The organism is Shewanella sp. UCD-FRSSP16_17, assembly GCF_001675935.1.
Lineage (GTDB): Bacteria > Pseudomonadota > Gammaproteobacteria > Enterobacterales > Shewanellaceae > Shewanella > Shewanella japonica.
The window spans coordinates 1,095,761-1,153,431 of record NZ_LZFV01000001.1; the positions used below are offsets into that span (position 1 = coordinate 1,095,761).

Here is a 57,671-nt window from a genome sequence, read left to right on the forward strand (position 1 = left end):
GATCGATATCTTGATTGAATCTGGCTAATTGCGCTTTAGTCGCAACAGTCAAATCAGTGATTTCTTCGCCAGCTTTAAGTTTAGCAAGATACTCATTGGCTTTTTCACTCGCCTGAAGGTTCGCTTTATCTTGAACCAAGCGCGCTTCGATACCAGCTTTAACATCAGCTAGTGGTAAAGTACCCGCATCTTGATGCTTTAATAAACGAATAACAACCACATGATTAGGAGCAAGTTCAATCACTTCACTGTTCATGCCACTGGTAATCACTTCGTCAGAAAATGCAGTGCGAACTAAATCAGGGCTACTTAGGTTAGCCGGAGCATTGTCACGAGAGAACAAGCCTGTAGACTGAACTGTCGTACCGAGTGCTTTAGCTGTTTCATCTAACGTATCTGGCACTTCGTAGCTAGTATCAGCAAGAATGCTTTGTAAGCTATAGAACTCATCAACTGCTTTTTTGTTTTGTAAATCAGTAACAATCTTATCTTGAACTTCTTCAAACGGTGCAGCTGCGCCAGATTGAATATCAAGTAATTTAACGATGTGGTAGCCGAATTCACTCTTAACAATTTGTGAGTATTCACCTTGGTTAAGTGCAAACAGCGCTTCATCGAATGCTGGATCCATCACACCTTGCTCGAACCAATCAAGTTGGCCGCCTTGCTCCGCACTAAACTGATCATCTGAATCAGTTTTAGCAACTTCTGCAAAGTCTTCACCAGCTTGTAATTTAGCTAAGCTTGCTTCAGCCTTTGCTTCATCAGCACTATCGTCGCCAGAAGCGAATAAGATATGGGCAGCTAAACGTTTTTCAGCTGTTTGATACTGTTGTTTGTTTTCTTCGTAGTATGTACGTGCTTCATCGACAGACGTATCCATCCCTTTAGCAAGTTCAGCAGCGTTTAACTCAACGTATTCTAAGCTGACTTTTTCTTGATCCATAAATTGCATCAAGTTGCTGTCATAGTAGCTCTTGATCTCTTCATCCGTCACACTAGCAGTTGCTAAATAAGGAGAAGAATCAACGACTAAGTAACGTATATCACGGGTTTGACCTTGGATTTCTGCAAGTTGCTTAGCTTCACCATCCAACACGAACTCACTGCCCACTAACGAAGTCAATAACTGACGACGAGTCATATCGGTACGCATCATGTCACGGAAGCTATTAGTTTGATAACCAAGCTGACGTAATACTGCTAAGTAGCGCTCGTTATCAAACACACCATCGGTTTGGAATGCTGGTTCGTTAACAATCGCTTGTTTAATTTGTTCATCAGAAACACGAAGACCTAAATCTTCAGCTGCTTGAGTCATTAACTTATCAGCGATCAGGCGGTCTAATACGTTCTGCTTGATACCGTTCATGTACGTATCATCAGCAGATAATGCATCAAACATTTCGCCAAGCTGTTGCTCTAAACGGCCACGTTCATTTTGATAAGCTTGTTCTAGTTCATTTGCGGTAATATCGTCGCCATTAACAACGGCAGCAGCTACATCAGTTGATGTGCCTAGGTAACTACTTACACCAGCAAATGCGAACGAAAGGATCACTAACACTAAAATACTTTTAGCGACAACGCCTTGTGAGCCTTCACGAATTTTTTCTAACATCTGAATTCTCGCTTGTTGCGATTAAAAAAATAAAAAGGCGCACCACTTGGGGATGCGCCTTCTTGTAATTTATATGGAGTTATCAGACGCTACCTCGGGTATGACCCAATTCCTCCGATTATTAAAATTAACATTGTTATTCTTAATAATCTTTTCGTAAAAAGCACTGCCAAAACAGTGCTTTTTAACTATGCCTTACAAAAGGCAACGATATTAACTATTCTTAGTTAACAGCGTCTTTTAGAGCTTTACCCGCTTTGAAAGCTGGGATGTTAGCCGCAGCAATCTTAATTTCTGCACCAGTTTGTGGGTTACGGCCAGTACGCTCAGCACGCTGACGTACTTCAAAAGTACCAAAACCAACTAGAGAAATTTTATCGCCTTCTTTAAGTGCTTCAGTAACAGCACCAATGAAAGAATCTAATGCACGGCCTGCGCCAGCTTTAGAAATGTCAGCACCAGAAGCGATTTTCTCGATTAGTTCAGATTTGTTCATGTCATCCCCTTGAATGTTTATTTTCGCGCCGCAACCAAATCCGTCTTTAGAGCGGTCTGCGGAGGCTTTTTTGTTATAAGTTTGATACCACACCAAACTTAGTTGGAAAACCAAAAAAAATGTACTTGGATACAGCTCAAAGTCAGTTGCGCCAAGGGTTTGGTGCTAACTGACTCTCCACTTATCTAGGCTACCACAGCTTTACAGATTGTTAAGCCCCTTTTTTCATTTTTTTTAGGTTCAAAGCAACTTTTTTTGCTAATTAGCTACTTTTTAACCACTTCAAAGCCTTTTACTGGCTTTTCTAAGGCCAATTCAAGTACTTCATCGACCCATCTGACTGGGTGAATCTTAAGATCGGCAATGACATTGGCTGGAATTTCTTCCAAATCACGCTCATTTTCTTTAGGAATAAGTACAACTTTTATGCCGCCACGATGTGCCGCAAGTAACTTTTCCTTCAAACCACCGATAGGTAGAACTTCCCCTCTTAGGGTAATTTCACCAGTCATGGCCACATCACTCTTAACCGGATTACCCGTTAAGCTTGATACCAACGCTGTACACATTGCAGCACCTGCAGATGGTCCATCTTTAGGCGTTGCCCCTTCAGGAACATGCACGTGAATATCACGTTTTTCGTAAAAGTCACTGTTAATGCCTAATTGTTCAGCGCGAGCACGAACAACTGTCATGGCAGCTTGAATAGACTCCTGCATGACATCACCAAGTGAGCCAGTATAAGCAAGTTTGCCTTTACCTGACACCGACGTCGCTTCAATAGTCAGTAAATCGCCACCAACTTGCGTCCAAGCTAAACCTGTCACTTGACCAATTTGATTATTAGACTCAGCTTTACCGTAATCAAAGCGCTGCACACCGAGGAATGATTTCAAGTTATCTTGATTCACTTCGACGGTTTTAACTGATTTATCTAAAAGAATCATCTTAACGACTTTACGGCACACTTTTGATAGCTCGCGCTCTAGTGAACGGACACCAGCTTCTCTAGTGTAGTAACGGATCATGCCAATAATGGCGCTATCATCGATATTAATTTCTTTTGGTTTTAACCCGTTTCGCTCGATTTGCTTAGTCAATAAATGCTTTTTAGCGATATTCAATTTTTCATCTTCGGTATAACCCGATAAACGAATCACTTCCATACGGTCTAATAACGGCCCTGGAATATCCATTGAATTCGATGTTGCCACAAACATCACGTCAGATAAGTCGTAATCAACTTCTAAGTAATGGTCATTAAACGCTGCGTTTTGCTCAGGGTCTAGTACTTCAAGTAGCGCTGATGATGGGTCACCGCGCATATCTGAGCTCATCTTATCGATTTCATCTAATAAGAATAATGGGTTTTTAACACCCACTTTGGCCATTTTTTGGATCACTTTACCTGGCATAGAACCAATATAAGTTCGACGATGACCACGAATTTCAGCTTCATCGCGTACGCCACCTAAGGCAACGCGAACATATTTACGTCCTGTTGCTTTAGCAATTGATTGGCCTAATGACGTTTTACCAACACCTGGAGGCCCTACTAAGCAAAGGATTGGTCCTTTTAATTGTTTAACTCGACTTTGCACAGCAAGGTATTCAAGAATTCGTTCTTTTACTTTCTCTAACCCGTGATGATCGGTATCTAAAATGGCTTCAGCTTTTGACAAGTCACGTTTGATTTTTGAACGCTGACTCCAAGGTACAGACGTCATCCAGTCTACGTAACTTCTTACCACTGTCGCTTCTGCTGACATTGGCGACATCATTTTTAACTTATTAAGCTCAGCTTCCGCTTTTTCTTTTGCTTCAGCCGGCATTTTGGCTTCTTCAATCTTGCGGCCTAAAACTTCAAACTCATCTTGACCTTCATCAAGATCGCCAAGTTCTTTTTGAATGGCTTTCATTTGCTCATTCAAGTAATACTCACGTTGGCTTTTTTCCATCTGCTTTTTAACACGACCACGAATGCGTTTCTCAACTTGAAGTAAGTCGATCTCGCCTTCCATCATTGCCATTAAATATTCAAGACGTTCGCCAACATTGATCATTTCAAGCACTGATTGTTTGTCTTCAAGCTTTAGCGGCATATGAGCTGCCATAGTATCAGCAAGACGGGCAGCTTCTTCAATACCAGTTAAAGATGTCAGTACTTCTGGTGGAATTTTTTTATTTAGCTTGATGTAGCCTTCAAATTGGCTAATAGCACTTCGAACCAGTACTTCTTCTTCTTTATCAGCTAACTCTTCAGACGCTAACATTGTCACGTTTGCGACAAAGAATTCATCTTCTTGTGTGTACTCAGTGACTTTGGCACGCTGACCACCTTCAACTAGCACTTTAACCGTGCCGTCAGGTAATTTTAATAACTGTAAAATAGATGCAACGGTACCAATTTCAAAAATATCGTCTTTTGCTGGCTCGTCTAAATCAGCTTCCCGCTGGGCGACCAGTAATATTTGCTTATCTTGTTCCATCGCTGATTCAAGGCATCGAATAGATTTCTCTCGTCCGACGAATAGCGGAATTACCATATGGGGATAAACCACTACATCTCGAAGTGGCAGCACGGGGAGTTCGATATGCGCTTCACGCTCTTGGGTCATAGTTCGATTCCGTTTGATGAATGGATTATATAATCAGTATATTGGGATGTTTCTAAGAGTTTCAATGGGCAATACGAAAAAAGGAGCCCAATGGACTCCTTATTTTTCAACTATTAGCAAAAGCGACGAATTATTGCTCGCCACCAGCAACTTGGTTGTCAGCATTTTCGTAAATCAAGATGGGGGCAGACTCGCCTTTGACGACAGATTCATCGACAACAGCTTTAATTACGCCCTCAACTGAAGGAATATCATACATAGTATCAAGTAAGATATCTTCAATGATTGAACGAAGGCCACGAGCACCGGTTTTACGCGTCATCGCTTTATGAGCAATGGCTTTTAAAGCATCTTCACGGAACTCAAGTTCAACCTCTTCCATCTCAAACAATGCACCATATTGTTTTGTTAGTGCATTTTTAGGTTGAGAAAGAATCTGTACTAGCGCTGCTTCATCTAATTCAGTTAGCGTAGCAACAACAGGTAAACGGCCAATAAACTCAGGGATTAAGCCAAACTTAATCAAGTCCTCAGGCTCAACTTTGCCTAACGTCTGAGAAATAGTGACTTTATCAGCTTCACCCTTAACTTCAGCGCCAAATCCAATACCTGTTCCAGTTAGCCCACGTTGTTCAATAACTTTTTCAAGCCCAGCAAATGCACCACCACAAATAAATAGGATTTTAGACGTATCTACTTGCAAAAACTCCTGCTGTGGATGTTTACGTCCACCTTGTGGAGGCACAGAAGCAACAGTACCTTCAATTAGCTTAAGCAAAGCTTGCTGAACACCTTCACCAGATACATCACGGGTGATTGATGGGTTGTCAGATTTGCGGCTGATTTTATCGATTTCATCGATATAGACGATACCGCGCTCCGCTTTCTCAACGTCATAATCACACTTTTGCAGTAGCTTCTGAATGATGTTTTCAACATCTTCACCTACGTAACCCGCTTCAGTTAGTGTCGTTGCATCAGCCATAGTAAATGGCACATCTAATGAACGAGCTAACGTCTCAGCTAGCAGTGTTTTACCACTACCCGTTGGTCCAATAAGCAAGATATTACTTTTACCTAGTTCAACACCTTCAATCGGCGTGCCATTGCGTAAACGTTTATAATGGTTATAAACAGCAACTGACAGCACCTTTTTAGCTTGGTTCTGACCAATAACGTAATCATCTAAGTGCTCACGCAATTCGTGTGGTGTTGGCAACTTGTCTTGATCACGCTTTGGCGAGATCTCTTTAATTTCTTCACGAATGATGTCATTACATAACTCAACACATTCATCACAAACATATACCGAAGGTCCAGCGATTAGCTTTCTTACTTCATGTTGGCTTTTTCCGCAAAAAGAGCAGTACAGTAGTTTGCCACTGTCACCGGTACTTTTGTTATCGCCCATTACCCTACCTCTGTTGCAGCCTGTTCACTGTCTTTAGATATACTCTCTGTGCATTATTTGTACTACACAGAAACAGTTAAATATTTTTTATACGCTATTCATCACAGAATAGCGTACTCAGGCTTAAAAATCAGCTACGCTTTTCAAAAACTGAATCAACTAAACCATAATCAGCAGCTTCTTGTGCACTCATGAAGTTATCACGGTCTGTATCACGCTCAATAACATCTAATGGTTGCCCAGTGTGTTCAGCTAACATTTCATTTAATTTATTCTTAATGCCTAAGATTTCTTGAGCATGAATTGCAATGTCAGACGCTTGGCCTTGGAAACCACCCAAAGGCTGGTGAATCATGACTCGAGAATTCGGCAAACAATGACGCTTACCTTTTGCGCCACCCGCTAATAAGAATGCGCCCATGCTGCAAGCTTGACCAATACATACAGTGCTTACGTTCGGTTTAATGAACTGCATTGTGTCGTAAATTGCCATACCAGCAGTGACAGAACCACCTGGCGAGTTAATGTAGATTGAAATATCTTTATCTGGGCTTTCTGATTCTAGGAACAGTAACTGCGCCACGATCAGGTTAGCCATGTGTTCTTCAACCTGACCAACCAAGAAAATTACTCGCTCTTTTAATAAACGAGAGTAAATATCATATGAACGCTCACCTTTAGCAGTTTGTTCAACAACCATAGGTACAAGAGCATTGAGTACAGATTCTGGCGCTTTATGCATTTTATATTTCCCTAAAATAAAAATGGCTCGTATGAGGAACCTCATACGAGCCATTATAAATGGCGAACCGCCAATCAAGTCAAGCGATGGTTACGCTTTACCTGTTGCCTTGTTCATAAATTCTTCAAATTCGACGTCTTTAGTCGTCACTTTTGCAGATTTTAGTAAAACTTCAACAGCTTGCTCTTCAAGCGCTACGTTGCGCATGTTTTGCATAAGCTCTTTGTTGCCATTGTAGTATTCAACCACTTCACTTGGATCTTCATAAGCTGAAGCCATTGAAGCAATAAGACCTTGAACACGTTCGTCTTCAGCTTGAAGCTCGTTAGTTTTGATAACTTCGCCAAGAAGTAAACCAATTTTAACGCGACGCTCAGCTTGCTCTGTGAATAAATCAGCAGGAAGCTCAGGCATGTTCTCAGTTTGGCCACCAAAGCGTTGCATAGCTTGTTGACGAAGAACGTTAACTTCACCGTCTACTAGTGCTTTAGGGATAGTGATTTCGTTAGCTGATAATAAGCCTTCGATAACTTGCTCTTTCACATTTGCTTTTAGCGCTTGCTCAAGTTCACGAGTCATGTTTTTACGGATTTCAGCTTTAAGTGCGTCTAAACCACCTTCAGCGATACCGAATAAAGAAGCGAATTCATCGTTAACTTCTGGTAATTCTGCAGACTGAACTTCAGTAAGTGTAATAACGAACTTAGCTGCTTTACCTTTTAAGTTTTCAGCATGGTAGTCTTCAGGGAAAGTCACTTCGATTTCGAATTCATCACCTGCTTTATGACCGATAACACCAGTTTCGAAACCAGGGATCATACGGTTGCTACCAAGTTCTAATTCGAAGTCGTCAGCTTTTCCGCCTTCAAACTCTTCACCATCAACAGAACCAACAAAGTTCATTTTAACTTTGTTGCCTTCTTCTGCAGCAGTTTCAACTACAGCAAATGTAGCGTGTTGCTTGCGAAGTGTTTCAATCATAGTGTCAACGTCAGCGTCATTAACTTCAGCTTGTGGTTGTTCAACTTCAATTGCGTCTAGACCCGTTAATGCTACTTCTGGGTAGATTTCAAACGTTGCAACGAACTCAAAGTTTTCGCCTTCAGTTTTACCTGGAGCAAAAACTGGCGCGCCTGCTGGGTTTAACTTTTCAGCCATGATAGCTTCGATAAAGTTGCGTTGCATAACTTCACCAGTGACATCTTGACGAATAGCAGCGCCGTAGCGTTGCTTGATGACAGAAACTGGTACTTTACCTGGACGGAAACCAGAAATCTTTGCACGCTTCGCTTCACGTATTAAATTGTCTTTAACTAATTTCTCAATTTGTTCAGCAGGAACAGAAATTGTTAGGCGACGTTCTAGGCCTTGAGTTGTTTCAACAGAAACTTGCATTGTTTTACCTCGAAATATGTCTGACGTCCTTTGTAATAGTCGAAAGCTCAACTATTAAATATTCGTTTCTTGATTATTAATGTTTACTAATAAAAGCATGATACAGCAGCTTTTCAGCGCTATTACCTGTAGTAATTCGTATTAGATATTTATCAAGACGCGACATTATAGCGACCGATTACAATAGAGTCGAGCCTGAAAATGCGGTTATATGGGGATTTTAGACATAAAAAAAGCGACCTAAGGTCGCTTTCTCTACAATCGTGCATTTTTAATGCAGAATTTGGGGTGACTGATGGGGCTCGAACCCACGACAACCGGAATCACAATCCGGGGCTCTACCAACTGAGCTACAATCACCATAATTTGGTACGCCACTCAGGATTCGAACCTGAGACCCACGCCTTAGAAGGGCGTTGCTCTATCCAGCTGAGCTAGTGGCGCTTGGCTTACATACTTATTCTGTATACCTGCTAGATAAATAGTAAACTGATTTGGTTTTCAGTTTAACTTTCCCAGCTTATTCATAAAGCGTTAACTTTACAAATAGAAATTTGGTCGGTGATAGAGGATTCGAACCTCTGACCCTCTGCTCCCAAAGCAGATGCGCTACCGGGCTGCGCTAATCACCGAGAAGTCTTGCCAATCAAGGTTTATGCATTAACTTAATGCCTTAACTGCGAGAACGGAGCGCATATTAACGAGTCACTTTACTATCGTCAACGATTTTTTTTACAAACTTGTTCAGCTGCTGTTTTTACACACAAAAAATTCTGTTTTCAATAAATGACTAAGTCAATAATCATGACAGAACTATGGCTGACTGATAGAATACGCGTCGTTAAAATTCATATATCATCGCGCCATATAAAGGAAACTATACCCCCATGACTGCCCAAAATATTGATGGCAAAGCGATCGCACAATCTATTCGTAGCACGTTAAAAGAAAAAGTGCTGGAACGCAAAACTGCTGGCAAGCGTATTCCTGGCCTCGCGGTTATCCTAGTCGGCGCTGATGCAGCGTCTCAAGTTTATGTAGGTAGTAAACGCCGCGCTTGTGAAGAAGTTGGCTTCGAATCTTACTCATATGACCTTGAAACCAGTACAACTGAAGCTGAACTATTAGCCTTAATCGATCAATGTAATGAAGATCCTAAAATTGATGGAATTTTGGTACAACTTCCCTTACCCGCTCATATTGAAGATTCAAAAGTGATTGAGCGTATCAGACCTGATAAAGACGTTGATGGATTTCACCCTTATAATGTTGGCCGCTTAGCACAACGTATTCCTGTATTACGTTCATGTACGCCAAAAGGCATCATTACCTTAATAAAATCTACGGGCGTAGATACCTATGGCTTGGATGCAACCATTGTTGGCGCTTCAAACATTGTTGGCCGCCCTATGACACTTGAATTACTCCTAGCGGGTTGCACTACAACAACTTGTCATCGTTTTACAAAAAATCTAGAACAAAAAGTACGTCAAGCTGATTTACTGGTTGTCGCGGTAGGAAAGCCAGGCTTTATTCCAGGAGAATGGATTAAGCCTGGTGCAATAGTTATTGATGTAGGGATTAACCGACTTGAAGATGGTCGTTTAGTTGGTGACGTTGAGTTTGATGTTGCAGCAGAAAAAGCTGCGTTCATTACACCGGTACCTGGCGGTGTTGGCCCAATGACAATCGCAAGTCTACTTGAAAATACGCTTTATGCTGCCGAGCAGTATCACGATTAACTGTAAATGCTTAATAATTAAGCTTGCTTTGTTTTGACCCAAAGCCTACTGATAATAAGCCTATAAACAAAAAAGCCTGCTAAAAATAGCAGGCTTTTTTATCACAAGGACTTAACTACGACTTCTTTCGCCAAGTTGTGCCTTCTTCACCATCTTCAAGTACGACGTTTAATGCATTTAGTCTATCGCGAGCAGCGTCAGCAGCTGGCCAGTCTTTCTCTGCACGGGCGCGATTACGCTCAACTATCAGCGCTTCTATCTCTGCCACTTCATCATCGCTACCGTCACCTTGGAAGAATGCATCAACATCACGGTTGATAATACCCAACACATCTGTCAGTGACTTAAGGCTCACACCCAATGCACTTGCCTGAGCCATATCCACCAATTTCAAGCGGTTAATTTCACGCACCATATCAAAAATTACAGAGTAAGCTTCTGGTGTATTAAAGTCATCGTCCATTGCGACAGTAAATTTATTAATAAATTCTGTAGCTGGTGCAGCCTCAACCGTAAGGTCAAGCCCTTTAAGTGAAGTATAAATACGTTCAAGAGCCGATTTAGCTTGTTTTAAATTGTCTTCTGAATAGTTCAATTGACTACGGTAATGGCCTGACAATAAGAAATAACGCACTGTTTCAGGATCATAATGGGCTAATACATCACGAATAGTGAAAAAATTACCTAATGACTTGGACATTTTTTCTTTATCAACCATGACCATTCCAGTATGCATCCAGTAATTCACGTATTGTGAACCGTGGGCACAGCAAGACTGAGCAATCTCATTTTCATGGTGTGGGAACTGCAAGTCACTGCCACCGCCATGGATGTCAAAATGCTCGCCTAAATGCTTACTGTTCATCGCAGAACATTCGATATGCCATCCAGGACGACCTGGTCCCCATGGCGACTCCCAAGTTGGCTCTCCTGGCTTGGACATTTTCCACAATACGAAATCCATAGGATCACGCTTTGTATCTTCAACTTCTACTCGTGCGCCAGCTTGTAATTGCTCAAGATTTTGGCCTGATAAACGTCCATACTCAGGAAATGAAGAAACGCTAAATAGTACATCGCCACTTTCAGATACGTAAGCATGATCTTTAGCAATCAGCTTTTGAACCATCTCGATGATTTCTTCGATATGTAACGTTGCTCTTGGCTCAAAATCAGGTCGCATCATGTTCAATGCATCAAAATCATTATGCATTTCACCAATTAATCGCTCAGTTAACGAATCACAACTTTCATTGTTTTCAGCGGCACGCTTAATAATCTTGTCATCAACATCGGTGATATTACGCAGGTAATTCACTTCGTAGCCGCGGTAACGTAAATAACGAACGATCATATCGAAAGAAACAAAAGTACGACCATGGCCAATATGACATAAATCGTAGATGGTGATACCACATACATACATGTCAATTTTTCCAGGGTTAATCGGCTTAAATTCTTGCTTATCACGACTCATACTATTGTAAATTTTCAACATCGATGGTTCTCTTTTACTCGTTTTGATACCAATATAATTGGGATAAAGTCTATCATGAGCAATACTGTTTTGAATACTGCACTTTAAGCCTCACGTTAGATAAGTTAGAATCCCGCAACAATTTTTATCAAGGTATTTTAATATGATCACTTTACACACCAATATGGGCGACATTAAAGTTGCACTAAATACAGAAAAAGCGCCTTTAACTTCTGAAAACTTCATGCAGTACGTTAAAGATGGTTTTTATGATGGGACGATTTTTCACCGTGTAATTGATGGTTTCATGGTTCAAGGTGGTGGATTTACCGAAGACATGGTTCAGAAAACGCCTAAAGCAGCGATTAAGAACGAAGCGAATAACGGTTTATCAAACAAGATTGGTACTCTTGCTATGGCTCGTACTTCAGATCCTCATTCTGCTACAGCGCAATTCTTTATCAACGTCAGTGACAACACTTTCTTAGATTTCAAAGCAGAAACAGGCCAAGGCTGGGGTTACTGTGTGTTTGCTGAAGTTGTTGAAGGTTTAGACATCGTTGAAAAAATTAAAGGTGTCAGCACTGGCAACCGTGGCATGCATCAAGACGTGCCATTAGAAGCCGTGGTAATCAACAGTGTAAGCGTAGCTGAATAAACGCGAGTGCATACTGTATTTATGGGCGATTTGCATTTAAGTGCAGATCGTCCTGATATTTCCAAAGCCTTCATTGAATATCTCAACTCAGACCTTTCTGAGGTTGAAGCTTTATATATTATCGGTGATTTATTTGAAGTATGGACCAGTGATGATATTGCTGAGCAGTATACCGATGAAATAGCAACACATATAAAATCAGTCTCAACCAAACTGCCTGTTTACTTCATCCATGGCAATCGTGATTTTATGATAGGTAATGAATTTGCCAGTCGCTCTGGGATGATTTTATTGCCAGAAATTAACATACTTAATTTATATGGTATTCAAACCGTGGTTCTTCACGGCGATAGTCTATGTACATTAGATAAAGCCTATCAACGTTTTCGACGCTTTCGTAATTCTACTATTGTAAAGTGGATTTATCGTCACCTTCCTAAATCGACTAGACAAAAAATTGCTGCAAACATAAGACAAAAAAGTCAAAACAGTAACCAACAAAAAACCTACGAGATTATGGATGTTGAACCATCAGCGGTTAGTGAATTATTGACTAAAACCAATACAACTCGCATGATCCACGGCCATACTCACAGACCTGCAATTCATGAACTCGACAATCATAAACAGCGTATCGTCGTCGGCGACTGGTACGAACAAGGCAGTATTCTTATCATAAAAAAAGACAGTGCGATGTTACAACAACTGCCTTTTACAACTCAGCGATAGTCAATACAGGCCTTAATTCGGCTCAATTCAAGATATTTAAGATTAATGCGTTAATTCGAGACTAGATTATGTGGTACACCACTATGAAACTTGAAGTCTTCATCATTCGATTGAATAAGCTCTGCTTCAACATTTGCAAAATATGCTACTCGTTCATTGATATCAGTTTTACTTATAGTTTGCGCTAAAGATAAATAGTCCTGATAATGACGGGCTTCTGAACGTAACAAAGAAATATAAAACCTTTCCAAATCTGCATCTAAATAGGGTGCGATTTTAGCGAAACGTTCGCAAGAACGCGCTTCAATAAATGCCCCTATGATTAATTTATCAACGAGCGCGTCAGGTTCAAAAGTTTTCACATGCTTCATCATTCCTTTCGCATATCGCCCAGCTTCTAATAATTCATAGGGAATGTTTTTCGCATCCATGAGTTCTAACACTTGATAGAAGTGATGTAATTCCTCCTTAATCAGCAGCACCATTTTATCCACTAAATCTTGGCCATAGTCACAATCAGCTCTGACCGTAACTTGCTTTGAAATATTACTTTTACCTTTAAGTGTCTCTAAGGACCCTTGCTTTTTATAAGCAAATTCTTCGTAAGGCTTGATCCACGAACTAAGCTGGGTTGCGCTGTCTTTATCTACGGCGTATTTTCGAATTAAAAACATAGCACTTTGAGCGGCTTTTAATTCACATAGTAAGTGGTCTCTTAAAAGCAAATACAAGTTTTCAGGCTTTTTGGCTTCATCTACCCATGACTGTGGTGTCTCACATTTTAAAAACGCCTTAATTGGCTCAAGTAATTGCTGCATGAATGATTTAAGTAGTCGACTGGATTTGCAGCTATTTTACCTCTAATAACAAGATTTCTACAGATAAAAGCGTATTAGAGCTTGACGAATGGATGCTTATGTTCAATAAATAGTCTATACATCTTCGTAACAATAGTTGCTAAAGTTGTATTTCGATTGCCTTTAATGGATAAACTTCTATAGGGATGAAGTTATTATTGGCTTAAATCACTCAAAAAGCAGAGTCATTTAAGCTGGTATGTGTGGGACTGATTAAGGCGATTGATATATGGGGCTATGATCAGTTCGTCTGAAGTTTGGCGAGCTATGTATGAATGCTAAACAAGGATAATAACAATGATATTAAATCACTTAATGGGGCTATACACTCATCCAAAGGAAGAGTGGAAGACAATTGAACGCAATCACGAAGCTGTAAAAAGCAGTCTAAGTCATATTTTACTTATCGCTTTAATTCCTTCTGTATGTAGCTATATTGCTACTGCCTACATTGGCTGGCATCCAGCTAATGGTGAACCTTTATTTTTAACACCGCAAAGCGCAATGTTCATGTCTGTCGGTATGTATTTTGGCTTAATCGGTGGCGTGCTTGCACTTGCCTACCTATCTTATTGGATGGCAAAAACATTCGATGCCACGCCAACCTTTACTCAAGCTTTAGAGCTGGCCGCCTACACTGCAACACCTTTATTTATGGTGGGCATTTCAGTACTTTATCCAGTGCTATGGTTTATTATGCTCGTTGGCCTAGCAGGCTTAGCTTACTCTGTTTATCTGCTATATGCCGGAGTCCCGATCATAATGAATATCCCTGAAGAAAAAGGCTTTATTTACGCAAGCTCAGTAGTGACTGCGGGCTTGGTATTATTAGTTGGTCTAATGGGTAGTAGTGTTATTCTTTGGAGCATGGGTTTCGGCCCAATGATGCAATAGTCACAAATCGACTATAATTAAAGGCGCATTGGCGCCTTTTTTATTGTGTGGATAAAACATTAGTTTATTCGCTTGAGAATGCGTCGCTCTTAATTGCCATGTAATAGACGATCAATTTGTATCTATAGCGGCACAATAAGCCGTATCGTTAAGGGAACACATGACTAAAAATACTTACCAAAAAATTCTGTTTGTCGCACTGTTGTTGTTTGGACTTTTCGCCATTAATTATTGGGTAAAATCCTCAACCGATGAAGGAAAGGTTCAATCTGAAATTAAGCCAACAACTTCAAATTCAAAACCTGTTGCTGAAACGACATCGGTTCAATCAAAATCGGTGCAATCAAAATCGAATCAAGCAGCCAAAGATATTAGCTTAAATTCATTAGATGAACTGATTAGCCTCTTTGACTCACTTAATTACAATACCGAAAGCTGGAAAGCGGGTGTACGAGAAGTCCCTCGCCTAACCTTTGAGCGAGTCAGTGAGAAGTGGCAGCAAACGTCCAATGAAATTCCAGTGCAGATGAAAAAGATGGTATTTTTTAGATTAATGGCGCCACTGATTTTAATCAGTAATGAGAATATTCTTAACGAACGACAAACTGTCGAACAAGCTTCACTTGATGATAAATCACTCATCGATATCGCAGTTAAATATAAGGTAATCAGTGACAAAGACAGTGCACTAACCGAAGAACAAAGACAGAAATTATTAAAGCGCGTCGATATCATGCCGCCATCGCTTGTATTAGCTCAAGCAGCAGAAGAAAGTGGTTGGGCAACATCCCGGTTTACCGTTGAAGGTAATGCCTTTTTCGGACAGTGGGATTTTAGTGGTAACGGAATGATCCCTAAGCAACAACGAAAAGAGTTAGGAAACTATGGTCTAGCAAGGTTTGATACACCGCAAGCTTCTGTAGAAGGATATATGCTAAATATTAACACTAACGCAGCCTATATTAAGCTTAGAGAGCTTAGACGAGATTTAAGAGCCGATGAACAACCTATTACAGGAATACAATTGGCTTCTACGCTAGATAAATATTCAGAACGCGGGCAAGCTTACATTGACGGCATACAGCAGATGATTCGTTATAATAAATTAGATCAAGTTGATGAAGCCTACTTGAGCAATGACAGACCATTACACTTGATTTCATCCAATCAATAATACCCTTTAGATTTAATTAACGAGTAAAAACAAAAAAGCCAAGGTCAACACCTTGGCTTTTAAATATGACAACATGTCATTTTATCATTTATGCAAAAGAGTCACGTAAAGGCACTGTTAAATTGAAAACTAAATGCTCAGCTGTTGAATCTTTGTTATCTGCACAGAAGTAACCTTCTCGCTCAAATTGATAAGCCTTCTCAACTTCAGCATTTACAAGACCTGCTTCAACAACACCATTTACGACAACTAAAGATTCAGGGTTAATCACCTCATCTACAGTATCAAATGCTGCAGGCGTTGCTTCAGTAAATAATCTATTGTAAAGACGGAACTCTGCTTGCTTAGCCGTTGAAGCTTCAACCCAATGAATCACGCCTTTTACTTTACGACCATCGCTAGGATTTTTACCTAATGTCTCATTGTCGTAAGTACAGTAAACAGTAGTCACATTACCGTCTTCATCTTGATCAAAACGTTCAGCTTTAATCACATAAGCGTTACGTAAACGAACTTCCTTACCTAACACTAAACGCTTGAAATGCTTATTTGCAGACTCACGGAAATCTTCAGCATCAATAAACAATTCTTTACCAAATGCCAATTCACGAGTACCCATCTCAGGCTTATTCGGGTGCATAGGGGCATTGATTGTTTCTGGTGAATCCGAAGGATAATTTTCAATTATCACTTTAATTGGCTTTAATACAGCCATTGCTCGTGGTGCATGCTCATTTAACTCTTCACGAATACAGGCATCAAGCACCCCACCTTCAATCAAGTTTTCTTGTTTTGTTACGCCAATACGCTGACAAAACTCACGAATAGATGCAGGAGTATAGCCACGACGACGAAGTCCAGCAATCGTTGGCATTCTAGGGTCATCCCAACCATTCACTAAGTTTCTTTCAACCAAGTCATTTAATTTACGCTTCGACATCAAGGTATATTCAAGGTTTAGTCTTGAAAATTCATATTGACGCGTGCGGTTTGGTTGATTGAAATCATCTAAATGATCCAATACCCAATCATATAGACGTCGGTTATCTTGAAACTCTAATGTACATAAAGAGTGAGTGATATTTTCGATAGCATCTGAGATACAATGCGTAAAATCGTACATTGGATAAATGCACCATTTGTCAGCAGTTTGATGATGATGTGCAAAACGGATCCGATAGATAACGGGATCACGCATACACATAAATGGTGAAGCCATATCGATTTTAGCACGTAAAGCGCACTCACCTTCTTTGAATTCACCTAAGCGCATTTTTTCAAACAGCGCTAAGTTTTCTTCAACACTGGTATCACGGTAAGGACTATTTTTACCAGGCTCTTTTAACGTACCACGGTACTCACGTGTTTCTTCTGCATTCAAAAAACACACATAGGCAAGCCCTTTATTAATTAACTCCAACGCATATTGATGAAGTTGATCAAAATAGTTAGATGAATAACGAATTTCACCCGCCCAATCGAACCCTAACCAGCGTACGTCATCCTGAATTGAGTGAACGTAGTCGATATCTTCTTTTTCTGGGTTCGTATCATCAAAGCGCAAATTACATTGACCCTGATAATCTTTTGCAATACCAAAATTTAAACAAATAGACTTTGCGTGCCCAATATGTAAAAAACCATTTGGCTCCGGCGGGAAACGTGTATGCACGCTATCGTGCTTTCCGCTTTTTAAGTCTTCATCAATGATATTACGAATGAAGTTACTTGGACGTACTTCGTTGTCCACTTGACTCATAGAGTTCCTCTTAGTGCACGGTGGTTAAATTTTCAGACCTTCGATGATCCTACAGTTTTACGTGAGTTACAATGCCTGTTTGATAAAAATAATCATCAGAAAACAAAAAACCAGCATTTACTAAAATGCTGGTTTTGATTTGCACATTATTTATGCTTATTCGGTAATGACTCGCACATCAGGAATAATCTGTTGATTTTTCTTACCCTGCTTTTTAAGCCAGAAATAAAACCCAACCAATGCAATACTGAAGAATGAAATCCAGCCAATTGATTGAACAGGGTGCTTGGCTATATTTGCACCTTGATATACAACAGTGGCACTGCCATATGCTAAACCAAAGGTCCATAGCGCTGCAAAACGCGCCCATTTAGAACCGAACTCATTGACTAATGCTCCCATTGCTGCAACACATGGTGTGTAAAGCAAAACAAATAACAAGTAAGCAAAAGCAGCTACCTTAGTGCTAAAACCCGCTTGTAGTGCACTGAAGGTTGAACGATCAACCCCCTGCTCTTCTGCAGCTTCATCGATATTTTCTACATTACCTACATCAATCGACAATGGATCTTCTGGTGCAATGCCGAATAAGTTTTCAGGAATGGTATCCCATGCTTCTGAGAAGCTTTCAGATAGACTTGCAAGCTCTTCATCACCTTCTGTTGGATCTGAATATAAACTATTAAGCGTTCCAACAACGGCTTCTTTAGCAAAGATACCTGTAATAATACCTACTGTTGCCGGCCAGTTATCTTGCTCTACTCCCATAGGAGAGAAAAACGGCGTGACTTTTTGGCTCAGAACACTCAATACCGATTCTTTACTGTCTTCATGACCGAAACTACCATCGGTACCAATGGCATTCACAAAGTTCAGTAGTGTTACAACAATAACAATCGTCTTACCTGCGCCTAGGATAAAGCTTTTTGTACGTTTGGTTGTACGTGAAAAAACCGCTTTCGCCTTTGGCATTTCATAACTTGGTAATTCCATCACCACAGCACTACTGGTACCTGGCAACACTGTACTACGCAGTAATAAGCCGGTACCAACTGCGGCTAAAATACCAATGATGTAAAGTAAAAATACAAGATTTTGACCCGAGTCTGGAAAAAATGCTGCAGCAAATAAGGCGTATACAGGCAAACGAGCACCACAAGACATAAATGGTGCCATCATGCCTGTGACAATTCTTTCTCGCTCACTGCCTAGTGTACGTGTCGCCATAATGGCAGGAACGGAACAACCAAACCCTACAATCATTGGAACAAACGCTTTTCCAGGCAGTCCAATACGACGCATTAAACCATCAACGACAAAAGCAGCTCTAGACATATAACCAGATGCTTCAAGTACTGACAATGCGAGGAACAATGCGGCAATAACAGGAATAAAGGTGGCCACAGTTTGTATACCTTGACCAATACCGCCAGCCAAGATAGTTACTAACCATAAAGGTGAGCCAAAAGATTCTAATAAGGCGCCAAATTGGTCGACAAATACTGCACCAGCAGTAATATCAAAGAAATCAATAAAGGCGCTACCCACGTTGATACTAAACATGAACATTAAGTACATCACCAGCAAAAAGACTGGCACACCAAGCACTGGGTGAAGAATGATTTTATCTAGTTTGTCGCTTGCACTTTCATGCTCACCGACACTCACTGATGCATCAAATACTTTTTGAACAAAATCAAACCTTGTCGTGGCAACAAGTACCTCAATGTCGGTACCTGACTGCTCAGCGATTTGAGTACAGTTGTTTACTACATCTTTAAGGCTAGTACTATCACATTGTCCACAGCCATTGCCATTACCCAGCATGGCTAGTGCACGACCACGGCTCAAGTTTTCAGCATGTTGTTGTAACGTTTTAACACCGGACTCAATGGACTCATCGTAATCTAGTACCAGCGGAGATTCAGTGACCTCACCTTTTAATAAACTCAGCACTTGATCTTGAACTTGCTTTATATCTGATTCGTCTCTAGAGCAAACGGCAACAACAGGGCAACCTAACTCTTGGCTCATTCGTTCGATATCCGCTTCAATACCAAGCTTTTTAGCTGCATCGATTTTGTTTAACACCACAACCATAGGAAGACCAAGTTCTCTTAATTGCACAGTTAAATACAAATGGCGTTCAATGTTAGTTGCATCAACAAGGTTAATAATCCCGTCAACTCTTTGATCTGCTAAATATTGTTGAGCAATTTGCTCATCAAGGGAGCAATCACAACTATTGCCAGCTGGCAGCAAATCATAAATACCTGGTAAGTCAGTAAGATGAACATTGGTATTATCTAACGTGAAATAGCCTGTTTTCTTTTCAACTGTAACACCTGACCAGTTACCAACTTGCTGATTCGCGCCTGTTAATGCATTAAATAAAGTTGATTTACCTGCATTTGGATTACCTACAGTGACGCAATGAAATTCTTTAGTCATGTGCTACTACCACCTCAATGATATCTGCTAAATCGCGACGCATGCATAAACGGCTACCGCGTAACTCTAACTCTACACCACTCCCCATTGGTGCTCGGCGTAACATTGTGAACGCTGTATGAGGTGTAATCCCCATAGATAACAACTTCCGCTTTACTGTTTGAGGTAAAGAAAGTTGACCGATTTCAGCGATCTTAGCCGTATCCCCAGGATTGAGTTCACTGAGCTTCATTAGACATCCACCTTGCGTGCAAAATTTTATAATTGATTAATTTTATATTAGACATTTACGCAATACCTTTACCTAGATCATGTTTTATAAGTGGAAACGAGAATAGTTTTCAATTGTATTGGTAATTATGTGATAAAAGCCCGAGTTTAAGAAGTGATTTTATGGCTTATTTATGTATGGCTTAAAACTCGCAATTTATTTCATTTAAACTTGATTGTTTAAATCCTAATATCAGATTGAAGCAATCCAAACAGGTATTCATCTATTTGCCTGTCACCAATCTTATGGTTCTGTCTTAATAACCCTTCTTGGATAAATCCACACTTGCGCATTACCTGAGCCGATCCAATGTTATCGACAGCACAATAACCGATAAACTTTTGAATATTGAATTCGTGTATTCCCCAATCGATAACCGCTTTTAAACTTTCAGTGCCGTAACCTAAACCTTGTTGGTTTGGACTTATTAAGTAGCCTACTTCAGCACGATTCATCGCGTCGGACTCTTTATAAAAACCGGTTAAGCCTACAAACGTCTTATCTTGTATTGTTTCAATGATTAAGGTTAACCAATCACCTGAATCGTATGACCATGGTTCCAACCGTTGCTTAAAAGTCGACTCAATATCCGCAGTAGAGGTAACAGGCCGAATATGTGTTAACACAGTTTGATCAGAATTAATTGCTAGCACATTTGACCAGTCGTTTTGCTGAATTGTTCTAATGACTAACCTATCTGTATATAATGCAATCATTTATCAATTCCATTGATTAAATTTATTGAGTAACAAATAATAAAAAAGGCAGCCAAAGCTGCCTTCGACGATTAAGAGTTAAATTAACCGCGGCTTGTTACTTCAAGAAGGTGATACCCAAATTGTGTTTTCACTGGTCCTTGAACTTCGTTTAATGGCGCACTAAAAACAACCTCGTCAAATTCACGAACCATCATTCCTGGCCCAAAAGAACCTAACTCTCCACCTTGTGCTCCAGATGGGCATGAAGAATTTGCTTTTGCAATTTCAGCGAAATCGGCACCCGCTAGAATTTCTTGTTTCAATTGCTCACATTGCTCTTCTGAGCTAACTAAAAGGTGTCGTGCAGTTGCCTGTACCATGATGTACTCCTACTAATTGTAGATAAAATTGCTAAAAATATAGGGAGCAAAACTCCCTATATATATTCAACTAACAAGCTAACAGTTATTCGTTATTTTGCCAATTCAGATTCGACCCAACGTGCAATCTTTTTCTCCATCACAGCCATAGGCAATGAACCAGTGGTTAAGATTTGATCATGAAAACCTTTAAGGTCAAACTTGTCACCTAATTCTGACTCTGCATCGGCTCGTAATTTTAATATCGTAAGCTGACCGATCTTATACGAAAGTGCTTGTCCGGGAATCGCCATATAGCGCTCAACTTCAGCAACAATATCTGATTCAGCCATTGGAGAGTTATCTTTCATATACTGAATAGCTTGCTCACGACTCCAGCCTTTTGAATGTAAGCCTGTATCAACTACAAGACGCATCGCTCTTAGCATTTCATCAGATAATTTACCAAAATATTGATATGGGTCTTTGAATAACCCCATTTCTATACCTAAGTACTCAGCGTATAACGCCCAACCTTCTTCAAATGCCGTATAGCCCTGAAAGCGTTGAAATTCAGGGATTCCCGTTAATTCTTGCTTAATCGCAATTTGGAAATGATGTCCAGGAGCTGCTTCATGCAGTGATAAAGTCGTCATACCCCATTTAGGTTGAGCCTTCAAATTATAAGTATTGATATAAAACACACCTGGACGAGAACCATCAACCGCAGGCGACTGATATGAAGCACCTGCTGCTGATTTTTCTCTAAAGCTTTCAACAGGTTTAACAATGTAGTCAGCTTTTGGCATGACATTAAAGTACTTAGGCAGCTCTTTATTAATACTGTCTTTTAATGCCATGTACCCATCAATTAAACCTTGTCTATCTTCAAAGAAATATTCAGGTTCGCTTGATAGCGATGCAAAAAATGCTGTTAAATCGCCTTCAAAACCAACTTGCTCTCGCACTTTATCCATTTCAGATAAAATTCGACTTACCTCAGAAAGACCAATTTGATGGATTTCGTCAACAGGCATGGTCGTTGTTGTGTGACGATTAGCTAATGTCTGATACCATTCCTTACCATTCGGTAATCCCCACCAACCGTCAGATGCGCGAGCATGCGGTAAATAGGTATCTTTAAAATAATCTCTTAATTGGGTCAGTGACGGTAGAAGCTCATCTTGGATAAGGGCAGTATATTCCTTGGTTAACGCAGCTTTATCTTGTTCACTGAAGTTTTCAGGTAAAGATGAAATTGGCGTGTAAAACAAACTATCGCTGGCAGTTTCAACTAATTGAGCATCAAGTTGTGGAATTATTCTTTCAACAAGCACTTTAGGCAGTACAACTTTGCTCTTAATACCTTCATCCATTCTTACTTGAGCTAACTTAACCCAATTGATGAAGCCAGATAAGCGGCCTAACCAGTTTTGATAATCTTCTACTGTTTTAAAAGGTTGCGCACTTTCACCACTACCCAATTGCACCATGCTAATCACAGTGCTATAGAACTGATTCATCGGCATGAAATGTTCGGGATAACTTTCAGCAACAAGATCCATATGCCTATCATAAATAAACATATCGAAGCTGAGTTGCAGATTTTTAGGTAACTTATCAGCATCTATTGCTTTGGCTTGTTTTAAATATTTTGAATTCAGCTCATGACGCTGTTTTAAATATTCTTCTGTTAACGCGCCACCAAATTGGTCATTGTAATCATTAACACCAACATAGGTTGCGTAGATAGGCTCTAAAGCAAGTACATCATTAAAATAATTGTCAGCCATTGCTTTGTAAATATATTCAGCTGATTGCTCTGTAACCGCTTTGGCAGCAGTTTCTGTTGTCACAGCATTAGCAGGAGTAGAGGTTACTTCGGGTTCACTGCAAGCTTGCAACAACATAAGTGATGAAACTGATACGGCGAGTAGCGTTTTTTGCATAATAATTTCCCTATGGATGGTAATAAACGTATTACCAAAAAATGATCCGATACTTTGTAGTTATTATGTGTAATTTATCTAAATTTAGTGAATTTCTCTAACGATAAATTGTAACTTAGAATAACAAGTTACCTAAGGTATAAACCATAAATTAAAAGTAAAAAAAAAGCCCCATAAGGGGCTTTTCGATATCAACAAACTTACAAAGTAATGTTATTGATACGTGCTTTTTCTTTGATATAAGAAATATAGCTATTTGCGCTACGTTTTGTCTTGCTGTGTTTAGCAGCTCGATTGGCACGTTTATAAGCAGATTTATATTGCTTTAGGCTTAAGTGAGCTAACGTTAGCTCAAGTTCAGCATCACCTGGCTCATCTAAACCAGCTGCAAGTGCTTTTTCAAACACTGGAATTGCAGCTTTAGGCTGTTCAGCGATAGCTAAGATTTTACCTTGTTTAAGGTACAACTCAGCATCTCCAGTTAACTCAGCAGCTTGACCATATAGTTTAGCTGCTTGCTTGAACTCTTTAGCGTTATGATAGAAACCAGCTAAGATTTTAATAGACTTTTCAGACTCTTTAATCAAACCAGACTTCATATGCTTTTCATAAATTTTAGCAGCATTATAAGGCGCACCATTTTGCGACATAAGTTGAGCTAAACGAGTGATGTTACCATCAGTCTCAAGAAAACCATTTTTATAAGCTAAATCATAAGTTGCTAAAGATTTAGTATAATCTTCAGTCATCAAATAGAACTGAGCAAGCTGAACCCATAGACGTTTATCGTCTTGGAATAAAGGCACCATAATCTCTAGTACTTTTACAGCCTCTTTATACTTCTTTTGGTTGAAGTATGAAGTCAATTTCATTTGATAAAGGCCTTTATCAGGTTTTTCCATCAAGGAAAGACCTTTGTCAGCCACTTCAAGTACTTTATCCCACTGCTTAAGTTCACTGTAAGCAATACCAACACGGCGGTATACTATTGGGTCAACTTTACAAGTGAAATCCATCCACTTGTAGTAGTAAGGAATCGCTTCCTTAAACTGTTTTTCTTGAAGTAATAAATCAGCATACAAACGTAATGTTGCAGCGTGATCTGTACCACCAAGAATATCAGCATCTACAGCAGTCTTTAAGTACTTAATAGCGGTACTCATTTGACCTTTTTCAGCATAGAAAGAGCCAATCATGCGACCAATATAAGCTTTGTCGAAATCATTTTTTGTATTGACTTCGAGTAAGATCTCAATGGCTTCGTCAAGTTGACCTTCTGTATATCTTTCAAATGCTCTTTGAACTTTTTTACCAGCACTTGCACCAACAGCTCTTGATTGACGCTCTTCGATTGGACATTTTTCAGCAGCTTGCGCGGTTGAAACAGCCAATAAAGAAGTACTACATAAAGTCAGCATTAATGCACTAGCTATTGTATTTACTTTACGCATTATCTACCTCCTTTATCTAGAGTGAAGTCAAGTTGAACTGTCATGCCAGGAACCTTCATCGCCTTACCATCAATGATTTTAGGCTTGTATTTCCATTTCTTCAGAGCTCTAACTGCTTCTCTGTCGAAAATACGCTTAGGTTCTGCTTTTATAACTTTAACGTCTTCGATTCCGCCTAGTTCGTTAATAGTAAACGAAAGTTGTACATAACCTTCTTTACCATCACGAGCAGCAGCAATTGGGTACTGAGGATCAATACGTACAATTGGTGTTGCGTCGCCGTCACGCGTCATCATATTACCGAGTTTAAAGCCTGTGCTCGCACCACCAGCCACTACACCACTCATGTTAAATGCCATATTCGTATCAATATCTGATGACGTATCTGGCGGAGTAGTTTCCGGCTTAGGCGGTTGCTCAGGTGGCGCTGGCGGCTTAGGTTTGACCCTTGGCTTATCCTGAACTTTCGTATCCTGCTTCTCCATACTGATCTCAATAATAGGAGAATCAGTTTTGGTGTCGGCGCGCTTAGCGCCGCCACCGACCAAGAAGGCCATGAAGATAAACAAGGCGAAAGTAACAGCAGCACCTAAAATGAGTGATACTATTGCTCTCAGCATATTAGTCTTTCCCCGCTGAAATCGAAATTTTATCGATACCCGCTTTCTTAACGTTGTCCATTACTTTAACAACAAGGCCATGTTCGGCTTCTTGGTCTGCTTCGATTAATACCGCCGCTTCAGGTGCTTCAGCTAACATACGCTCAACGTTTGCTGTTACACGCTCAATGTCAACCTGACGGTTTTCCATTTTGATAACGCCAGTCTTACTAACACCAATAAAGATGTTCGCAGATTTTTGTTGTGTCGCCGTAGAAGCTTCAGGTTTCTTGTAATCAAGGCCTGATGGCTTAATGAACGAAGTCGTCACAATAAAGAAGATAAGCATAATGAATACGATGTCGAGCATCGGAGTCATATCTACTTGTGCTTCTTCTTCTACATTTAAATGCTTTTTACGTGCCATTTTAAATACTCTCTCTAGTGGTGCGGCAAGCTATCTTTAAGCTTTTCAAGACTGATTTTCATTTTTGCATCTAATCGAGTGCTAAAAAATACACCAGATAATGCTGCAACCATTCCTGCCATCGTTGGCATGGTTGCCATTGAAATACCAGCCGCCATCATACGAGCGTTACTCGTACCATGAACTGCCATCACATCGAACACTGCTATCATACCGGTTACGGTTCCTAGTAGACCTATCATAGGACAGATTGCTACTAAGGTTTTGATCATCAGCATACGAGCATTCATATCTTGTTTTGCTTGGGACATCCAAGCTTCACGGATACGGTGCGCATACCAAGAGGTAGAATCCTCTCGATTATTCCATAAGTCGATAATGCCTTTATGCTCTTTTGGTGCTACCCAATTGACGTACCAAAAGCGCTCGAGCATCAATACCCACATTAAGAATAAAACACCTGCAACCAACCAGAGGATATCTCCTCCGGTGGCCATGAAGCCCCTGACAGAGTCCCAAACATCCATCAGGATTAGCATCATTAGTCAGCCCTCTTCTCAGCATGTACTGCGATAATACCAGCACTTTGCTCTTCAAGAACTTGAACAACTGTTTTACTACGAGCTACAACGATTGCATGCATAAGCATCAATGGAAGTGCAGCAACTAGACCTTGAACGGTTGTCATCAATGCCATAGAAATACCACCAGCCATTAAGCGTGGGTCACCTGTACCGAACAATTGAATTGTTTGGAAGGTTGCAATCATACCAGTTACTGTACCTAGTAGACCCATCATTGGAGCGATAGCTGCCAGTACTTTAATGATTGAAATACGAGCTTCTAAAGCTGGTGTTTCTTTCAGAATAGCTTCGTCAAGCTTAAGTTCAAGTGTTTCAACATCAACATCTTTGTTTTCTTGGTAAACTTTAAGTACACGACCTAACGCGTTGTTACCAGGATTATCGATGTTCTTACGTTGTGCTTTAACTTGTGAACCTACGATGTAAAGCGTTACTAGACGTTCGATAGAAATCAACGCACCAAGAACAAGAATACCGATAATGATGTAACCAATTGGTCCACCAGCTTCAATACGCTCTTCAATAGTCGCTTTTTGTGTGAACACGCTTAGTAGAACACCACGAGCCGGGTCAACGAATAATTTTTCGTAACCAGAAGTTGCGCTAGTGAATGATTTAACACTAGAAACTTGTGCACTACCAGGTTGTTGAGATAGTTCTTGAATCAAGCCTAAATCAGCGTTGTAAACAACATATTGGCCATCAGCAAGTAAGTTGTATGCACCAACACGAGTAACTGTTGTTGTATGAACGTTACCGTCCAAACCTGTTACTTCAGCGTCGAAATTAACAACTTTGCCAGATTCAACCATTTCAAAAAGTTGTGCTTCCCAGAATTGCTCTAACTCGTCAATTTTTGGAAGTTCTTTACGAGCACCTAGTTCAGCAATAAATGCGTCACGGCCTGGGAACTGAGCAGTAATGTTAGAAGCAACTAACTTACCTGCGAAATCACCAGCTTCACCTTTAACTACACCGAACATTTCACCTAAGTCACCAGAAGCAATTTTACGATCTTCTTCTAACTGAGCGATTTTACGTTCGTTGTCAGTGAAAGCTTGAGCTAAATCTTTACCACGTTGAACTTCAGCAGCTAAAGCCGCTTTTTCACGCTTTAAAAGAGCGGCTTTATCGCCACGCTCATTTAAAAATTCAGCTTCACGCTTTTTGTTAGTCTTATTCGCGTTAGCACGATCTGTTTGTACTTGTTTTAATAATTGGTCAATCGTCTTTGGTGCATCAGCAGCACTAACCATTCCTGAAGTTAGAGACAAAGTTGCAGCAACGATTGCTGTAGTAATAAACTTTTTCATTATTGCGCAGCCTCCGCAGCAGGGATTGGTAAGGCGAATAGATCAGGAGCACCTTGTCCACGAGCCTGTTTAATTGCTTTGCTTAAGTTACGAAGATAGCTATCTTCTAACTTATCCCAGCTTTTAGATTCTTCGTTATACATCCAAGCCGACTTTTGATCTTGGCTTTGCGCATATAAGCTAACACGGCCAAAGTTTAAGAAATCTACTAAGACTTCTTTGCCATCTAGCTCTAATTGACCTGTTTCAGCAATTAACTTTGAACCGTATTCACGTTCAATGTTATATGCGTCAAGAATTAGACGATATTTTTCAGCTAGTGTTACTTCAGCGCTGTTAAGAGTATCTTTTAAGCGTTGAACACGAGCTTCACGTGCGTCTTGATTGAATGGCAAGTCTAAAGCAATAAATTGCTCTAATGCTTCAACCATTTTAAACATTAAAGGAACAACACCTTGTCTAAGAGCATCAACACCGTCGATATCGTCTTGGATCAGTTTCATTGTTGCTTCTTGGTCTGCAACTAAGCCTGCAACGTAATCGTTGTAAGATTTTAGTGATTCACGTTCGTCAGCTACTGAGCCATACTCGAAAAGCATGTCTTGTGCTTGATCAAAATATTTATCTACTTTGTTTTGAGATGCAGCTGCATCAGCATGAATTTTGCTATCAGCTTTTTGTACATCGCTTAGAGGATCTGCAATCACGAAGTTGCTGCTAGCTAATGCAAGCGCGCCAACAAGTGCAGTAGCGATTTTTGTTCTATTGCTTACCTTGGACATAGTTCCCAACCAATTTATAGTGATTTAGAAAGCTTAACTAATGAGTAACAACTAGGATTATATTGTTAATCCTGACTGATACTGCTAAGTCTATCTTTCTCTTGTGATTGTTAGTTTTTTCTTCCCTATTCTATACCTGCTAAGGCATAGACCCGCTCGCATCATTTCACAAAATGTTGACCTGTGTCAACATTTGAGAACATCAAAAACTACTGGAAAGACGTGTTAAACGCTCTTGATTAGTCGAACGTTGTATTTTTAAGCAAAGTGAGACTGAAATAGAGTTGGAATCTTGGTGACTAGCTTGAATTTTATCAATTATTAAGTCATTTAATTTATAAGGTAAATAACTAAGTTCATCTAAAATAGAATAAAACTAATATAAATATAAAAACAAAAAATCCCAATACAAGTTCGTATTAGGATTTTTGTCAAAAAAATGATTGATCATATATTAGTATGAGCTTGTGTTTGCCCTTTTCTCCATGCTTCTCGTAAATCTTGTTCACTCTCTTTTCTAAGTTCGTCTGATAACTCGCGCGTCATACAAGTTTTTCTTTTCAAATTACTCCCTGTTTTCGCTACATATTCACATACTAAGTCTTCATCATTGTAACTGACGGTATCATCAGTATTCTGTGCTGCGCAGCCAGATAATAAAATCAACAAGATTAAAGCTGTAAATTTATCCATGTTTTACTCCATTAAATTGAAAAAAGACATGGTTTTTTCAAACCATGTCTATCAGATTTACTTACTAAATTTATTTAAAAACTAATTTTAGAACTTAACGCCAACACCTAAGTACAAGTGTCTACCTGTTGTAGCATATGTACGTGGGTCAGTATTGTCATTGAAACCAGTCGCCGCATATGGTGGGTCTTGGTCAAATACGTTGCTGACTCCAATAGTAGTACTTACGTTATCAAAGTAATAAGTAAAGCGTGCATCATGTACCGTTTGGCTATCAACTGTACGAGAATCACTTAAATCATCAAGATCTGTAGAACCATCATTGTTAGCATCAAATGGCTCTAATGCTTCACCAATGTAACGGATCTTCCAGTTAGCTGACCAGTTATCTTGTGCTAAGTTAATGTTGAAGTTAGTTTTCCACTCAGGGAAGTTACCATCACCACTTGTACGACGGAACCAACCAGCGTTTTCAATCGTTGAACCATCAGCTTGAGTGATTTCGTAAGTGTCATAGTATGTAGTATCTAGAACGAAGCTTAAATCACCGATACCAGTTTCAATACTGTATTGAGCATTGAAATCATAACCTGATGAATGTACTCCACCCACGTTAATGTTACGATTATCAATATCACTTGAGTTACCATATAAACCTGGGAATTCAGGTCCATAACGAGTAATTAAGTCACAGTAAGTACCTTCTTCAGCACATTTATCTAAAATTAACTGTTCACCAATTGTAGAAATTGCGTTATCTAAATCGATATCCCAGTAATCAAGCGTAAATGATAAATTATCAACAAAACTTGGGCTCCAAACAGCACCGATAGTTACAGTATCTGCCTCTTCAGGTGTTAAATCTTCATTACCACCTAGAGTTGAAGATAATTGGTCACCAATAGGCTCAAAACCGCCTGCTGGAACGCCATCAGCGATACAGAAAGGAGTCGGATTTGTAGCACACTTATCTGAAACTAAAGGACTGTTATCAGAGTTACCAGCGAACAACTCACTCGTAGATGGTGCACGGAATGCTGTAGAAACAGTACCACGGAACATTAATCCATCAATTGGAAGCCAACGAAGACCAAGTTTATAGTTAGTTGTGTCACCAAATGTACTGTAATCAGAATAACGGATTGCACCGTCAATTTCTAAGCTTTCAGCACCAACTACACCAGATAGTAATGGGAAGTTCATTTCTGCATAAAGCTCATCAACTTCGTAGCTACCTTGAGTTTTTTGGCGGCTTGAACCACTAGTAATACCAAGTGCAATTAATGCATCTGGTAAATCTGCGCCTTCCTCTTCACGGTGCTCAGCACCAAATACCATACCTACTGGACCAGCAGGAAGCTCAAATGCATCACCAAATACACTAGCACTTAACACTGTTTGTTCATTAGAACCTAAGTCATGTGCTTCGAACGTAATATAATCAAGCATTTCTTGAGATACTTGAGTATCTGTACCTGGAATACCAAATGTATTTAAAGAAACACAATCAGCGATAGGAGCATCAGCAGTACCACAAACAATATCGCCATTTGCATCCATAAACGATGGACCTACAGCTAAGCTAACTTTTTCAAAGTTAACACCACCTGCACCGGCTGTGCTAGATGAGTTTTGACCGTAAACGTAAGACACTTCATAACCCCAAGTGTCAGCAAACTCACCAGCGATACCAAATACACCACGTACAGTATCAACTTCGAATGTTGAATCACGTCCACCAGTTTCAACCATACGACGACGCCAATCAGCAATATCAACTGTCTCGCCATTGTCATTCTTAGGACCTAACTGTTGGTTCCAATAGTTGTCAGCAGAGTAAGTTGCATCTGTCCAACCGAAGAATGCAAGAGGTGCTAATGGTAATGGAGCAAGTTTAGTTTTAGATGAACGACGGTTAAATGAGACTTCTGAGAAGAAACGCACAGAATCATTAAAGCGATATTCAGCAGATGCATACATACCGTAACGCTCTTGAGGCGTTAAGTGATAGTTTGCAGGTGCATAGTTATAAGTATCTTTATCCCAATCCCAGCAATCATACCCTGTAGGGTTTGTGAAATCAGAAGGATTAGATTGACCAGGGCCATTAGCTGCGCCATGAGTAAATGAATTACAAGTTGCGTCATCAATGCCATTGTTTACGCCGTTATAACGACCCCATGGTGGCGCAGAAGAACCGCCTTTATCTAACTCGCCAGTGGCTGGGTTTAAGTCATATTCAAAAGCTGACCAATCACGGTCACCAGACATTTGCTCTGTTTGCTCTGTGTAATATGCACTTACTACCGCATTTGCTTTGTCACTACTTACACCAACTGTGAAATCTACAGTTTTAGTTTCGCCATCCCAGTTCTCAGTAGAACCGTCATAAGAAACGTTAGCTTCGAAACCTTCAAAATCATTACGAGTGATGATGTTTACAACACCAGCAATTGCATCAGAACCATAAACAGCTGAAGCACCGTCTTTTAACACTTCAACACGTTTAATGATTGCAACAGGAATAGTACTTAAGTCAGCAGATGCGTTAGCACCAGTACCTGAGTTAACCATACGACGGCCGTTAACAAGTACCAATGTTCTTGCGCTACCTAAACCACGTAAAGAAACACGTACTGCACCAGAACCACCGTTGTTAATAGCAGTGTTAGTTGCTGCACCAGCAACTGCAGGAATTTCTTGTAAGATATCACCGATGTTAGAAATACCTGATTCAACAAGATCTTCACGCGTAATAACTTGGACAGGGTTAGCACCTTCCATGTCAACACGTTTGATTCGTGAACCGGTAACTTCGATGCGTTCAACTTTTTCACCTTCTTCAGCAGCAAATGCTACTGGAGTGGTGAATGCCGCCGCAGCCGCACCGCTAATCATTGCTAGACGCACTGATTTAGCTAATAAATTCTTATGCATTGTCAATCTCCCTGGACTTATATCTTTCTTATTTTCCAAACTCGGTAAAACCAAGCTGGTGAATGTGTGCGAATTACACCGCTACTACATTTCAAGAGCAATAAAATCACAAATGAAACATTAATTCAACATATGTTTCATTAACATAACGAGAGTTTCCTTGATAATGGTAGTTAATCTGTCCATTTTAGTGGACAGTATCAGATGATATAACTACCGCAAAACCATAAGACATTGATAGGTAACAGTTTTATTTATTACCAATCAGAACTAAGCTTATTAACATTTTGTTTTCAAATGAACGATATTTAAACAGCTTCATTTCATTGCAAATGGTGAAATACATACTTATTGGTACAAAGTTTTAACATTTAACTTCATCTTTTTTATTCTAAACAAAAAAAAAGCACCCTTTCGGGTGCTTTTTATCAGTGATTAAACTACTAAAGCGTATATCTGATACCGAAACCGATACCATCATCATCTGATAATTTCATAGCAGCTTCTTCACTACCACTGAAGTCACTACTATCAATACGACCTTCAATATAAATTACAGTGTTGGCATCCCAGATGTAATGCAAACCAGCAACCGTGAATTGACGTTTGAAAGTATCACCGTTGTATTCCGCTTTATATTCGTCACCAGCATCTAAGATGTTGTATGAAAGAAATGCACGGATGTTGTTATCAAAGCGGTATGATACTAACGTCTCAACACCATATGCTTCAGAAATTAAGCGACCTAAATTGTCAGTATCGTGGAATTCTTGTTTACTGTAGTTTGCAGCAGCATATAAGCCTTCAGCATCCCAGCCACCGCCATATGTCAAACCAAAGCCATAAATGATGTCAGTTTCTTCGATTTTTTCGTTTTCGATAGTTTCACCTTTGAACTCACCAACGTTCACACCGGCAGTCACAACAAAATTATCGGTAGCTTGGTAAGTAAGGGCTAAGCCATAAGTGTTGTTATATTCGATTGTCGCAACAGTTTGTTGAGCACTGATCAACGGAGCCACAGGCTCGTCACCAATACTTCCATCTGATAATACGTCAAACTCATCTTGTTTTAACTGAGCTTGAACTGCAAAGCTGAAGTCACCAAATGCATTACGGTATTGAACCGTTTTATCACCACGACCAGTACCGTTTACAGAACCATCACCTTTGTTATATGTGTAAGTACCAGAAGCATCACCATCCCAAACAAAACCGTAGTTAGTGTTATAAACGACGTCGTACCAAGCACCCCATTGCTTACCAATCGTCAGCGTACCGTATGTATCATGGTTTACACCTACATAGCCTAAACGGTTCGATAAGAAGTCACCATTCTCATAAGAAAGTTGGTCATTGTTATAAATAATTTCACTGTCACCAAATGGATTTACGCCCCACTCTAGTTTAGCAAACGCATTCCAACCATCGCCCATTTGGCGATCAAAACCAAAGTTAATGCGTGATGCACCATTGACTACTTCTGTAGTGTCTTGACCGTGATAAACACGTGCATCAATGAAGCCACCAATTTCTACTGAGTTCTTGTCATCTTTATAGATTTCAATTGCTGAAGCTGTTGGTACGAACATCACTGCTGCTAGTGTCGAAGCGATTAAAGTCTTTTTCATCGAGCTAAACCTTCCCATTTTAAATTCATCATTGTTGCTGGTAACAGTCCATTTTGTTTGTATTATCCTTTCAACAAAGGCTAGCATGCTGAAATATCACGAAACAAAGAAATGAGCGCAATTTCCGTATGAATATACTAAATACACACATCAAACAGTACAATCAACTACCAAACTATTCAAAAATAGTAACGAATAACCACAAACGCAATATCAAATAACACTAAATTAACATTATCTGATGACTACTAAGACTATCAAACCCTTCCCCTAATAAGGCTAAAACTGGCTCTGCTATCGGCTTTATCTGTTTTTCGATGTAATAGTCATAATCTATTGACTCATTTACAGCAGTAATAGGCTGAGCTCCATTCAATGTCATTCGGTACTCAATTAATGCTCCTCTTCTACCTTTATTCTTATCACCTGTGATCTGGCAAAGCCTAATGGCAGCTTTAACGTGTGGTGAGGATTTAGCGGTATATTCTTCTACATGACGTTTCAATCGTTTTCTAAATATCAACTCATTATCGAATTGCCCCAAAGCCAATTGCTCAAGTTGCTCGTATAGATAAGATTTAACGTCACCATTAGAAAACAATAAAAAATACAAATGGTATTGGATCCTTCTCGCTAACGGGCTCCAATCGCTTCTTACTTGCTCCATTCCTTTGAATGTAAGAGAGAGTTGCCCTTCGGCATCCTTTGATGCGCCGACGTAACGCTTTTTACTGCCAGCTTCTGACCCTCTTAAGGTCGGCATAACAAACTGACTAAAATGACTTTCGAATTCTAGCTCCAAATGACTAGTTAAAGCGTATTCATCCAGACAACGCTGTTGCCACTTAACTGTCATATCATGTGCTAGTTGCTCTCCTAGTTTGTTGATATCTTTTACTTGATGCTTTTCACCCAACCACACAAATGTTGAGTCTGTATCACCATAAATAACCTTATAACCCAATTCTTCAATCCAAACTTTCGTTTGTTTCATAATTTGATGGCCACGCATTGTGATAGAACTTGCCAGTTTAGCGTCATGAAAAACGCACCCTTTTGAGCCTAAAACGCCATATAAAGAGTTCATGATAATTTTAATTGCTTGAGAAAGAGGTTTATCATTATCTTGTTTTGCTTTTTCTCTTTGCAGAGAAAGACTAGCAATAAGACCAGGTAAAATTGCATTATGACGATTAAACTTAGCTTCCAAAAAGCCGTCAACATCATCTTCTAAAGGGTTAAATTTTGCTTCAACAAGACTTTTAGGGTCAATTAAGAAGGTACGTATTATTGAAGGGTACAAACTTTTAAAATCGAGGACTAATACATCTTTATAAAAGCCTGGAATGGAGTCCATAACATAGCCACCTGGAGATTCTAAACCATTGCTGGCTGCTCTCGCTGGTGCAACAAATCCACTTCTATGAAGATGCGGTAAGTACAAGTTATTAAATGCAGCGACCGAGGCACCTACTCGCCCAAACTCAAGACCCGTTAATTTTGCTCTTTCTAATGCAAAAGCCAGTAATTGAGTCTTTTTAAAGATATCCCACACTAACCTACAATCAGTTAAGTTATAAAAAGCTAATGCTTGTTTGTTGTGCTCAAAAAGGTGACATATTTCTTGCCCACGATTTTCAACATGATCAATGGCTTTGCCTTCGTTTAATAAGTGCTGAGAAACATGCTCTAGTGAATAACGCTCGAATTGATAAAAAGCCGCTTTTATCCAATCAATACCATCAAGTACAACCCGTCCAGGCAGCGATAGTGTCTCAGGACGATACTTATCTTCCACCTTCCAAGTCAGCGCTTGTTCATCGCGACCGATTAATAATGCTATTTGATGTATTTGACAACGCTTATACAGTAGCGCCAAATCAAAGGTCACCACCGCCCAGCCAATAATGACATCAGGGTCATACTCTTTGAACCAAGTTATCAGAGCTTTAATTAATGAGACTTCATCACTCACCCAGAGAATGTCATCATCGCTTAATTTGTCGCTATCAAACTTTTTGTTATCTATTGATTCAGACTCTCCTACCATGATGACTTTCTGATAAAGGTCGGTTTGCTCATCTAGCGCTGAATGTGAACCATATAAACCAACAGAATACAGTTCACCAGTTGGGCTGCATTCAAAATCTAAAGACACCATTGAGACAGGCACATTAACTTCTGTTCTTCTGGCTTTGCTTGCTAAGTAAGTGTGAGTCCTTGGATGGTTATCAGTGTTATACGGCAGCTGTGATAAAGGAGCACTAATGGCAAATTCAGCTTGTAATGCTATAAATCTTTCTATTAAAAAACGTTGTTCAGGTCTAATATCTGCTTCATAAATTTCAATACCAGCGTCATTAGCAATGCGCAGCACCTGTTTTAACATCGTTGTTGATTTTACATAAACACAAGAAACATCTTCGTAATTAAAACTTTTTAGGCTTACCGGCTCAATTCTTATACCAGTACTAAAATGACTTAAAATGAACTCAGAATCTATCTGCTTACAAAAGCAAATAACATCAGACTGCTCCACCTCAATGATTGCTGGACCATCAGCTGTTTTTATAAAATACTGCAATAGTAATCGGCCATGTCGATAAATGGCGTGTCGGGTGAGTACGAGCCCTTTTAGGGTGTTTTTTTGCAATTGAGTGTCCATGGATTAACAAGATTACTTTACATATTGAGTGTGATTAACTGAATAAGGTCATAGCCATAGATATTCATAACATCTAAGATCGAGCCCTTCATTATCCGATTTGAATCCTGTCGCTAAAAGTCTTCGCTTAGCTTTTAGCTAGATTATATATTTCGAACAACTAAAATCACTGTTATTATGTACAGCATATAACAGCTAATACAGAATTAGTAAGTAAAGATTGCTAATGGACCCTACATGCTAACGGATCATATCAAAACCCAGATCCGCACTATCTATAAAGATATTGCGACTGCGATGCCAAATTTTCGTTCTCGCAGAGAGCAAAACTTTATGGTGGCAGAAATATCAAAAACCCTAGCTGGTGACTATGATAAACAACGACGCATTATGGTTTGTGAAGCAGGAACCGGTATTGGTAAATCCCTTTCTTATATTCTCGGTACGATTCCATTAGCTTTGGCAAGTAAGAAAAAGGTCTGTATCGCGACAGCAACAGTAGCCTTGCAGGAGCAGTTATTGCATAAGGATTTACCTTTCTTTTTGCAACAATCTGGCGTTGATTTTAAATTCGGTTTAGTTAAAGGCCGCCAGCGTTACGTATGTTTAGCTAAACTCGCTGCCATGATAGGTCCTGAAGACACATCTCAGATGGCAATGTGGCAAACTAAACCAGATCAAAGTCAAATAAATCTCCTCAAAGCCCTACATCAAGATTTTAACGACAATAAGTGGAACGGCGAGATTGATACATTAAAAAAGCCTATTCCTGACTTTTTATGGCAGCAAATTTGCTGTGATAAGCACAGTTGTCATCGCCAAATGTCGAGCCATCATCACTGCCCTTTTCATAAAGCTCGTGAAGATGTCGAGACCTGGGATGTACTTATTGTTAATCACAGTTTGCTGTTTGCCGATCTAGAGTTAGGCGGTGGCGTGATTTTGCCAGAACCTGAAGACATGTTTTATGTCATCGATGAGGCTCATCACTTGCCGACGGTAGCAAGAGATTTTTCAAGTGCTCAAGCAACATTGAGGGGGGCAAGTGATTGGCTTGAAAAAGCGTCAAAGACCTGCTCCAAACTTCAAAATCAACTTAAAACCACACATATTATTGCCCCTGTGCAAGCAATGCTCGATCACATTGACGATTTAGTGACTCAGCTTAATCAAGTTGCCCATTTTTGCGACACACAGCCTAAACTTTTTGCCAACCCAGAAACGCGTTTACGATTCGAAAATGGCAAGCTTCCAGAGTCTTTACTAATACAAGCAGAAAACTTAGCAACTACATCAAATCTTGCAGTAAAACAATTTACCAAGATCCAAAGTGTACTGAATGAAGCTATCAAAGATGGTGAACTACCAAAGCATCAATCAGAAGCTGCTTTATCAGAGGCCGGCTTTATACTGCAAAGATTAGAAAACCTCGCAAAACTCTGGAAAATGCTAGCAAAAGAGGATTCCAAAAAAGGGGCGCCAATGGCTCGCTGGGCAGAACTCATTACCGGTAAGCAACAAGATTACCTATTTTGTGCCTCTCCAATTGAGGTCGGTTTTATGCTTGAGCATATGCTCTGGCAAAAAGCGGCAGGCGTTATATTGTGTAGCGCAACATTAAGAGCCTTAAATAATTTCAATCATTTCGCTCACCAAGTCGGGTTGTCCCTAAATGATGGTAGTCGTTTTTTAGCCTTGTTATCACCCTTTGATTATCAAAATAATGCGACATTGTTTATTCCACAAATGGAAAATGAGCCCACTGAAGATGCTTTTACAGATGAACTAGCAGAACAAGTTATCGCACTCGTAGAAGATGAAATGGCGACATTAGTACTGTTTGCCTCATATTGGCAAATGGAAAAAGTAACAGATAAGGTCAATGGTAAAATAGCCAAAGACCAGCTGTTTGTGCAAGGAACCATGCCAAGGCAACAAATTTTAGAGCAACACAAGCTCCGCTGTGACCAAGGTAAGCCAAGTATTATTTTCGGTACAGGAAGTTTTTCAGAAGGGTTAGATTTACCCGGTGATTACCTTACCAATCTGATTATTACCAAATTACCCTTTGCAGTGCCAACTTCACCAGTTGAACAAGCGCATGCAGAATACATTAAGAGTAAAGGTGGTAATCCATTTTTACAGCTCACCATTCCAGATGCATCACGCAAATTGATTCAAAGTTGTGGTAGATTACTCCGTAAAGAAGATGATTATGGTCGCGTCACCATTTTAGATAGGCGTCTTATTACTAAGCGTTATGGTAAATCATTACTTGATGCCCTTCCGCCATTTCGTAAAGTTATAGAATAGGTATTTATTTGGAATTTCTGTTAGATCCTAGCCATTGGGCGTTTTTGGCTGTTATTGGATTAGTCGCTGGCTTTATTGATGCCGTAGTAGGAGGTGGTGGATTGTTATCAATTCCTGCACTACTGACTATGGGCATTCCGCCTCATTTAGCCTTAGGCACAAATAAGCTGGCAGCATGTTTCGGCTCATTGACCGCTGGATATACTTATTATAAGCAGCAGCTCATCAAACTTAGATTTTGGCGAACCGCCTTTATTACCACTTTTATAGGTGCTGTATTAGGCAGCATTTTAGTTTATTTAATCGACGCCGCTTGGCTCGAAAAAATTCTTCCATTGGTTATCATCAGCATCGCGTTTTATACCTTACTCAGCCCAAAAGCAATGGGAGATAATATCTCTGTTGCGCCCACCCAATCGCCGTGTAAAACGAAACAAGCAGCTCAAGGGACTCTACTAGGTTGCTACGATGGTTTTGCTGGTCCTGGCATTGGTGCCTTTTGGACAGTTAGCAGTATCAGGCTGCACAAGCTACCTTTATTAAACAGTTGCGCCCTTGCTAGGGTCATGACGTTTGTCAGTAATGTCACTGCACTCATTATTTTTGCCCTTTTAGGTGAAGTTGACTGGATACTGGGTCTATGGATGGGAGTGTGTATGATGGCGGGCTCATTCATTGGCGCCAAATCAGCAATACGATTCGGAATTCCCTTTGTCAAACCACTCTTTATTATCGTCGTACTAGCAATTGCAGCTAATCTTGCTTGGACAGCATGGTTATGAGAAATACAAATCAACTAATTCATCAATTAAAGCAGCAGCTCAATACACTTGAACGAGATGCGTTAAATCATGACCAGCAATTGCCTTCACAACAGAAGAAAATGCTGCAAGACATTGAAAGATTTAATTCGCAATTATTTATTCAGCAAGGTGCTCAGCTCACACCCTGTATCCAACAACTTAAAAAAGATATTGTTCAATTAGAAAAGCAACTTTCTCTAAAATTAGACATCAAAATTATCGAGTTAAGTTGCCAAAGAATACAAGACCGCTTTACTGCATTACGTCGAGCTTTAGTGACGACCAATATTAATGTAAAAACAGCTGAACAAAAACGTGCCAACAACCGTGCTAGGTATGCGAAGAAGCAACAGCAGCAACATGCCGACAGTGGATTTGCATGGATAGCTAACAATGTGATGAAAAATAGCCACCAGATTTACCAAGAGCTTAATAAACATTTGAATTGGGCTACAACTTTTGAACAAAAAATTGCAGAAATGGAAACTAAGCTTGCAAACTGTCACAGTGCTGACAAAATCACGATACAAAATGAAATCCTTTCTCTGCACCGCAGATTAGGAAAGTGCCGTCAAGCAATTAGCTATATTGAAGATAGGATTCAAATGTTTGAACGACCGCATCGAAATACAAATCGTTAAGGAGCAACAATGAAATTTACACTGCCGCTGAGTGCGACATTACTGGCTTTTGTCACTTCAACTTCTGTTATTGCAGCAAATCTCTCCATTCCTATGTCTTTTGAATATCTTGCTTTAGACGGCAAAGAAATTGATACCAATATGTTCTCGCATAAAACTAACCTTGAGTTAGATAACGGCCAGCACAAAATTGCAATTCGTTATCATGATATGGTTGATGATGATTTCAGTGATAGCCAAAGTTTTATTAAATCTTCACCATTTATTATCGATATCAAGGTTGATGGCGATTACGAGTATCAGTTAAAGCCTATCGACGGCGACTATGTCAAAAAGCCTAAAGCCTTTGCCAAAGACCCTCAAGTCGTTATTTCTCGAAAAGATAACGGTGCAGTATCGTATACAGTAACTCAAACAGATTATAAAGAGAGTAGTTTTATTTCCAATTTGTTCAACGGTAATCAAGGCGAAGATATTGATACCTTGTCTGCTTCAGCAACGGATAGTAATACAAAATCTTTACCTGTCGCTAAAGTTGCACCTAGTGCGACTGTTGCAGCAACAGCACCTGCTGTAGCGGCTAGTGCAAATGAAGTTAACACGACTAAAACAAGCAGTGCAAAAGTTAACGCCAATAGCCAAACAGGAACACATCCTGAGCAAATGCTTCAATATTGGTGGCTTCAAGCTGATGAAGAAACTCGTAAAGAATTTATGAGCTGGGCGATTAAACAGCTATAATTTTTCTTCATCCCCACCGCGCTTTCGGTTTTACATTTGGGCATACCACTTGTTTATCACACCAGCTACTCTAAGCTGGTGTTACCGAGTGCGCACCGTTTTCCAACCACGAAATATCAATTATTGCAGCAATATTTAATTTCAAGCGGTATAGCCAATACAAAAGACTTTCACTCTCCTACTAAAATTTGCATAGACCAACTAAAACAAGTTCATGATCCCGATTATGTAGATGGCTTTTTAGCTAACACACTCGATACAAAACAAATGAGGCGGATTGGTTTCCCTTGGAGTGAATCATTAGTAGACAGAACCTTACATGCAGTTAATGGCACTGTACTTTGCGCGAAATTGGCAATCGAAAATGGCGTCGCTTTACACTTAAGTGGTGGTTACCATCATGCCCACCAAGATTTCGGTAGTGGCTTCTGTATTTTCAACGATTTGATATTAGCCGCATCGACTATGATCAATTCAGGTAAAGCCAGTAAAGTGTTAATCATTGACTGTGATGTACACCAAGGAGACGGCACTGCCACATTAGCCAGTAATAATACTAATATTGTTACTTGCTCATTTCATTGCCTTAAAAACTTCCCTGCGCGAAAAGCAAAATCAGATCACGATGTTGAATTTCACAAATATACCAGTGATGATCAATTTATCGAGACAATAACAGAAGTTGTTCCCTACCTTATTAATATCCATCAACCAGATTTAATCCTTTATGATGCAGGCGTAGATATCCACATTAACGATGATCTAGGCTATCTCAACATTTCAACCGCTGGAATTTTAGCTAGAGATACAATAATTTTATCTACAGCAAAAAAGGCTCAAATCCCAATCGCGGCAGTTATCGGTGGTGGTTATAGCCGCGATGAAACTGAATTAACCCAACGCCATAGCCAACTTTTTATTGCAGCCAACTCAATCTAGTTGCAAACTGATATAAAAGTAGCGCCATCGGAGTAAATTATGCAGGTTGATATTCGCAATTATTATGAAGTCTTATTAATGGAAATATTAAGAGATGAAGGGTTAATGGAGGAACTGCCAGAAGAATACCTTGCCGACTTATGCTGCGTGACGTTAAATCAGTTGCCTGTTCGCTATATCAGACATCTAGTCGATACGTATTTTTTTGAAGATTATAATGAACTTCAAAATATGAAAAAAGAAATACAGGCCGCATTAGAGAAGTCTAGAGAATTTTTAAAATCGAACTTAAAAAGACGTTTAGCCGAAGAAGAGGCTGAAGCAAAAGCTAAAGTTGCAGCCTTACCAAGCCTAGAAAACACATAATTGATGTTAATAAATACAAATATTAAAAACCGATTACAAACTGACTAGTAAAAGATAAAACGTAATAAAGAAAGATAATAAAGAGAGGATTTGGAGGTTCCCCTAGAGCCACACCTCGGCACATGAGTCACCTGCTGCGGTTGCTCCCTTCCGGGCCTGGCCGAGTTCACAAGTTATCATTGCGAGGGGACCCTAAGGTCACCATAGATTTCACATTAAACGCTTCTTTTAATGTGAACGGCAGGATTATCCCCTAAGCCCCTGCCATGATCAAGCGAAATTATGGCTCATTTGATATGAACATGACTGTTTGCACAATCATTGCCCAATTTGCACATAATTTATCACAACTAAGGTAAATGCATGTTTATGCAATAACTTTAAATTTCAATACTAAATTCATTTCAAAAGTCTATTGATTTGGCCGCTCATTATTAATCGCGCAACAAATACGAGATCTACATCACAATTTCCTTAAAAAGCTTGTAGTTGACCATTAAAATCAGCCAAAAATCACCTGATTATGCATACATTTTTTAACTAAAAGACCTATTATTAGTAATGGCAATTTTAGATGTAAGTAATGTATGTGATGGTACATTGAATAATGGATTTATTCGTTATGCTTACTGAAATTGAATATTCCTAACAGCTTAATAAAACACTGAAAAACTACAATATTGCAACGGATGAGCAATAACACTCCCGCCGGCATAACATTTTCAATATGCCAACTTGCAAATTGCAGATTTCAAAATACCTCTTTAGGCATACTAAGATCTTAATCACAGTGATTATAGAACTAAGTGAATAAAATAAAGAGGCTTATTAAAAGCTTGGATAATATCCATACACTTGATTTTATGATGAAGAATCAAGTACGAATAAAAATCTCTTGCAGGGAACAATGATGAAAAAATTCAATTTCAATACTACTGCTAAAGCGGTATTTAGTGCTGGCTTAATAGCCTTCGCTTTATCCGGTTGTGGCAGTGACGGTACCGACGGTAGTGATGGTGAAGACGGTGTTGTAGGCAAACCAGTTGGTTCTGTTTCAGCGTTAACGAGTACAATTACCACAGCAAGCGTTGATGAAAATCAATTTCTAACTGTTGATTTTAAATTAGCTGATGCAAACGGTGTTGCTCTTACAGGCCTAACACTTGCTGATATCGCCACGATATCTTTCGGACGAGTTGGTTCTGCAAATGAACCAGGTGAAGACGAAATTGTTAATCCAAGTGTCGATAGACAAATTTGGTTAAGTTACTTCAATAAAGACAAAGGCGATGGTTACTTCACAGGCTCTAGCTACTTTGACGGTAGTAAAAGTGAATGTGAAGATTGCTTCGTTGACAATAAAGATGGTAGCTATTCAATTACAATTGATAAAGCAATCGACACTCTAGATAAATACGACTACATGGCAGACGCAACCAACGGCGTTTACATGTCTATCAAAACAACCAACAACGAATCACAAACGTTAGTTAACAATAGTTTCTTCTATTGGGTACCTGCAACTGATGTAGAAGTTGAAAAACCACTACAAATTCTTGCAAATTCAGATTGTCAAACCTGTCACCGTGCTGATCAAGCTGGTGAATTATCAATGCATGGCAGTAAACATAATACAGAAGAAGCATGTTCTTTCTGTCACACTGATTACAACAGCTATAGCAAACAGGATACCGATAGCGAAGGTAATGCAATTGGTGAAGCGTATGAATACGATGGTTCAATCAAAGGTATGGTTCACAGTATCCATACTGAAGCTAACTTCTCTGACGCGGGTGTTTACCCACAAATGACATCAAACTGTTTAACTTGTCATAATCCAAATGAAGAGTTTAACTTAACTGATAGCTGGAAAGCTGATGTTGATACCACTGCATGTTGGAGCTGTCATAGCCCGAGCCCTGCAGCTGAAGCTGCCGGTGTTCCTGCTTCACATCAACAAGGCAATAACTGTTTAACTTGTCATAAAGACGGCGAACGCGCTCGTGGAGCAAATGAAGCCCATTACGCGTTAAACAGTAATTTCTTAGCAACAACACTCAAAGTTGAATTCAACTCTATGACTGTTGCCGATGATGAATCAGAAATTAAAGTAAACTTCACAGTGAAAAATGGTGAAGAATTAGTTGCGATTAACCAAATTGATCCTCGCCCATACCAATATGGTGGATTCAACAGTGCTATCGTCATTAATGGTGTATTAACTGATGACTTCTTAGTGAACTACCAAAAAGTAGGTTACGACACCTTTGTTGAAGAAGCGGATGGTTCTATTACCTCTACGGTCAGTGCTGATAGCTTTGATATCGCAACATTGATTGATGCAGGTTCAACTATCGTACTAAGCAGTCAACTTCATGTTTGTTCTCACAGAGGCGTCATCGAGTACTGTAACGAAGAAGATTTAGATGCTGGTGATCAGAGTGCTCCTTACGTAACCTCTGACACTTACTACTTCAACTTAGATGGTACAGTTGTTGAAGAATCACCACGTATGCAACATGCAGAAATGGCAGATTGTCAGCAATGTCACACGACTGAAATCACTCACCGTTATACCAATGACATTGATGGCTGTGCTTCTTGTCATAATGGTACCCGTGCAACATCAGGTGGTGAATCTTCTAACCTAGCATTTAAAGTTCACTCGAAGCATTACGTTTATGACTCAAGCGGTTCGTTATTCTTCAAGAAAACTGAATGTCAGGCATGTCATGGTGAAGATGGATTCTCTATCCAAAACATCACTGCTGAATCTACACCAGTTGCATTTGGTAAAGATGACAATGGATTGCTCGTTGTATCTCCACAAACTGCAGCTTGTGTTAGTTGTCACGTACCTCCATATGGTTTAAGCGAATCAACTATCCAACACGTTGAAACTAATGGCGGTGTTGTCGGTACGATTGATTCATTAGGTGTTCCAGAAGCTGACTATGATGCATTGAATGTGGTTGAAACATGTTCAACTTGTCATAACGATGGACAAATCCTTGAAGCACACTCTAATTGGGGTGGACAGTAAAGGTTAATTAGCAAAATAAAGAGTCGCCAATGTGCGGCTCTTTTTGCTTTTTACTGATTTAAAGCGAGTTAGAACGACAAATATTATACCTCTTTATAAATAGACCGATCTGCTTCACAGTATCAGTCTAGATTTAAAGATTTTTATCTTGTTGTGGATTAACCTTGTAAGTGATGAATTTAAAACCCAAAAAGCTGAATTGACTCAAAAGACTATGTATCTAGGCACTAAATAAGCCAAGTCAAATTTAAGCAATGTCTTAATACGCAGGGACAAATGATGAACAAAAAAAATTCAAAAATAGCACTAATGCTTGTAGCAAGTGCAGTCAGCGTAGCCTTAACAGGCTGTGGCAGTGACGGTGATGATGGTAAAGATGGCAACCCTGGTCTTCCTGGTGGAACACCAGCAGAAGCAATTGAACAGCTTAATTTAGAAGTGCTGTCAGTGACTTATGCCGACAATATCCCTACAGTTAAAGTTTATGCGACTAATGAAGATGATGAAGCAGTAGTCGGATTAAAAGACTTTTCAATTGAAAATGCAGCTCAGCTTATCCCTGCAGGCGCTAGCGGCGCAGGAAACAGCGCGAACTGGCAGAAGCTTGGCTCAACCTCTACTTTTGTTGATAACAAAAATGGTAGCTACGACTTCACTTTCGAAAGCTTCGATACAGATACATTCAATTCAGAATTAACTCAACGTTTTAATGTTGTTGCTGAAGCTTCAACGTTATTAGACGGTGTTACAGAAGTACCGGTCAGTGAAATTGTTGCTGATTTCGACGGTGAAGGTTACGAAGCGCTATACACTAAAAATATCGTGTCTCACGAAGCGTGTGCAGCATGTCACGCTGAAGGCGAAAAGATTTATCACAAAGCCACTACGGTTGAAACGTGTATTACTTGTCATACCCAAGAATGGGCAGACGGACGCGGTAAACCTGAAGTTGCTTTCGCTCATTTAGTACATAACGTACATAACTCAAACAAAGTATGGGGTAAGAACGATTACACTGCTGAAACAGCACACGCTATCGTTCAAGATAACTGCCAAACATGTCACATTGAATCAGAAGAGTTAACTGAATGGGGTAACTGGACACGTATTCCAACAATGGAAACATGTACAAGTTGTCACACGAACATTGACTTCAAAGCAGGTGAAGGTCATTCACAACAGTCTGATAACTCAAACTGTATCGCATGTCATAACGCTAGCTGGACAGAAGAGATTCACACTGGCGATTTCGTACAGAAAAAAGCCTTCATTGATATGTACGGCATGACATCTTCATTAATCGTTAATTCAGACAAAACAGCCACACTGTCTGTCACGATTACTGACGCTGCGGGTACTGCAATTGATGCATCAACTCTCGTAAGCAAAATCCAACGTATTGAGACTATCACTAACGTGGGTCCAAACTTCCCAATCATGGGTTACAACGCAAGCCCAGGAAACGGACAAGCAAAAGTCGCTTACGACTTGGTTAGAAATGGTGAATTAGGTGAAAATGTTTCTGTAGAAGCAGGTGCATTACAATACACCCTACCTGCCCTTCCGTTTGATGAGTACTCACCTGCTGGCATCCAAGATACTGACACTGCATTTACTTTCGTTGGTTTAGAAATGTGTAACGACGGTACTGAGGCGGTTGATTGTGGTGAAGATATTGCTACAACAAGTATGAAAGCAGACTTAGTATTTGGCACTTTCTCAGGCGAAGCTCCAAGCATGCGTCATACTGATTCAGTCGCTTTTAATACCTGTGAAAACTGTCACGGTGAAACATTTGAAATTCACAAAGGTTACCATGCAGGTTTTGTTATGACTGAACAATTAGGTCGTGAAAATGCTGAAGGTGAAGTTGTAGTTGGCGTTGATGGTTGTGTGACTTGTCATACTCCTGATGGCACATACGCTTCAGGTGGTAATCAAGGTGCACTTGAAATGAAACTTCATAGTGTTCATGGCGAGGAAGGTATCATCAGTGATTGTGCGCAATGTCATAATGACTTCAATCTTGATGCATTCAAACAGAAAGGTGCATTAGCCACTTCAGCTGGCGAATACACAACGCCAATCACAGCCACTTGTGCTTCTTGTCATGGCTTCGATGAAATTAAAGCTCACGCAGAAGGCCAAGGCGCTGTTGTAAATGGTTCTTACGATGATGCCAATGCTTCAGCTCAACTTGAGTTCTGTATGGGATGTCATAAGCCAACTATCTTCGATCACACTGCGGTGAACATGTAATTGTAATATCAGGGAGAAGCTCGCTTCTCCCTTTTACAACTATAAATACATCTACATCATGGATAGATTGGGAAGCCTTACTATGAAAATTAAAATGAAATTAAACTCTTTAATCCCAACCTTTATGGCAATTGCACTGCTATCTCTTGGGATGTCTCATTCGGCCTATGCGTCGAAATGGGATGCCAAAATGACACCTGAAGAAGTCGAAGCTGTATTAGACAAAAAGTTCGAAGAAGGGAGTTACTCACCAAAAGGGGCTGACTCTTGCTTAATGTGTCATAGACGCTCTGAAAAAGTGATGGACCTATTTAAAGGCGTTCACGGTGCAATTGACTCTTCAAAAAGCCCAATGGCAGGTCTTCAATGTGAAGCATGTCACGGCCCAATGGGTAAACATAACCGTGGCGGTAATGAACCTGTTATTGCATTTGGCCCAGACTCAACGTTATCTCCTGAAAAACAAAACAGTGTTTGTATGGGTTGTCATTTAGATGACGAACGTATGTCTTGGAATACCAGCCATCACGACAATGCTGATGTTGCTTGTGCATCTTGTCACAGTGTTCACACTGCTAACGACCCTATTCTGGATAAAAAGACAGAAATGGAAGTGTGTACTAGTTGTCATACCAAGCAAAAAACTGACATGAACAAACGCTCTAGTCATCCAATGAAATGGAATCAAATGACATGTAGTGATTGTCATAATCCACATGGCAGCATGGCTGATTCAGACTTGGTTAAACCAAGTGTGAACGAGACCTGTTACTCATGTCACGCTGAAAAACGCGGCCCTAAACTATGGGAACATGCTCCAGTGACAGAAAATTGTGTCACTTGTCATAATCCACATGGCAGCGTAAACGAAGGAATGCTAAAAACTCGTGCTCCACAACTATGTCAGCAATGTCATGCCAGCGATGGCCATGCTAGCAATGCATATTTAGGGAACACAGGTATGGGTTCTAATGTTGGTGATAATGCCTTTACTGGTGGCCGCAGTTGCTTAAATTGTCATAGCCAAGTACATGGTTCAAACCACCCTTCTGGCAAATTACTTCAGCGTTAAGGATGTACGACTATGAAATTTAAACTGAATATTATCACCTTAGCGTTAGTTGCCAATGCTGGATTTGCAATGGCAGCAGATGGTTACGGTGTCGGCAATGCCAATACAGATAAAGTTAAATTTGATAAATGGGTCTGTAAAGGTTGTGCTGTAGAAACGGGTGTTACTGGTAGTGTTGGCGTTGGCGTTGGTTATAACAGTGAAGATGATATTCACTCAGCTAATGCTTTTGGTAGTGACAATGAAATCGCGCCTAAATTAGATGCTGATGTAAATTACATCGGAGAATCGGGTTATAGAGCGAAAGTTGAAGCTACAGATCTTGGCTTAGATAATGGCCGTTTGGATGTAAATATTGGTAAATTAGGCCAGTACAACTTCAACCTAAATTACCGCTCATTAGCCACTTACAGCTCAAACACTGTTATGTCTCCGTATCAAGGTATTGGCGGTTCAGACCTCACATTACCAGATAACTGGGTCACTGCAGGTTCAACTGACGGTATGTCAGAGCTATATAGTAGCCTTAACCCATTCGAGCTTTCACTGAAACGCGAACGTGCAGGCCTTGGTTTTGAATATCAAACTGAATCAATGTTAACCACTTACGTTAATTATCAACGTGAAGAAAAAACCGGCACTAAGACAGCTTCAGGTAGCTTCTTCAATCAGTCAATGATGATTGCAGAGCCTGTTGACTACACAACTGATACCATCAATGCTGGTATCAAATTTAGCGGTAAAAACTGGTTCACAAGCTTAAACTACGATGGCTCTATCTTTAAAAATGATAATGCTGAATTAAGCTACGATAATGCGTTTAATCCGACTTTTGGTGCTCAGACTCGTGGCTATATGGCACTTGATCCTGATAACGAATCACATATCGTGTCGCTGCTAGGTCAATACACTGAAAATGGTACTGCTGTTAGCGGTCGCTTGATGTTCGGTCAAATGAGCCAAGATCAAGACGTGGTAACGTCTGGTTATGGCTATAGTGTGCCAACTGAATCTGTTGATGCTAAAGTTGATTTAACCGGGATGACATTAAAAGCAGTCAGCCGCGTTAACCGCTCTGTTCGAGTATCGGGTAGTTACGACTACTCTGACCGTGAAAACAACACGAATATTGAAGAGTGGACTCAAATCAGCATTAATGATGTTAACGGCCAAGTCGCTTATAACACCCCTTATGATCAAACAACTCACCGTGCAAAAATTGGTGCTGACTATCGCATTAACCGTGGTATGAAGTTAGACGGTGGTGTTGATTATAAACGTGATGAGCGCAGTTACTCAGAGCGTGAAGTCACTGAAGAAAGCACTATTTGGGCTCGTTACCGCTTAAACAGTTTTGAAAACTGGGACATGTGGGTAAAAGGTAGTTTCGGAAGTCGAGATGGCTCTGATTACCAAGCTTCTGAATGGACCTCTTCAGAAAATAACGACTTACTACGTAAATATTATTTAGCAGATCGTGATCGTAGCATGGTTGAAGCTCGTGTTAGCCATACACCAATCGATGCATTAACAATTGATTTAGGTGTTCGTTACGCATTAGATGACTACACTGATACCGAGATTGGGTTAACTGAGTCAAAAGACACCAGTTACGACGTTAATGTAAACTACATGTTTAACAAAGACGTTATGCTAAATGCATTCTATAACCATMAGGTTATTGAGTCACAACAATCTGGCAGTAGCACGTTCTCTGGCCCTACTTGGCAAGCTGACATCGAAGACACCGTTGACGTTGTTGGTGCTAACCTAAGTTACAACAACTTAATGGATAGCCGTCTACGTTTAGGTCTAGATTACACTTACTCAGAATCAGACAGTAATACTCAAGTACGCCAAGGTGTGACTGGAGACTACGGTGATTACTTTGCAAAAGTGCATAACGTTAATTTATATGGTCAATACCAAGCTACTGAGAAAATGGCTTTACGTCTTGATTATAAAATTGAAAAGTACCTAGATAATGATGCAGCAAATGATATCGCTCCTGATAACATTTGGAATGTCATGACCTTTGGAAGCAACAGTCACGATTACACTGCTCACATGATTATGTTAAGCGTCAACTACAAGTTGTAAGCGATAACACGATTAAAAAAAGCCTGCTATTTAGCAGGCTTTTTTGTTTTATCTATTTACTTTTGTGCTCACATTCTCATTTAACGATAAATAACTCACGATTGCTAAATTAACAAAAGCTATTCTACTCATTGTTGATTAAAATCTGAGGAATGAGAACATATAGACACATTACCATGCTTAAAAAGTCCCTAATCATTTCGAGTTTGCCATTATTGTTATTGTCTGCACCAGCGTTTGCATCCACAACAACCATGGCCAACAACAGCTTATTGGTATTTATCGCACTTATGGCTTTTGTGACCATTAATGCCGTTGTGCAAACCTGCTGCTACTTTTCTGGCCAATATGTCCAGTCCAGCTTTAGCCATAAACATGTAACCGTCTCGGTTATTATTCCTCTCATTGCATTGATAGGTTTTATTAATCAATATCAGAGTTTTGCGCAGTTTATTCTCTACTTTGGCGTTGTATTACTATCGATTGGTGCTGCTTTAATACCTTTACCATTAACCAACAAACGCCCTCCTTCACGCTTTTCTGCATTGATTCTGCTTAGCGGTGCCATCATCATTTTGCCTTTAAGTATTATTGTGGCGCCGATTAGTCTATTTTCAATCGCGCTTTGCCACATTGCTTTGAAACAATCGCAAACACCACCTATTGCCAAATTTGCGACATTATTGACATTAATTACCAGTTACGGTTTATTGATTTACTGGTTATTTCAATTCGTTAATCAAATCGCAGCCTAATCCAATTTGTGAGTAACCCATGTATGTAATTGACAGTGCTATCGCCAATAAAATTGTAAACAGAACCATGAAAATCATTGGCCATAATATCAATGTGATGAATGCTCAAGGGGTTATTCTAGGATCGGGGACAAATGAGCGAATTGGCGCTGTCCATGAAGGTGCGTTATTGGCAATAAGCCAAAATCGTAATGTAGAAATTAATCAAGAGATTGCCCCAAGTTTACATGGGGTTAAATCAGGGCTAAATCTTCCCCTACATTATCAAGGGCAAATTGTCGGCGTGATAGGCATTACCGGCAACCCATCAGAGTTAGCTCAGTATGGCGAACTACTGAAAATGACAGCAGAAATGATTGTCGAACAAGCCAATCTACAAGATCAACTACAGTGGCAAAATAGACAAAAAGAAGAATTCATTTTGCAACTCATTCGCGCCGAAGAAAAGGACGTTGATCAGTTAACTCACTGGGGACATCAACTTAGTATTGACGTAAAAGAAGAGCGTGTTGTCGCCATTATCGAAATTGAATCTGTAAACCAGCAGCAGGTTCATAATAACCAAGCACTAAAGCAAATGGTGCATTTACTGCAGTATCCCGACAGAAATAACTTGATTGCAATGACTTCACTCAATCAATTAGTCATTTTGAAGCCTGCCTTTTTAGATGGTCGCCAATGGGATCCAGCGCTCGAAAGCCATCGTATCGATAAGTTATTGCAACGTATCCCCGCCAACATGGAGCTAAAGCTCAACATTGCTTTAGGGCATTTCTTCGGTGGTGTAGAAGGAATAGCAAAATCCTATCGAACCGCGAAAGAAACCCTTGCCATTGGCAAAAGTCTTAACCCAGAGAAAAATAAATACTTATATGAAGATTACGCACTGCAAGTCATCTTTACCGGACTGAAACAACATTGGCGTGGTGACGCCCTAGCAGCACCTTATTTAAAACTCGTCCATGCAGACAAAAATGGCGTATTACAAAAAACCTTAGCGGTTTACATTCAACATATTGGCGATCATAAACGTTGTGCTGAAGTGCTGTTTATTCATCGCAACACATTGAGATATAGACTGGATAAAATTCAGCAAATAACTGGAACAAACTTACAAGAATTTCAGCATTTGCTTAATCTATATCTTGGGCAAATCATGTTTCAGGCCTAAACCATGATAGTTTTCTTCAGCTGAAACAATCAAAAGTCATCAAAATAACCGATCACAGCTCACAACCTGTGCACCTGCACAAACAAATACCCTGTATGCATATTAATTCTGTGAAATAGCACAAAGCAAATAGATATCATTTTTTCAATAATACGCCTACAAAAACAACATATCTTAATACCCTAAATAGAGTAGTTATCAATGAGCATGATCTTGATATTAATTGGCGTAATTGCATTTATTGTTATTGCGACATCTAAATTTAAATTACACCCTTTTTTAACACTAATTTTAGCTTCTTTTTTAGCAGCCTTTGCTTATGGTTTGCCAAGTGCAGACATTGCTAAAACTATCACCACAGGCTTTGGTGGCATATTAGGCTATATTGGCCTCGTTATCGTGCTAGGTACTATTATCGGTACTATTCTTGAAAAAAGCGGCGCTGCCATCACCATGGCTGACGTAGTCATTAAAGTGCTTGGAAAACGCTTTCCAACATTAACCATGTCCATTATTGGTTATATTGTCTCGATCCCAGTATTTTGTGATTCAGGTTTTGTCATTTTAAATTCATTAAAACAATCTATGGCAAACCGCATGAAGGTATCGAGTGTATCAATGAGCGTAGCTTTAGCTACAGGTTTATACGCAACCCATACTTTTGTGCCACCTACACCAGGTCCTATCGCTGCAGCCGGTAACCTCGGGCTAGAAAACCAGCTCGGGCTTGTGATTGCTGTCGGGGTGTTTATTGCCGCTATTGCCGCACTTGCCGGAACATTATGGGCAAACCGCTTCGCAAACGAGCAACCCGATGGCGAAGGTGCAGAAGAGCTTAATGACAAATTAGAAGATTATGAAGCGCTAAAAAGCAGTTATGGCGAACTGCCAAGCCCAGCTAAAGCCTTTGCACCAATCTTTGTGCCGATACTGCTGATTTGCTTAGGTTCAATAGCCAACTTCCCGTCGGCACCATTAGGTAAAGAGAGCTTATTTGATATTTTAATGTTCTTGGGCCAACCCGTTAATGCACTTATGATTGGTTTGTTGTTAGCCATTCCGCTACTAAAAAGCACTGATAAAGTGAAAGAGTTCAGCGAACGTATTAGCCAAGGCTTAGTCGTAGCCGCTCCTATTTTGTTAATTACTGGTGCAGGCGGTGCTTTCGGCGCCGTTCTTAAAGCCACTGAAATTGGTACATACCTTGGCAGTAGCTTATCGGCACTTGGTGTCGGTATTTTCATGCCATTCATTGTCGCTGCAGCACTTAAATCAGCACAAGGCTCATCGACTGTTGCCTTGGTTGCTACTTCAGCGCTTGTCGCTCCGTTATTAGGCGATATTGGCTTAGCGAGTGATATGGGACGAGTACTCACAGTGATGGCGATTGGTGCAGGTGCAATGACAGTGTCACATGCTAACGACAGCTTTTTCTGGGTTGTTACGCAATTTAGCCGCATGAGTGTTAAACAAGCTTATCGAGCACAAACAATGGCAACTCTAGTACAAGGTCTTACCGCAATGACCCTAGTGTACCTACTCAGCCTCGTTCTTCTATAAATACCCTTTCGTCCCGCTCAGCTCTTTGCTGAGTGGGGCTTTCTAAACCCTAAGAGAATTGTTATGAAAATAGTCATTGCCCCTGACTCATTCAAAGAGAGCCTTAGTGCATTAGGTGTTGCTAATGCAATAGAGGAAGGATTTAAACGAATTTTCCCTGATGCAGAATATTGTAAAGTACCAATGGCCGATGGCGGCGAAGGTACTGTACAAGCAATGGTTGACGCAACTAACGGGCAATTAGTGACTCTTCAGGTTACAGGGCCAGATGGTCAACCGGTATCAGCGCATTACGGTATCTTAGGTGCTGAGAATTCAGTGGAGGGGAGCGATAATCTCGCTCCCCAAAAACTGACAGCAGTCATCGAAATGGCAGAGGCTTCAGGGTTGCATCATATTAAACGCGATCACAGAAATCCGATGCTTACCACCAGCTACGGCACAGGTGAGTTGATCCGAGACGCGCTTGATCGTGGCATACGCCATATAATATTGGGACTAGGTGGCAGTGCGACCAATGACGGTGGTGCAGGTATGGCGCAAGCACTTGGTTTTACCTTACTCACCAGCCAAGGTAATGCTATAACTTACGGCGCAGCAGGTTTAACCCAATTGGCAAGTATTAATACTGATGAGGTTCACCCGCTTTTGAGCAATTGCCAAATCGATGTGGCGTGTGATGTTGACAACCCGTTATGTGGCCCTAACGGCGCCTCGGCAATATTTGGCCCGCAAAAAGGGGCGACGCCTCAAATGGTAACAGAACTCGACAATGCCCTGAGACATTTTGCATCCATCGTTAACAACACCAGCCAGTTATCCTTAGTTAACGATATAGACTTATTTCCTGGTGCTGGGGCTGCTGGCGGAATGGGATTTGGGGTAATGGCATTACTTGACGCTAAATTACAACCTGGGGTTGATATTGTCGTACAAGCCGTCAAATTAGCTGAAAAAATGGATAAGGCAAATCTTGTTATCACAGGTGAAGGCAGAATGGATAGTCAAACCCTCAGTGGTAAAACACCTATGGGCGTGATGCAACAGGCGATAAAACAAGATATCCCCGTGATTGGTATTGCTGGGTGTTTAGGTCAAGGTGCTGAGGATATTCTGGCTCAGGGCATGACAGCAATATTTCCAATCATTCCTTCGTTATCCCCACTGGATGATATTTTAGCCAATGCCCATAATAACTTGGTAAACACTGCTCAAAATATCGCCGCAAGCTTGAAACTATCAATATAAAAACGACCGTTTGAAGCAAAAACTTGCTGCCAAATAATCCTTGCAGTAAAGTTAGCCCTCATAATCGCCATGAAATCACCTTCAAAAAGAGTGATTCATGGCTGAAAAATAAAAATGATGGCACGATTAAATGACCACTAAGAACGACCGCAAAGCCCAAGCATCTGAAGATAGTCTATTACGTATTTTTACCGTACCAGAAGATGCAGAATCAACGTTAAGTATCATTGAACAAAAGCTCTCTGAAGATTTAGCGGGATTCTTGGGTAAAAGCATTGCTGCTTTAGAGAAACCTTTATCACTGATTGAACAAGACTTCAGGACATTTCAGATCCCTGATGCCCCACGCTTTGTTTCTGATTATACTGATGAAATCATGCAAAACTTGGTCGCTCACTCAGTACATACCTCTGCCCCGAGCTTTATCGGTCATATGACATCGGCATTGCCATATTTTGTACTGCCACTGTCTAAAATGATGGTTGGCCTGAATCAAAACTTGGTCAAAATTGAAACTTCAAAAGCTTTCACCCCGCTTGAACGCCAAGTCTTGGGAATGATGCACCACCTTATATTTGGCCAAAATGATTCGTTTTATGAACAATGGATGCATAGTGCAAACTACTCTTTAGGCGCCTTTTGTTCTGGTGGAACYGTTGCCAATATCACCGCTCTGTGGATTGCACGCAACCAATTATTGAAAGCAGATGGACATTTTAAAGGAATAAACCGTGAAGGTTTACCCAAGGCCTTAAAATATTATGGTTTTGAGGACATCGCCATACTGGTATCTGAACGCGGCCATTACTCCATTGGAAAAACCGCTGATTTGTTAGGGATCGGTCGTGATAATATCATCAGTATTCCAACCACAGCTGACAATAAAGTTGATGTTACAAAAATGCGTCAAACAGCCAAACAGCTGGCCAGTGACAATATAAAAGTCATGGCAATTGTTGGCGTAGCGGGTACTACTGAAACAGGTAATATTGATCCCTTAGCTGAGCTTGCTGAGTTAGCACGAGAACTTGATTGTCACTTTCATGTGGACGCGGCGTGGGGCGGCGCAAGTTTATTATCAAACAAATATCGCTATTTGCTTGATGGTATAGAACAAGCTGACTCTGTCACAATCGATGCCCATAAACAAATGTACGTCCCTATGGGCGCGGGTATGGTGTTATTTAAAGACCCGGAACTTGCCAATGCCATTGCCCATCACGCTGAATATATTTTACGTGTCGGCTCTAAGGACTTAGGGAGTCAAACCCTTGAAGGCTCAAGACCTGGTATGGCTATGTTAGTCCATGCCTGCTTGCAAATTATTGGCGGTGACGGCTATGAAATTTTAATCAATAACAGCCTTGAAAAAGCCCGCTACTTTGCTGACTGTATTGTCGAACACAGAGACTTTGAGCTTATTACTTACCCTGAATTGTGCATTTTAACCTATCGATTTGTACCGCACTCAGTACAACAAGCTATTGATGATGCCGTTGAACGGGGTGACGTTAAGTTTGTCACAACATGTAATGAACTTCTCGATGGCTTAACCCAATTCATTCAAAAGCATCAACGTGAACAAGGTAAATCATTCGTGTCACGTACACGGATAAAACCAGCCAAATATCTGCGTAAAGACACCACAGTATTTAGAGTTGTTTTAGCTAATCCGCTTACCACTGAAACCATATTAAAAGACGTGTTAGCGGAACAAAGCGATATTGCACAGCTTGATAAGCAGTATCTGCCACGCTTGCTAGAATTGTGTAAAGTGACCTAAATAAGATAGGTTACACTCCATTCGTCTTCATAAAAAACCAGCCAAACGGCTGGTTTTTTAAACGCTAAACATTAACGCCGCAATACCTTAAGTGTAGCCTTCTTCAACCTCTATTGGCCGCACAATATAATCACTCGCTTTTAAACCAAACCATTGTGGTAACGTTACTCCTAATGCCACAGATGAACAGGTTCCACAAACGATCCCGACGAATAATGCAACAGAGAAGCCTTGCAAACTGTCGCCAGCTAAAAGCCAAAGGCTTGATACAGTGACTAATGTTGTCCCCGATGTGACTAAAGTTCTTGAAAACGTTGCTTTAACAGCGTCATCAATAATAGGAGCCGTCTTAGATTCTGGGCGCATTCTCATCAACTCCCTCACTCTATCAGCAATAATGATTGAGTCATTCAATGAGTAACCAAGCACCGCCAATAAGGCCGCCAATACCGTTAAGTTAAACTCCAATTGAAATAGAGAGAACACGCCTAATA

The 57,671-nt window shown here is 40.1% G+C and carries 45 protein-coding genes, 3 tRNA genes and 1 other RNA gene (2 of these 49 running past the window's edge); 20 read left to right on the forward strand and 29 right to left on the reverse strand.

What is annotated here, in order from left to right; genetic code table 11:
• The 9 genes from A9267_RS04610 to A9267_RS04650 form a co-directional block, all read right to left on the reverse strand.
• Positions 1-1,621: the 5' portion of a SurA N-terminal domain-containing protein gene (locus tag A9267_RS04610; RefSeq protein WP_065108379.1), read on the reverse strand. The gene continues 251 nt to the left of window position 1, outside the view; the window shows 1,621 of its 1,872 coding nt (coding positions 1-1,621); the start codon lies at positions 1,619-1,621; its stop codon lies off the left edge, out of view.
• A 223-nt stretch (positions 1,622-1,844) separates the two neighbouring features.
• Positions 1,845-2,117 carry an HU family DNA-binding protein gene (locus tag A9267_RS04615; RefSeq protein WP_055023877.1) on the reverse strand — a complete coding sequence of 91 codons (273 nt, stop codon included), beginning with the start codon at positions 2,115-2,117 and terminating at the stop codon, positions 1,845-1,847.
• A gap of 266 nt (positions 2,118-2,383) precedes the next feature.
• Positions 2,384-4,735 (reverse strand): endopeptidase La, encoded by a 2,352-nt coding sequence (gene lon, locus A9267_RS04620; protein WP_065108380.1) that lies wholly within the window; start codon positions 4,733-4,735, stop codon positions 2,384-2,386.
• Positions 4,736-4,865: 130 nt separating this feature from the next.
• Entirely contained in the window at positions 4,866-6,146 is a 1,281-nt protein-coding gene (gene clpX / locus A9267_RS04625) for an ATP-dependent protease ATP-binding subunit ClpX (RefSeq protein ID WP_055023879.1), read from the reverse strand.
• Between the two features lie 130 nt (positions 6,147-6,276).
• Positions 6,277-6,888, reverse strand: a complete 612-nt coding sequence (clpP, locus tag A9267_RS04630) for an ATP-dependent Clp endopeptidase proteolytic subunit ClpP (RefSeq protein ID WP_055023880.1) — start codon at positions 6,886-6,888, stop codon at positions 6,277-6,279.
• Between the two features lie 90 nt (positions 6,889-6,978).
• Positions 6,979-8,283 carry a trigger factor gene (gene tig / locus A9267_RS04635; protein ID WP_055023881.1) on the reverse strand — a complete coding sequence of 435 codons (1,305 nt, stop codon included), beginning with the start codon at positions 8,281-8,283 and terminating at the stop codon, positions 6,979-6,981.
• Between the two features lie 284 nt (positions 8,284-8,567).
• Positions 8,568-8,643 (reverse strand) — tRNA-His (locus tag A9267_RS04640).
• 7 nt (positions 8,644-8,650) lie between these two features.
• A tRNA-Arg gene (locus tag A9267_RS04645) sits at positions 8,651-8,727 on the reverse strand.
• 111 nt (positions 8,728-8,838) lie between these two features.
• Positions 8,839-8,915 (reverse strand) — tRNA-Pro (locus A9267_RS04650).
• A gap of 255 nt (positions 8,916-9,170) precedes the next feature.
• Between A9267_RS04650 and folD the strand changes: the two genes are divergently transcribed.
• Entirely contained in the window at positions 9,171-10,025 is an 855-nt protein-coding gene (gene folD / locus A9267_RS04655; RefSeq protein WP_055023882.1) for a bifunctional methylenetetrahydrofolate dehydrogenase/methenyltetrahydrofolate cyclohydrolase FolD, read from the forward strand.
• Positions 10,026-10,140: 115 nt separating this feature from the next.
• Here the strand turns inward: folD and cysS are convergent, their stop codons facing one another.
• Complete coding sequence (gene cysS / locus A9267_RS04660) at positions 10,141-11,523, reverse strand: cysteine--tRNA ligase (protein WP_065108381.1); 1,383 nt, start codon at positions 11,521-11,523, stop codon at positions 10,141-10,143.
• Between the two features lie 142 nt (positions 11,524-11,665).
• Between cysS and A9267_RS04665 the strand changes: the two genes are divergently transcribed.
• Both A9267_RS04665 and A9267_RS04670 read left to right on the forward strand, forming a co-directional pair.
• Positions 11,666-12,160 carry a peptidylprolyl isomerase gene (locus A9267_RS04665; RefSeq protein ID WP_055023884.1) on the forward strand — a complete coding sequence of 165 codons (495 nt, stop codon included), beginning with the start codon at positions 11,666-11,668 and terminating at the stop codon, positions 12,158-12,160.
• Between the two features lie 6 nt (positions 12,161-12,166).
• On the forward strand, positions 12,167-12,889 hold the full coding sequence (locus A9267_RS04670) for a UDP-2,3-diacylglucosamine diphosphatase (protein ID WP_065108382.1): 723 nt from the start codon (positions 12,167-12,169) through the stop codon (positions 12,887-12,889).
• Positions 12,890-12,939: 50 nt separating this feature from the next.
• Here A9267_RS04670 and miaE read toward each other — a convergent pair whose 3' ends face one another.
• On the reverse strand, positions 12,940-13,707 hold the full coding sequence (miaE, locus tag A9267_RS04675; RefSeq protein ID WP_065108383.1) for a tRNA isopentenyl-2-thiomethyl-A-37 hydroxylase MiaE: 768 nt from the start codon (positions 13,705-13,707) through the stop codon (positions 12,940-12,942).
• A 336-nt stretch (positions 13,708-14,043) separates the two neighbouring features.
• Here miaE and A9267_RS04680 point away from each other — a divergent pair, with 336 nt between their 5' ends.
• Both A9267_RS04680 and A9267_RS04685 read left to right on the forward strand, forming a co-directional pair.
• On the forward strand, positions 14,044-14,640 hold the full coding sequence (locus A9267_RS04680) for a Yip1 family protein (RefSeq protein ID WP_055023887.1): 597 nt from the start codon (positions 14,044-14,046) through the stop codon (positions 14,638-14,640).
• A gap of 160 nt (positions 14,641-14,800) precedes the next feature.
• On the forward strand, positions 14,801-15,814 hold the full coding sequence (locus A9267_RS04685; protein WP_065108384.1) for a glucosaminidase domain-containing protein: 1,014 nt from the start codon (positions 14,801-14,803) through the stop codon (positions 15,812-15,814).
• An 88-nt stretch (positions 15,815-15,902) separates the two neighbouring features.
• Here A9267_RS04685 and glnS read toward each other — a convergent pair whose 3' ends face one another.
• The 16 genes from glnS to A9267_RS04765 form a co-directional block, all read right to left on the reverse strand.
• Positions 15,903-17,573 carry a glutamine--tRNA ligase gene (gene glnS / locus A9267_RS04690; protein WP_065108385.1) on the reverse strand — a complete coding sequence of 557 codons (1,671 nt, stop codon included), beginning with the start codon at positions 17,571-17,573 and terminating at the stop codon, positions 15,903-15,905.
• 156 nt (positions 17,574-17,729) lie between these two features.
• Positions 17,730-20,024 carry a Fe(2+) transporter permease subunit FeoB gene (gene feoB / locus A9267_RS04695; RefSeq protein WP_065108386.1) on the reverse strand — a complete coding sequence of 765 codons (2,295 nt, stop codon included), beginning with the start codon at positions 20,022-20,024 and terminating at the stop codon, positions 17,730-17,732.
• A complete protein-coding gene (locus A9267_RS04700; protein WP_055023891.1) occupies positions 20,017-20,256 on the reverse strand; it encodes a FeoA family protein in 240 nt (79 codons plus the stop codon). Before A9267_RS04700 ends, feoB begins: the two co-directional genes overlap by 8 nt.
• A 218-nt stretch (positions 20,257-20,474) precedes the next feature.
• The gene (locus tag A9267_RS04705; protein ID WP_065108387.1) at positions 20,475-21,011 is read right to left on the reverse strand and encodes a GNAT family N-acetyltransferase; all 537 of its coding nucleotides are present in this window, start codon (positions 21,009-21,011) and stop codon (positions 20,475-20,477) included.
• 83 nt (positions 21,012-21,094) lie between these two features.
• On the reverse strand, positions 21,095-21,373 hold the full coding sequence (locus tag A9267_RS04710; RefSeq protein ID WP_055023893.1) for a peptidylprolyl isomerase: 279 nt from the start codon (positions 21,371-21,373) through the stop codon (positions 21,095-21,097).
• Between the two features lie 92 nt (positions 21,374-21,465).
• Entirely contained in the window at positions 21,466-23,301 is a 1,836-nt protein-coding gene (locus tag A9267_RS04715; RefSeq protein WP_065108388.1) for a DUF885 domain-containing protein, read from the reverse strand.
• Between the two features lie 200 nt (positions 23,302-23,501).
• Positions 23,502-24,752 (reverse strand): tetratricopeptide repeat protein, encoded by a 1,251-nt coding sequence (locus A9267_RS04720; protein ID WP_055023895.1) that lies wholly within the window; start codon positions 24,750-24,752, stop codon positions 23,502-23,504.
• Positions 24,752-25,372, reverse strand: coding sequence for an energy transducer TonB (locus A9267_RS04725; protein ID WP_055023896.1), 621 nt, complete (start codon positions 25,370-25,372; stop codon positions 24,752-24,754). Before A9267_RS04725 ends, A9267_RS04720 begins: the two co-directional genes overlap by 1 nt.
• Before the next feature lies 1 nt (position 25,373).
• The gene (locus A9267_RS04730) at positions 25,374-25,778 is read right to left on the reverse strand and encodes an ExbD/TolR family protein (protein ID WP_055023897.1); all 405 of its coding nucleotides are present in this window, start codon (positions 25,776-25,778) and stop codon (positions 25,374-25,376) included.
• 14 nt (positions 25,779-25,792) lie between these two features.
• Positions 25,793-26,320, reverse strand: a complete 528-nt coding sequence (locus A9267_RS04735; RefSeq protein WP_080915420.1) for a MotA/TolQ/ExbB proton channel family protein — start codon at positions 26,318-26,320, stop codon at positions 25,793-25,795.
• Positions 26,320-27,675, reverse strand: a complete 1,356-nt coding sequence (locus A9267_RS04740) for a MotA/TolQ/ExbB proton channel family protein (protein ID WP_055023898.1) — start codon at positions 27,673-27,675, stop codon at positions 26,320-26,322. Before A9267_RS04740 ends, A9267_RS04735 begins: the two co-directional genes overlap by 1 nt.
• A complete protein-coding gene (locus A9267_RS04745) occupies positions 27,675-28,457 on the reverse strand; it encodes a DUF3450 domain-containing protein (protein WP_055023899.1) in 783 nt (260 codons plus the stop codon). The genes A9267_RS04740 and A9267_RS04745 overlap by 1 nt, the downstream gene beginning before the upstream one ends.
• 447 nt (positions 28,458-28,904) lie before the next feature.
• The gene (locus tag A9267_RS04750; protein WP_065108389.1) at positions 28,905-29,150 is read right to left on the reverse strand and encodes a hypothetical protein; all 246 of its coding nucleotides are present in this window, start codon (positions 29,148-29,150) and stop codon (positions 28,905-28,907) included.
• A gap of 87 nt (positions 29,151-29,237) precedes the next feature.
• A complete protein-coding gene (locus tag A9267_RS04755) occupies positions 29,238-32,087 on the reverse strand; it encodes a TonB-dependent receptor (protein WP_065108390.1) in 2,850 nt (949 codons plus the stop codon).
• A gap of 443 nt (positions 32,088-32,530) precedes the next feature.
• Positions 32,531-33,718: a porin gene (locus tag A9267_RS04760; protein WP_065108391.1), complete on the reverse strand. Its 1,188-nt coding sequence runs from the start codon at positions 33,716-33,718 to the stop codon at positions 32,531-32,533.
• A gap of 223 nt (positions 33,719-33,941) precedes the next feature.
• A complete protein-coding gene (locus A9267_RS04765; RefSeq protein ID WP_443018780.1) occupies positions 33,942-36,371 on the reverse strand; it encodes a DNA polymerase II in 2,430 nt (809 codons plus the stop codon).
• Between the two features lie 249 nt (positions 36,372-36,620).
• Between A9267_RS04765 and dinG the strand changes: the two genes are divergently transcribed.
• The 6 genes from dinG to A9267_RS04795 are packed head-to-tail and all read left to right on the forward strand — an operon-like array spanning position 36,621 to position 42,186.
• Entirely contained in the window at positions 36,621-38,696 is a 2,076-nt protein-coding gene (gene dinG / locus A9267_RS04770; RefSeq protein WP_065108393.1) for an ATP-dependent DNA helicase DinG, read from the forward strand.
• Between the two features lie 8 nt (positions 38,697-38,704).
• Entirely contained in the window at positions 38,705-39,478 is a 774-nt protein-coding gene (locus tag A9267_RS04775) for a sulfite exporter TauE/SafE family protein (RefSeq protein ID WP_065108394.1), read from the forward strand.
• Positions 39,475-40,140, forward strand: coding sequence for a primosomal replication protein (locus tag A9267_RS04780; protein WP_443018781.1), 666 nt, complete (start codon positions 39,475-39,477; stop codon positions 40,138-40,140). Before A9267_RS04775 ends, A9267_RS04780 begins: the two co-directional genes overlap by 4 nt.
• Before the next feature lie 9 nt (positions 40,141-40,149).
• Entirely contained in the window at positions 40,150-40,881 is a 732-nt protein-coding gene (locus A9267_RS04785) for a DUF2057 domain-containing protein (protein WP_065108396.1), read from the forward strand.
• A 36-nt stretch (positions 40,882-40,917) separates the two neighbouring features.
• Positions 40,918-41,820, forward strand: coding sequence for a histone deacetylase family protein (locus A9267_RS04790; protein WP_055023908.1), 903 nt, complete (start codon positions 40,918-40,920; stop codon positions 41,818-41,820).
• Between the two features lie 39 nt (positions 41,821-41,859).
• Complete coding sequence (locus A9267_RS04795; RefSeq protein WP_065108397.1) at positions 41,860-42,186, forward strand: late competence development ComFB family protein; 327 nt, start codon at positions 41,860-41,862, stop codon at positions 42,184-42,186.
• Positions 42,187-42,285: 99 nt separating this feature from the next.
• Here the strand turns inward: A9267_RS04795 and ffs are convergent.
• Positions 42,286-42,382, reverse strand: an RNA gene (gene ffs, locus A9267_RS04800) — signal recognition particle sRNA small type.
• Positions 42,383-43,096: 714 nt separating this feature from the next.
• On the opposite strand from ffs, the gene A9267_RS04805 reads away from it, so the two are divergent.
• From A9267_RS04805 to panP, 9 genes are all read left to right on the forward strand, one after another.
• Positions 43,097-45,229 (forward strand): OmcA/MtrC family decaheme c-type cytochrome, encoded by a 2,133-nt coding sequence (locus A9267_RS04805; protein ID WP_065108398.1) that lies wholly within the window; start codon positions 43,097-43,099, stop codon positions 45,227-45,229.
• A gap of 276 nt (positions 45,230-45,505) precedes the next feature.
• The gene (locus tag A9267_RS04810) at positions 45,506-47,488 is read left to right on the forward strand and encodes an OmcA/MtrC family decaheme c-type cytochrome (RefSeq protein WP_065108399.1); all 1,983 of its coding nucleotides are present in this window, start codon (positions 45,506-45,508) and stop codon (positions 47,486-47,488) included.
• 124 nt (positions 47,489-47,612) lie between these two features.
• The gene (locus tag A9267_RS04815; protein WP_412550079.1) at positions 47,613-48,560 is read left to right on the forward strand and encodes a DmsE family decaheme c-type cytochrome; all 948 of its coding nucleotides are present in this window, start codon (positions 47,613-47,615) and stop codon (positions 48,558-48,560) included.
• Positions 48,561-48,572: 12 nt separating this feature from the next.
• Positions 48,573-50,660, forward strand: coding sequence for an MtrB/PioB family decaheme-associated outer membrane protein (locus A9267_RS04820; protein ID WP_065108401.1), 2,088 nt, complete (start codon positions 48,573-48,575; stop codon positions 50,658-50,660).
• 176 nt (positions 50,661-50,836) lie between these two features.
• Complete coding sequence (locus A9267_RS04825) at positions 50,837-51,415, forward strand: hypothetical protein (protein ID WP_065107027.1); 579 nt, start codon at positions 50,837-50,839, stop codon at positions 51,413-51,415.
• Between the two features lie 19 nt (positions 51,416-51,434).
• On the forward strand, positions 51,435-52,586 hold the full coding sequence (locus A9267_RS04830; RefSeq protein ID WP_055023915.1) for a sugar diacid recognition domain-containing protein: 1,152 nt from the start codon (positions 51,435-51,437) through the stop codon (positions 52,584-52,586).
• Positions 52,587-52,787: 201 nt separating this feature from the next.
• Entirely contained in the window at positions 52,788-54,146 is a 1,359-nt protein-coding gene (locus A9267_RS04835; protein WP_055023916.1) for a GntP family permease, read from the forward strand.
• 63 nt (positions 54,147-54,209) lie between these two features.
• A complete protein-coding gene (locus A9267_RS04840) occupies positions 54,210-55,394 on the forward strand; it encodes a glycerate kinase (RefSeq protein WP_065108402.1) in 1,185 nt (394 codons plus the stop codon).
• A 130-nt stretch (positions 55,395-55,524) separates the two neighbouring features.
• Positions 55,525-57,177 (forward strand): pyridoxal-dependent aspartate 1-decarboxylase PanP, encoded by a 1,653-nt coding sequence (panP, locus tag A9267_RS04845; RefSeq protein WP_055023918.1) that lies wholly within the window; start codon positions 55,525-55,527, stop codon positions 57,175-57,177.
• An 87-nt stretch (positions 57,178-57,264) separates the two neighbouring features.
• Here the strand turns inward: panP and secF are convergent, their stop codons facing one another.
• Positions 57,265-57,671, reverse strand: the 3' end of a protein-coding gene (gene secF / locus A9267_RS04850; RefSeq protein WP_231919046.1) for a protein translocase subunit SecF. 454 nt of this gene lie beyond the right edge of the window; only the last 407 of its 861 coding nucleotides appear in the window; its start codon lies beyond the right edge, outside the window; the stop codon is at positions 57,265-57,267.

Coding starts and splice junctions, on each gene's coding strand:
- A9267_RS04615 (WP_055023877.1), bottom strand. CDS start 2,117: ATGAACAAATCTGAACTAATCGAGAAAATCGCTTCTGGTGCTGACATT.
- lon (WP_065108380.1), bottom strand. CDS start 4,735: ATGACCCAAGAGCGTGAAGCGCATATCGAACTCCCCGTGCTGCCACTT.
- clpX (WP_055023879.1), bottom strand. CDS start 6,146: ATGGGCGATAACAAAAGTACCGGTGACAGTGGCAAACTACTGTACTGC.
- clpP (WP_055023880.1), bottom strand. CDS start 6,888: ATGCATAAAGCGCCAGAATCTGTACTCAATGCTCTTGTACCTATGGTT.
- tig (WP_055023881.1), bottom strand. CDS start 8,283: ATGCAAGTTTCTGTTGAAACAACTCAAGGCCTAGAACGTCGCCTAACA.
- folD (WP_055023882.1), top strand. CDS start 9,171: ATGACTGCCCAAAATATTGATGGCAAAGCGATCGCACAATCTATTCGT.
- cysS (WP_065108381.1), bottom strand. CDS start 11,523: ATGTTGAAAATTTACAATAGTATGAGTCGTGATAAGCAAGAATTTAAG.
- A9267_RS04665 (WP_055023884.1), top strand. CDS start 11,666: ATGATCACTTTACACACCAATATGGGCGACATTAAAGTTGCACTAAAT.
- miaE (WP_065108383.1), bottom strand. CDS start 13,707: ATGCAGCAATTACTTGAGCCAATTAAGGCGTTTTTAAAATGTGAGACA.
- A9267_RS04680 (WP_055023887.1), top strand. CDS start 14,044: ATGATATTAAATCACTTAATGGGGCTATACACTCATCCAAAGGAAGAG.
- A9267_RS04685 (WP_065108384.1), top strand. CDS start 14,801: ATGACTAAAAATACTTACCAAAAAATTCTGTTTGTCGCACTGTTGTTG.
- glnS (WP_065108385.1), bottom strand. CDS start 17,573: ATGAGTCAAGTGGACAACGAAGTACGTCCAAGTAACTTCATTCGTAAT.
- feoB (WP_065108386.1), bottom strand. CDS start 20,024: ATGACTAAAGAATTTCATTGCGTCACTGTAGGTAATCCAAATGCAGGT.
- A9267_RS04700 (WP_055023891.1), bottom strand. CDS start 20,256: ATGAAGCTCAGTGAACTCAATCCTGGGGATACGGCTAAGATCGCTGAA.
- A9267_RS04705 (WP_065108387.1), bottom strand. CDS start 21,011: ATGATTGCATTATATACAGATAGGTTAGTCATTAGAACAATTCAGCAA.
- A9267_RS04710 (WP_055023893.1), bottom strand. CDS start 21,373: ATGGTACAGGCAACTGCACGACACCTTTTAGTTAGCTCAGAAGAGCAA.
- A9267_RS04715 (WP_065108388.1), bottom strand. CDS start 23,301: ATGCAAAAAACGCTACTCGCCGTATCAGTTTCATCACTTATGTTGTTG.
- A9267_RS04720 (WP_055023895.1), bottom strand. CDS start 24,752: ATGCGTAAAGTAAATACAATAGCTAGTGCATTAATGCTGACTTTATGT.
- A9267_RS04725 (WP_055023896.1), bottom strand. CDS start 25,372: ATGCTGAGAGCAATAGTATCACTCATTTTAGGTGCTGCTGTTACTTTC.
- A9267_RS04730 (WP_055023897.1), bottom strand. CDS start 25,778: ATGGCACGTAAAAAGCATTTAAATGTAGAAGAAGAAGCACAAGTAGAT.
- A9267_RS04735 (WP_080915420.1), bottom strand. CDS start 26,320: ATGATGCTAATCCTGATGGATGTTTGGGACTCTGTCAGGGGCTTCATG.
- A9267_RS04740 (WP_055023898.1), bottom strand. CDS start 27,675: ATGAAAAAGTTTATTACTACAGCAATCGTTGCTGCAACTTTGTCTCTA.
- A9267_RS04745 (WP_055023899.1), bottom strand. CDS start 28,457: ATGTCCAAGGTAAGCAATAGAACAAAAATCGCTACTGCACTTGTTGGC.
- A9267_RS04750 (WP_065108389.1), bottom strand. CDS start 29,150: ATGGATAAATTTACAGCTTTAATCTTGTTGATTTTATTATCTGGCTGC.
- A9267_RS04755 (WP_065108390.1), bottom strand. CDS start 32,087: ATGCATAAGAATTTATTAGCTAAATCAGTGCGTCTAGCAATGATTAGC.
- A9267_RS04760 (WP_065108391.1), bottom strand. CDS start 33,718: ATGAAAAAGACTTTAATCGCTTCGACACTAGCAGCAGTGATGTTCGTA.
- dinG (WP_065108393.1), top strand. CDS start 36,621: ATGCTAACGGATCATATCAAAACCCAGATCCGCACTATCTATAAAGAT.
- A9267_RS04780 (WP_443018781.1), top strand. CDS start 39,475: ATGAGAAATACAAATCAACTAATTCATCAATTAAAGCAGCAGCTCAAT.
- A9267_RS04785 (WP_065108396.1), top strand. CDS start 40,150: ATGAAATTTACACTGCCGCTGAGTGCGACATTACTGGCTTTTGTCACT.
- A9267_RS04795 (WP_065108397.1), top strand. CDS start 41,860: ATGCAGGTTGATATTCGCAATTATTATGAAGTCTTATTAATGGAAATA.
- A9267_RS04805 (WP_065108398.1), top strand. CDS start 43,097: ATGAAAAAATTCAATTTCAATACTACTGCTAAAGCGGTATTTAGTGCT.
- A9267_RS04810 (WP_065108399.1), top strand. CDS start 45,506: ATGATGAACAAAAAAAATTCAAAAATAGCACTAATGCTTGTAGCAAGT.
- A9267_RS04815 (WP_412550079.1), top strand. CDS start 47,613: ATGGCAATTGCACTGCTATCTCTTGGGATGTCTCATTCGGCCTATGCG.
- A9267_RS04825 (WP_065107027.1), top strand. CDS start 50,837: ATGCTTAAAAAGTCCCTAATCATTTCGAGTTTGCCATTATTGTTATTG.
- A9267_RS04830 (WP_055023915.1), top strand. CDS start 51,435: ATGTATGTAATTGACAGTGCTATCGCCAATAAAATTGTAAACAGAACC.
- A9267_RS04835 (WP_055023916.1), top strand. CDS start 52,788: ATGAGCATGATCTTGATATTAATTGGCGTAATTGCATTTATTGTTATT.
- A9267_RS04840 (WP_065108402.1), top strand. CDS start 54,210: ATGAAAATAGTCATTGCCCCTGACTCATTCAAAGAGAGCCTTAGTGCA.